Raw genomic sequence first — 57,061 nt, forward strand, 5'->3', positions numbered from 1 at the left:
TCGAAGTCGATGACCTGCTTCTCCTTGGGCATCGCTTTGACCTGGATGCCGCGCCACTCGCCGTCGACGCCCACGAGTGCCTCGGAGAAGCCGGCGTCCTCGTTGCCGGGGACAGCGTCCTGAACGAACCGCATTTGGGCGTAGTTCAATCCGAACTCCTCGGCCCATTCCTCGTCCATCCCGTCGAGGCGGTGGAACTGCTTGACCGCGCACTGGTCCAGAATCGCCTCGGATTCGGCGTGCTCGAAGAACTCGTCGACGGTCTGGGTGACCAGCCGAATCGAGAGGTCGTGGTGACGGTGGTGGCGGAACACCGTCTCGAGGAACGCCAGGCTCGCGGCGTCCTGCATGATGTACCGGGCCTCGTCGATGTAGAACACGACCTCCTTCTCCGAGACCTTCGCTCGCTCGTAGACCAGCGAGATGAGCAGCTGCATGGTCAGCGCCGTACTGCTGTCGACGCTGCCCTCCTGCTGGGCGAGGTCGAGGTAGATGACCTTCTCGTCCCGGATGTCGAAGTCGGATTCTTGGCCGAGATTCGCGTGGCGACCGTCGTCCTCGAAGGGGCGAAGCTGATCGAGCAACCACGTCGCGTCGTCCTTGATCTTCCCGGCCTCCTCGTCGGACCGCACGACGAACTCTTCGGGGTCGTCGATCATGTCCTCGAAGACGTCCATCATGTCGCGGATGGTCGGGCTCGGGTTGCTGTGCGTGGAGATGTCGTCCGTAATGTCCTGGCGCTTGTAGGCGCGCTTGAGCCCGAGTTCGAGCGTCGTCCGCCGGTCGCCCAGCGAGATACCGCGGAGGGCGAAGAAGTTCGTGAGGAAGCTCATCGCGTCGTCGAGCTTCTCGTTGAACGGGCTCGCGTCCTCACCCATCGTCCGCTGGACGTGTTCGGGGGTCTCGCGGATTTCCAAGGGGTTGAGGCCGAGCGTCCCGCCGACGGTAATCCGCTTGGCGTCGAGCGCCTCTGAGACGCCGGCCCAGTTGTTCAATGGTTCGAGGATGATTCCGATGCGGTCCTTGCTCTGCTCGATCGACCGGATGAAGTTCTGCTTCGAACTGAACGACTTCCCCGAGCCGGTATCGCCGACGGTGAACATCGCGTACCCGTTGTCTCGGGAGAAGGGATCGATGACGACCGGGCTCTGGTTGTCCTTGTGGATCCCGAACTCGACCCCGCCCTCCTCGAGAATCGTCGCGTTGTGCGGCGAGGAGAGTAACGCGCCGACGGCGCCGCCGAGCGCGATGGACTCGCGGCCGAACTCGTTGTCACCGATGGGTGCGGCGGACTGAAGGGCAAGGTCCTGCCGGCAGATCGCGGTCTTCGGCGTGAGGTTCGATGGATCATCGCGGAGCGCACTCTTGACCTCCTGGACGGCGTCCCGCAGTTCCTCTTTCTCGTCGGCCCGGACGGTGATGAACATCCCCTGGTCGAAGACGTTCGCGCCATTCTCGACGGCCTTGTACGTCGCTGCGGCCTCGTTGGCGCGCTCCTGGAGGTAGGCGCTACGGACGCTCTGTTCGATATCGGCGTCGACCTGCAGGTCGTCCGCGATGTCCTGCAGTTCGTTCCGGGCCCGCTCCTGGTTCTTCGGCGTGATGTGGGCCGTCAAATCGAACTGGACGTCCGTCATCTCGAAGAGGTCGCTCAGATAGCCATCGCTGGGATAATCGGCGTAGTCGGCGATGTACAGCGTCGTCGTCCACTGCTCGCCGACCCGTGCCGCGCGCGTTTCCCACTCGACAGCTCCGGGCGCGGTGACGGTCTTGTGCGACTCGGAGATGTCGTCGAGGAGCTTGCGTTCGGCCTCGCCTTCTTCGAGTGTCTCCTCGTCGAGGACATCGGTGAAGTCCACATCTGGTTGATCATCCGCAGTGAAGCGGTCCCAGAGGTACTTACTGCCGACGCCAAGGCCGAGACCCACCACAAGGGCAAGTACTGCACCCTCTGCTGGTGTCAGGTTCTGAAGCCACCCGATGACGGGGCCAAGCACGCCACCACCTGTCTGGAGGATCACGTTACGCATCGTGTGGGTCCTCCCGGCGCGAATGGCCGATGATCGATTGGTCGCGAACGACACGCTCCGCCTCGTCGTAGTCGTGTTCGCGGCCGTTCCAGAAGTCCATATTCAGGACGAACAGCTCGACCGTGCTGAGCCGGCGTGCGGACCAGCCAGACGCCTGCTGGATGAACTCGGATCGCACGTCGTTCACGCGACTGTCGAGCTTCTCGAACATCTGCGCACGACGTTCGACGTCGGTAAGGTCCTCGCGGCGGGTGACGAACGGGTTGAACAGGAAGCCGATGACGGGGAACTGGGTCAGCTTCTCTGCGGGGGTGCCCTCGTCGCGGAAGCGGTCGTAGACCTCTATCGGACTGACTTCAACGCCGATGTAGTACCGGACCTGCTGAATACCCCGGTCACGCATCTCCTTCGGCCGTGTCTCTCGGTACTCTTCGAGGAGTTCCCGGAAAATCGGGTTCTCCGTGACGTCTTCGTCCGTGAGTCGATCCTCGATGGTCTCGGTGATCTGCTCGACTGGGAAGGAACGGGTTGTGGCGTGGAGTTTGAGCTTCGAGTCCAGTTCTTTGTTGGCGAACTCTTCGCCAGCGTCCTGGAGTTGCGCCCAGTCGTCGGACATTGCGAAATCCATGTTCGCTGGATCGATCTCGATGAACGCCTCCATCGCGCCGTCTTCACGCTGGATGGCACCAGCGCCCGGCCATGCCCGCTTGATGTTCGTGAGGTCTTGCGTTCGCTCGTCCGGCTTGAACGGCGTGTAGTTCGCGAGTCCACCCTCGTTTCGCTCTGCCTCGTTAGTACTCGTGTCGGCGTCGGTGGGTGCACTGAACGTGACCTGGGGCCGTTTGAGGTACCGATAGACGTCTTTGGTCCATGTCCAGGCGTTCAGGTGGGTTGGTGAGACGTAGATGACGGCGACGCCAAAGCCAAGCCCGCCAGCGACGAAGGGGAGGGCGAGCGACTCGATGCCGGTGAGGCCCGCGATAAACAGCCCAATAATGGGGAAGGCGATGAGCATGCCGACGTCGCCTTCCTCGATATTGAGATACGGGATGCGACTCTCCTCACCGAACTGATCCATGATGCGCCGTGCGGCCGCGTCTTGATCTGCTGACATTGTTAGTGGATTCCTCGATCAAACTCCATCCCACGGTCGTCACTCTCCGATTCCGCTGTCGCTCCACCGGGGTCATTCTCGGTACGGCGGTACGACGGCGTGCCGCTACCGTCTTCTCCGTGTCCACCGCGGGCAGCTGCTTTTTGCGCGACGGCCTGGCCAGCGGCGGCTTTCGGCCCCCACCGAGCGGCGGTCGTCGCGACGCCGGCGCCACCGACGTAGGCCCCGGCGGCGACACCGCCGATGAGGGCTGCGCCTTTCGTCGCCCCGCCGACGACTTTGGCCGTCAACGGCGTCGCGTATTTGAACGTCTTCCACGTGATGTAGAGCGCAATGAGAGGCAGTGAAGCGGCAATCAAGTATTTCAGAAATGCACTATTTGGCGTGAGCGCTCCTTGCGAATAGAGCAGATCGTATCCTTTGAACACGACTGCTGCTGGGAGGGGTAGAACCGCCAAAGGAACAAACCGTTTAGAGAATCCCATCGCGATGTCCGAAAGGACTGGAACGTTACCATAGGCGAGAGCAAACGCTATCGGCATTCCGTAGACATACACGTACAGTAACACCTCTCGAATGTAGTAGAGGGCCTCAAGTGCCCACATCGAGAGGCCGCCAACGATTGCGAACATGAATGCAAGCCCTGGATTGGTCAGTGACTCTTTGAGGAAATTCAGCATCGCATCACCCAGGGTTTCCAGACTCGGCATCAACGCGATCGTGAACCCGTCGACGATGTAGAGACCAAGAACACTGACCCAGTACCAGCTGATGATGAGAAATGCGCCAACCCAAGCGGTCTTCTTTGTCCGTCTCGCTTCATATGCACTTCCGATATTGAAAATCCGGACTGTGTGCCGCCCTTGAATGCACATCACCAGAAGGAGCAGTGAGATAAGCATAATCTCACCTCCAACCAACGCATCGCGAATTGCTGGCCAGGGCCCGTTTGTTGGCGCACCAAAGACAAATGCACCTTCCGTCTCGGGCGTCGGAGTCCCGAACATCTCCTCAGTGAGGGTTTCATAACCGGTGTTCAACCCCTCCATGAAGAGAGAAATCACCCAATCGACGACGTCTTTGAATCCCTCTAGGACGATATCAATCAGGTCCACCATCGTTAGTCCTCACTAATTGTGATCTCACAATTATCGAACTCTTCTGATGCGGAGTAGTGGATACTGTAAGGATTGGAAATTCGGTTAGCCCCTACTCGTGTTTCTAGAATGACTTCGAAGCTTCCGGTTTGTTCTTCGCTCTCACACGAAGTCCCCTCACCTCGAACGAACGCAAACGGTGAACGGTAACTGTACAGTGTAAGCTGCTCTCCCGGTTTTATCACTACCTCGTCAACTTCTGTATCCTTTTCTGGGTTGTATATACCACTAACATCGTCGTTTTCATCATAGTTCGTCCCTTCCTCATCCGAGGGATATGGAACATCACCAACGAAGAGGAGCTGCGTGATCGCATCCGGGCCACTACCTTGGTTTTCGACAGATACGAAGGCCTCTTTTGAGATTTTATCACTCGAGCTATCCCACATCTTTTCAGGCTGATTCTTCCCGATCCCCATTTCCACGATGCTAAGATTCGGCTGAACGGATAGAGCGGACTCCTGCACAGTCTCTTCGCCCTCTAGCGCGAGAACACGATACTCACCTGGGGCGTAGGACGTTCCAATCTCGAATGAGACCTGCTGTGCTCCTGTAGCTACGTCACGTTGACCGAACAGTTCCCCATTCGGCTGGATGAGATTGACTTGGTTGACATCGGCTTCTTCGGAGAGTTCTACGACAAGCGTTGTTCCCTCGACAGCGACACGCGTGAGTGGGCCTTTGCTACCTGAGGGGGTAGTCCCATCACTAGATGTTCCAGACCCGCCATTGTCGTTCAGACAGCCAGCGACGCTCACGAGGGTAGCACCTGCGACTGTTCGGAGGGCGATTCGCCGACTGATGTGTGGGTGGTTTCTAGTCATAGATTCTTCGAAGCGGAAACCCACCCTTCAGGGGTGGGAGGAAGCCGACACGATTCTGACACTGTACACCATCGGTGGCTGGCTGATTCACCAGCCTCTTATTAATTCTTAAGTGCATAGCAGTTGTTATGATTGTGTGGAGGTCCGTCGCACGGTTCCCATCAAGCTCGAGGTGACCGACAGCGACGCGGACCTTCTTCACGAGACGATCCAGCAGTTTCTCGACGCAGCGAACTACGTCGTAGACGAAGCCTACGATGGTGAGTGGGCCGAGACACGGAAGACCGTCCTTCACGAGCAGACCTACGACGAGCTCCGTGATCGAACGGAGTTGCATAGCAACCACGTTCAGTCTGCTCGTGACCGCGCTGTCGACGCTCTCAAGAGTACCGTCGCGACGTGGTCGAAGGGTGAGTACGCATCCCTTCCGACGTTCACGACGCCGTTCTGTGAATACAATCAGCGCAACGCAACCTTCTTTGACGGCCATGCGACGCTCTCGACGGTCGATGGGCGCGTGACAGTCGAGTACGTACTCCCGGACGAAAGCCGTGAGACGCCCCACTCCAACTATCTTCTGAACGACGAGTTCGAGACGACCGGCGCGACACTCCACTACCGTAGTGGGTCGTTCTACCTCCACGTTCGAATAAAGGCGACCGTGGACGCTCCCGACCTGCCTGAGAACGGAACGGTTTTCGGGGTAGACCTCGGGATCGAGAACCTCGCCGTTACGTCGACGGGGTCGTTCTGGTCTGGTGACGAACTGAACCACTGGCGGACGGAGTACGTCAAGCGCCGTGAGTCGCTTCAGGAGTGCGGGACGCGATGGGCACACGAGAACATCCAGGCCGTCGGTCGGAAGGAAACTGGGCGTTTTGACCAGTACCTCCACCGTGTGGCCAGCGAACTCGTCGACGAGGCTGTCCACGCAGGATGTACGACCATCGCGTTCGAGGATCTGACAGACATCCGTGAGCGAATGCCCAACGCTCGCGAGTTCCACGAGTGGGCGTTCCATCGCCTGTACGACTACGTCGAGTACAAGGCAACTACTTGTGGCATCACGGTCGAACAGGTGAATCCGCAGTACACGAGCCAACGGTGCTCGACATGCGGATTCACCCACGAAGATAACCGACACGGGGAGTCGTTCTCCTGTCACTCGTGTGGGTACGAGAACCATGCGGACTACAACGCAGCCAAGAACATTGGGCTGACACTCCTTCGTAACCAGACTGGAGACGAGGGAGGCGCACCCGTAGGTGTGCGCTTGAACAGCGGGATGCTGACCACGAACGGGGTAGGTCCCGTACCGGATTCGGTTAGAGTGGGAATTCATGCTGAAAGCTCACCAGTTTAGCGGTGGGTTAACTTACGGACTATGGGTTCCGTTGGAAGATGTCTTCTGGACCGAGCATTCGGAGGAGCCGCTTGCCAGCGTAGAACATCACAAGAAACGGGATGAGCTGCCAGCCGACCTCGAACATGAACGCGAACCACCCGTCGATGGTGCCGAGCGGATGCCACCGAGCAGTTGCCGTCGCACTCACATACGCGGGTTCGTGCCCGAGCCACGAACCCGGATGGTACCGTGCCGTGTAGATACCCGGCTCCTCGATCGTCACAATCGCCACCCCGGAGGCGTTGGTCTCGACGCGTTGCTCCGCGATGGTGATGTAGCCGTTGCGAGTGTTCCCGCCGATTGGATATCGTCGGTCGGGATCGCTGAGCACGATTGGTGCGCCGGTCTCGTTATCCTGGAGTTCGATGCGGAGTGTGGCCTGACTTTCGTTCTGCTGGAGAACCTCAACAGTCAGATTACTGCGCCGGAGCTGCCGCTCTGAGCCAGCATCAGGTGCCACAATCGAGGCGTTCACACCCCGCACGATCCCCGCTATCTGGAGCGCGTCGCGGTCGACGGTCTCCGCGCGAACTGCGACGCCGTACGTCGTCGTGTACGACTGGTTGACGATGTCGATGTTGATGTTCTCACCGAGTGTGCCGACCGGAGACGGTCGGTCAGTGCCCCAGGTGTCGATAATCTCTGGACCATTGCGAACTGGTTCAGCACGCGGGCCGATTCGCGACGGGTACGCGTGAACATAGACTGGAATCGCGTCAGACTCGACGGTGGCGCTGTCAGTCCGGTTCGACCTGACGAGTGTATCCCAGTTGGTGTTCCGTGCGGTGTAGAACCGCCAGACGCCACGCACTCGTGCGCTTCCATTCTCCGTCAGCGTGTACCCCTGCCACGGTCTGGACTGGAAGATAGCCACACCGGCGTCACCATTGGGATACTCGGCGTAGTAGGGGTACGCCGAGAGGTCGTAGATCTCGACGGCGATCGAATCCGAGACGTTGAGCGATTCGGTTCGGTACGTGACCTCGACATCGGTCTCGTCGCCTCGGTCGATTCGCGTGGTCTTCTTCAACCGGACGCTGATCTCGGCTTCAAGCGTGAGGTTTGCACTCCAGTCATCCTCGATCTGGTAGTCGAGGGCCGGCGTGTGCGAACCGTCGCGCTCGACGATGGTTTCGCCGTCCTTCTGCAATCGAACCTCCTCGACCTCGTTGCTCGCGAGCGACCACTCGATCGTCGTGTTCCCCGAAGAGCTTCCGTTCGGGACGCGAACACGGTAGTCAACGAACCCCCGCATCGTGCCGTTCGGCGCGATATAGAGCGGCGTGTCACCCGACTCCAAGTGACCTCGCGTCGACGGCTGCACTGCGAACACCGTGGCGTGGGCGTCCTCGATAAACACGCCGTCTTCGAGACTCGCGTGGGGCGGATGTACGGACGTATCCGATCCACCGGCTTCGAGATCAGCGAAATCGTTCCGCGTCCATGTTGCAGCTGTCGCCGGCGGGCGCGTGAACGTGATGTCCGTCCCGTTCGCGAGTTGGTGCATCGCGGTCCGGCTCTCGCCGTATCGCTGCTGGTACTTCTCCTGGCTGATGTAGTTGTCCGCGTCGCGAGACCACAGCGTCGCCGATTCATTTTCAGTGAGGCCATTTCCCTCTGTTTCCGGCCGTGGCGGGCTGGCTGTGACGAGACCCGTGACTAGGCTCGTCACGAACAGGGCGGCCATGAGCACGGAGAGCTCTCGGTGTTTCATGAGGGCGTTCGACGGGGGTTGGGAATCGGTTACCAGGGGGCGAGGTCGACGCACTGCGCCAGCGGAAGCCCCATCATCGATCCGGCAACGGTGTAGAGTGGTCCAAGGGCGACGAGAACGACCGTAGACTTCATGGCCGAGCGCTTGTGCCGTTTGAGCCCCTTCTTCTGGTCGGGCGTGATTGTGAACATCTCGATAAGGGAGTCGGCCTGCCACACGACCGCGAGGCCGACAATGCCCAGTGCGGTAGTGAGCTGGAAGAAGCCCTCGATCATGCTGGGGAGGTTGTCCGCACTACAGACGGCGTTCGTCTGTGCAGCGGCGGGTTCCACAGCGAACAGGCTCAGGAGGACTACGATGAGCATGGCCTGTTTGGGAAGCCTGCTCGCCGCCGTGGACTGGCTGTCGGCGCGATTCGAAGCCGTCTCGGAGGGCGTATTGTCCTGTGACATAGCGGGTTACTCCTCTGCGTCGTCGACGAGTGCTTTCAGATCAGCGTAGCGGTTGGTCTCGTCGACGATCTCGTCTTTCGTGTAGCCCTGTTCGCGGGCCCGTTCGAAGAGGTCACGAAGCTCGTCCGGGTCGACGTCGCGGAGCTCCATCTCGTCTCGGAGGGCGCGGCGATAGAGGGCGGAACCGTTGATATGGCTGTTCCACGTCAGATACAGATCATCGATGTCTTCGATGGTGACTGCCCGTGTGATCATATGTGCGGGGTGGGTATGCACCGGTTGAGCCCCGGTCCATGGTGGTGCGATAGCTAGAAGATCGGTATATGCTTTCTGGCCATCAGTAATCGCAATAATGTGATTGAATTAACTGAATTCCTTAGTCTTCGTACAGAGTGGTGTTAACCAACACATCGGGATGAGATTGAGGTCTTGTTGGTTAATATATTTCCACAATACCTTCTCTGAGTTCCGTGGTGGTGTTTTCGTGATCGAGATTCTCAGTATCGAAGTATTGTTCTTAGAGATGGTCAAGATACCGTTCAACGTACGGATGAAGACCCTCGTACGGTGGACGGGGACATCAAGCATACTGTGTTGGTCGCCACCTGAGCAGTCAGAGTCGACGTGTTCGAATTGGCAGCGATACGTGGTCGCAACGTTGTGTTTCGGGTCCAAATCCTCGATCTCAGAGGTATCATAGAAACACTCATAGGTACTGATATAATCGTCAATGATAACGGATACTCCGAGTTCTTCCTCAGTGACGCAGTGGACAGCCTCTGTCCGAGCTTCGTTCTTCAGTACCGTTCCACCAGTCACAAACCATTCTCTTTCGACAGTAATCAGTACCACCAAACAAAAACCGAAACTGACGAACAGCGGTCGACAGCTACTCGCTGCCGAACATCTGGCGCGACATCAGAACTACGGGGTACCCATCGGGTAGTCCATTTTGTATTCGGGGTTTTCAATGATGCTTTGTTCAGTTTCATCGGTTTTCGCTCCAACAGAAGGTCAAGATACTCCAACAGCGCGGCGAGACGGACGACGCCGTGGTGATTGTTTCGATCTCCCAGTGCAAAATTATGATGGTGACGGTTGGTTAGTCCGAAGCTGGATGGACGTCGCCATTGTATCGAATTTATCAGAAAAACAAGTAATTTCCTGCAGGTACAGTCACGAAACGTGACGATTTGTATTCACACGACGGCGCCGGGTTGCTTATAAATGTTCCGGCGGTGGCCGATTAGATATCGTCACGCTGCGTTACAGCACTCGTCGCCGTCTGGTGGTTCGCTAGATATGTCTGTAGGGCGGCGGGGTGATAAATGTCGGGGGACGAACCGAATTTGGCCATAATTGAGGCTCTCGCTGGATGGTGTGCTACGGACTTCGAAAACCGATTGGGTCGGCAGTTACCAGGTCAGTCCTTCGTAGACGATACCGTCACGACGAGAGATTGCACGCTGGCCGTCGACGACGACAGGCGTGGCCATTGCATCGAACTCCTCGTCGAGTGCGGTGATCTCCTCCCAGTCGGTGACGATTATGGCAGCCGAGGCGCCGTCGAGTGCGGCCATGGGGCTTTCTGCGTACTGGATGTCGGGGAAGTGCTTGCGCATGTTCTCGGCAGCGATGGGGTCGTAGGCGATGACCTCAGCGCCACGCTGTTGGAGGCTCTCGATGACGGGGATAGCTCGGGAGTTCCGGACGTCGTCAGTGCCGGGTTTGAACGCGAGGCCGAGGACCGCGATGCGCTTTCCGCTGACGTCGACGTGGTTGTCCATGAAGGAGAGGAGGCGCTTGGGTTGCTGGTCGTTGATTTCGGTGGCGGCATCGAGCATCAGTGGTTCGTTAGTCCTTTGCGCGGGCGGCAGCACGGATTGCTGAGGTGTCCTTTTCGAAGCAGCTTCCGCCCCAGCCGAGGCCGCTTCGGAGGAACTGCTCGCCGATGCGGTCGTCGAGGCCGATCGCGTCGGCGACCTCGTAGGCGTCGACGCCGAGCTCCTTGCAGATGTTCCCGATGTCGTTGATGAGAGACTTTGGCCGCGAGGAAGGAGTTGTTCGCGTACTTGATCATCTTGGCTTCCTTCATACCCGTCCCGACAACCGGCAAGTCAGTCTACTTGATTAAGGAGTTGAGGTTGAACCGGGTTAGTCAGCTACTTAGCTTCTTTTTTAGAAGACTGAGATCTAACCCGGTTCGGTCTTCGATTCTTTCGATGAAGAGGAGGTCGGTTTCGTCTAAACTCCGAGTCGCGACTATCGAAATCAGGGTTATAATCCCGAACAGCGTTCCGAGAACAGCTAAGCCGATTATGCCGAACTTGATGTGCGTCGTGGTCTGATGTATCGCCAGCGCGATGATGGTCGTAACGATGAGTGGCTTGAAATTGTTCATCCCGAACGGATGAATTCCGATTCTACGATAGATTGCTACAACCTCTACAATATTGTAGATAATATATCCCGCCCCGGTCCCGATTGCTGCACCGACAATCCCGATTCTCGGGATTAAGTAAATATTCAATATGATGTTCGCTATCACACCAACCATGGCTGACCAGAACTCGATTTTTGTGTAGTCAATCGCCTTGACGATCTCGCTATCTAGCCCAACAATTGCTCTGAAATAGAATCCGGACACCAGTACCGCGAGTGCTGGAGCAGCAGGCGAGTACGCAGCCCCGAATAACGTCCGAACCACGTCGTCGGCGAATAGAACGAAGACGAGAACCATTGGTAGGGTGCCCGCTGCAAGCCATTTCGTTGAGACCGTATAGAAACGCTCTAATCCTGAAATATTGTCGTTTTCGTAGAATTGGGTGGCAACTGGCAGGAACAGAAATGTGAACGACGTCATCAACAATGTTGACGCTCTTCGAAGGGGCTGAATCGCCCGATAGTACCCAACTTGATTGGACTCTAGAAAATATCCAATCATTAGGATATCTAAGTGAGAGAGGAGTATGAGAATATAGGCACTCATCGCAAGCGGCAGCGAAAAGCGAGTTAATCTGAAAACGGTGTCCCGACTCACATCCACATCTAGTAACTTAACCAGCGGGTAGCGGCTATGGAGAACTACAAAGCTCACACCAAGTACAATAATTGAAACGCTCAACCAATACCCGATAGCACCCATAGCCGGCACTCCGAGAAGAATACCTAAACCTAGAACACTAAGTGGGAGAATTCGACCCAAGAAATCTCGGGCAATCGCAGCTGCTAATGATCGTCCTTCGGCCCGCAACATCCCGAACGCGACTGCACGGAGAGCTAGCAACATGACCAATGGAACAAAGAAAATGAGGTACGAGCTCACCTTCGGATCATCAACTAAACCGCCGATTAAACCGCGCGCGGAGGTGAGGAAAATTCCGATTATGAGTGCGGTAGAGAAGACAATCATCAAGCCATGCTGAAAGATATGGGTCCGTTCGCCGAGATCATTTGCAGTTGAGACCATTCGAACCACCCCATCCTTGATGCCGAAGTCGGCGATACGACTACTCAACAACGCAATCGTATATGCAAGTGCTAGGGATCCATAGATAGACGGTTGAAGTGACCTCGCGATGAGGGTTTCAGCGAACAGCGCCAGACCGTTCCCGACAATTAGACCTATAAATATGATTGTAGAGCTTTCAAACAGATCTCCGACCTTCTCATCTAGATTACCCATTTATGAATGACAAAACGAATAGACTATATGCTTCTTCTCTATACCATTTTGGCAACTCACCTCTTATAAGTTAAGCGTTGGAATGTTGTCCTACCCTAGTTTCATTAGTCGATTTATCTCAATGTATCAATGCCCATTCCTTGGCTGTGCTCATTCATCATGCCCATCAGTAGCCTTTTCCTACTGTAATTCGTCTAATTAGATAATGTCATCTTTGGATTATGTGGTTAGAACACTACCCCTACGATCAATGCCATCATTTATAATTCAATACATCTATTCTCGGTTTTTGCGCGATTACCTTCCATCTTCCACTATCTCGTTCAACGGGGTGCAGGCGGAAGGCTGTATCTTTGACCCATATATTCCAGGAAAGTCACCAGCTAACTACGAGCACGGTCTTGTCGCAGAATTGCAGTCCCTGGTCAAGTCGGGCGACAAGGTAATTATTGTCGGAGGCGGGATCGGCGTGTCGACAGTTGTCGCTGCCAGACAGGTAGGGCAGGATGGATCTGTTCACGTCTTTGAAGGGAACCGGGAACAACTCAATACTTGCCAGAGAACTGTTGCTCTAAATAATGTCGCCGGGCAAGTGACTTTCAACCACGCAGTAGTCGGAGAAGACGTTAACGTCTATAGTGGTCATGGAGACGCCGAAACGATACCCGCAACCGATCTACCTAATGCCGACGTTTTGGTCCTTGATTGCGAAGGAGCAGAACAAAAAATCCTTGACCAACTCCGCAACGGACCCCTCCCCTCACGCCTCATCGTTGAGTCACATGGTCGATATGGCTCACCCGCCGATAGTGTCGAACAAAAGTTGAAATCCCTTGAATACAGAGTCGGGGAAAAGCGATTGGCGGAAGTTACGTTTCCGGAATTGGCTGCAGCAAATGACCTATTTATCCTCACTGGAGTCCGCTAAAATCGCCCGGGAGAGTTACCAAACCGGACTACTTACACGGTGTGTACACGTTTGTCTGTCCCGCTGCGAACACCTTATTCCGGCCTTCGGTTGGAACCGCGTTGAGCGGTATGGACTGATTGCCGTAGTAAACGAAATTGGGGTGATGTGTGATCACAACTTCGCCGATCTGGTAGTCGCCGGGTGTGAGTCTAATAAATCCGTCACACATCGTTGCGTTTGGTTCCATGAGGGGCGATGGGCGCTCCAAGGGTGACCGGCCCGTTAGCTCCGAAGTCCGCATTGGAGGCTGAACACCAGACCCATAGAGTTGCTCACCGCGCGCGTAATTGTAGAGCCAATCTGATGAGGACCACCCACGGTCGCTTCGGTAGACACGATACAACTCGTAAATCGTGTTCTCCGAGCCGTGTTCGAGCCGGTAGGGCTTGTCAAGATACGGTTGTGGTGAATTGTCGTGTGTGACGGCCGCAGCGATCCCACCGGAGTTGATGAGCAACAGCACTGCCAACACTGCGGCTATCGTCGCCATTGGCGGGGCGCGAACCCGCCGCAGTCCCGCTACGGCAGTGAGAATGGCGAACGGTGCCAAAAAAAGCATTGAGAATACGAAGATGCGGGGAATTCCAAGTCCGACCTTTGGTAGGAACGCAAGCGGGACGAGACACGCAGCACCCGCACCGATCGCGTAGTAGCCGAACTCTGCGGGCAGAATATCGCTAGCGACGTGTTCACCCATTCTCTCACCAGAAAATCGTTCGGGCCAGACTAAGCCTGTGAACCCAATGACCAGACCTATTGCTGCGAACCCGAGCACCACGATGTACTCAATCTTGATTATCTGATAGGTGAGCGAAGGCATCGCCAGCGATGCTCCCGTTCCCGCCTGTGAGGTGGCGGTCGTAGAGCCGAGGAGAGAAGCGACCATCTTCGCGACGGCGAGAACCATGAACTCAAAGCCGCTTCCCTGTGCTGCGTAGAGAAACCACCCCCCGAGGACGAGGCCCATCGAGAGCAAGTGACGCACTTGGAGAATGTGCTCGGAGCCATTGAAGAAGGTATTCCATAACCATTGAGAGACGAGCGCCACCGTGAGTAGAACTAGGAACATCGGTGCTGCACCGTAGTGCGTCGCCGGGATCGAACATAGCGAGAGTATGAGAACGACGCTTGCACCTACACCGTTATCACTTGCGTCAAACAGCGCGCAGACAGCGACGACAGCAAAGAGCAGTGCCGTCGCAGTCCGTGTATTCCGCGACATCGTGTTCAACCATGGTACTGAAAACGCTACCACTATGACGCTCAGGTAGGCGACCCGTGTCGAATATTGGCGCTCAACAAGAATGAACACGCCGATGGCAATTACCGACAGCGTCAGTGGGTGGAACACCGTTGCGGCGATCGACAGATCAGTCTCCGTAGCAAGCGAAAACGCCGGATTCAGGACCGTCAAACGCAGCGAGGTCGCCCGGACAGAGAGCATCATCGGATCGTAGTAGCCCCGGATAAGCGATACCATCCCGAGTGAGTGCTCGAACCGGCCGTCTCCTGCTTGGAGGTTGATGTCGATGAGCGTGTTTTGAAGCAGCAGTGCGAGCGAGAGGAGCCACGCCGAGACAATTTGACTGGGTCTGTCAGGGTTATCGAGGACTACAAACAGGGGTGTCAGCGAGATGAGGACCAGGGTGGCGATCAGCGCGGAATTCGTGTTATAGTCATTCAGGAGCCACGCTCCGAGGACGACGTTGAGCAGGAGAAACACTGCAAGGGCAGTGTGCCGGGACTTGAGTGTGCGAATATCTGCCGAGCCAGGGAGTGCTGGCGAAAATCCACGGAGCCGGAACAGCACCAACAGAATTGCGAATCCGCCACCGTACCAAAGATAGAAACCGAGCGGCCTGAACGGCGAAGGGATTGAGGCACCGTGAGTAGTAACGCTGGCGAGCGCCCCAACTGCCATTGTGTAGGCCAAGCTGATAACGACAACATACGGGATCACCAGCCAGTCGTCCAGATCCCGTCCAAGCGCCCCTAAGATTAAGACTCCCGGCATGACCGCCACTAATAGAAATCCAAGGCCAGATTGGAGAGGAGAGGCGCCGATTGTGACCGAGAGTGTATACAATACAGCGCCGAAACTGGCGAAAGTGACGATAGCTGCATTGTTATCGTGCACACACGACCGAAGTGATGATTTCGCCCACGCCCCCCCCTTGTGTTGCAAACTCATCAGATGGGGTCGCTACATTGTCCACGTATATACCTGTTTGTCAACAACATTTGATGCCGTCTTCAAGCGTTTGCCGCGATTTATTTCGATGTATTCTATTATGGCCTTAATTTCTCACCCAAGAGAATTTCATCACCCCTCAATTTCCCATAAACTGCAATTCTGAAATTCAAAGACATCAATGCAAAAAATATACCTCGCCATCCGTCAAGAATTGCGCCCTCTATAAATAGGTAGTAAACACATTCGCCAAGTCCATAAATGAAATAGTAGAGAAATGGTCGCTCATTCCCTTGGTTGCGAATTTGCTTTGCTTCAAGAGTTGAGTAACGATCCCAAGTTTCGAGATACTCACCAATTGACTCATATGCATGGTGTGTTATTTCAGAGCCTAGCTTTTTTACTCTGTTTCGATATTCAGCCTTAACTTGTAGAGTTTCATTTATTATCTCATTTTTGAACTCAAGTACTTCCTTTTTCGCAAGGTACGGACGCTTTGGATGGCTGATATTCGTTTCTTCACCGAACATTAAGTTCCGCTTTCGCATTTTGAATGCTACTGTATCATCTGCTTTCGAAAGAGCTGACAACGCCTCATGCCGTAGATCAGGTGATACCTCTTCGTCAGCGTCTAATATCCAAACCCAATCGTTAGTCGCTTGCTGTATGGCGTATCGTTTGATACCCGCAAAGCCCGTGAAGTCACGTTGATATACTTCTGCGCCATGGTTCTCCGCTACCGAAATTGTTCCATCCGTACTGTCTGAGTCAACTACTACAATCTCATCTGCAAAATCGATGACAGAGTCAAGAAGACGGTCAAGATCATCTGCACAGTTTTTCGTCGTTGTGCAGATTGTAATCGGTGGGCGGTCCATCGCCATAGTCTACGGGTCTGTTGGTTAGTAACTTACGATACATGAGTGTTCACACAGCAATTTTAGAATCATCAGCATAGAGTGATATCTCATCTACTTCGCAAAATCTCTTTACTCGGCATAACCGAGGTCTTCCAGTCGCTGGCGGGCCTCTGCCGACACATCTGAATCCTCCCCGACATGTTTGCTATCGGGGAGGTAGTCCAAGAGATCGTCCGTTCTACCTGTCCGATTCTGCTCCTTGAACGTGTCGTAATCCAAATGTATTACACCACCATTCTCAGGAACAGTAATTATGTGCTCTCCCTTGTGAGTGACACTTAATTGATTATTCCCGTAGGCGATTTCCTGTGAGAGTACGGGACGATCAAAATTCTCAGTCAGTGAGATGCCATCAGTGTCCGGAACAGGCGAAACACTCAGCTCTGAATACACGGTCGGAACAATATCTACCAACGAGGCGAACCCATCCGTTTTTGTGATATTCTGGTTCGTGAATATTGGGACCTCAATCACGGGAGGTACGAGTGCGTGTCCGTGATCAGTTCCGTAGTACCCACGAGGGTCGTCAAAGTGTTCCTTTTCGAATTCGTAGTATTCCCAAAACTCTTCTCCGTGATCACCAGTCACAAATATTAACGTATCGTCATCTACCGCCTCCATAATTGAGGAGAGGCAGTCGTCAACGTAGCGGATTGCGGAGTCGTACAGGAGCTCGCGTCCTTCCCGGTAACCTTCAAACTCGTCTGTCGGCCTAATCGTGTCCCTGAACCGCCATCGGGATAGACCGTCAATGTCGGGAATAGGGCCAAACTGGTCTGCCTCCGCTTTCTTTATCGTTTCTTGGTGAAGAGGTTCGTGGGGATCCCCAAGATGAACGTACCCGAATTTAGGCCCCTGGGTCTGATTCCACCACTCCTGCACTTCGGAAATGAGTGCCTCGGCATCTGCATCATGGCGCCTGTTAATTGACGGAATCCGCCCTCTGAGCGGAATCGCAGCCATCTCGATAGCAGTCCCGAACCAGATATTGTAGCCCAGACTATCAAGGACCTCGGCAATGGTGAGACACTCGTCTCGAACGCCGTATGGTGGGTCAGACGTTGACAAGTCCCTCATGCTGTCGGTGTCGTACCGTGCACCGTGGTTGTGGGGGTATCGTCCAGTCAGAAGCGAGGGGACTGCACTATAAGTCCAAGACGCAGGGGAGATCGCTTCTGTATGGGTGAAATTCTCAGATAAGTAGGGGGTGGTATCACGCTTGTGACCGCCGCTTGTAGTGTGGTCGTTTCTCAGACAGTCAACCGTTATGATAATCACGTCTTTCGGGTTCTCTACATTGAAGTTGCCAACGTCTTGGTCTTGGAGATTGTAGACGAGCGAATCACGATAGTCCCGCACTCTATTAAGTACATAGCTTGCACTTCCTGGATCAATTCCCCGTATTCGAGATTGAATTCGCTCAGCTAGATTACCAATCATAGATTTTACTGACCAGTGAATTTACAAAAGCCTATTGTAAAACCTCGGTAGTGTTCAGATAAGCCGGTTCCATGCGAAGGCGAACGCTTGAACCCAATTTTCGACGGTATCTGCTTCGGCGTTGCTGAAATAGTTTAAGAACTGGTTAGTTCGTCGTTTTAGTTCTCTGAATACACGTTCGACGCTGTTCCGATTACCGTGTTTTTCGTGTCGGTAATCGAGACCGTGTCGGTGGAGTGCTGCTTGCAGCCATGGTGCAGAATCGACGAGAAAGATCGCGTCACCGACGAGATGTTTCTCGCGGTTCGGAGAAGACCATCTCGGTAATCGCTTGATTTCTCTTCGGAGAGAACTTGACGTACAGCAAGCGGTTCGTTGCGGAATCGACAGCAGCGTACAGCCAGAAGCGTCGTCCGTTCAGCTGGATCATGGTATCGCCACCGCAACGTGATTCGGATTCGCACAATCAAGCGGCTGTACATTGGCTTTCTGAACCCAGTTATGAACGGTCGCTCGACAGCGTTCGACACCCAACCTATTGAGAATTAAAACGGTATCTGAAAGTGATAATCCAGCCAGATGGGGTCTGATACCGATCTTCATCGCGGACTCGGATGTCGCCTCTCTCCACAAATCCTAACTCGAAGCCGTCGCTACCACCGGTGAGGCGGGCGATTTCGAGCATGAATCACCTAAAGATTGTCCCGCCTCATTCTTCATCCTTATATGAACACCGCCATACAGACTGAGGCCAAACTGTTAGAAGTGCTTTAGTCAATATACTCCCGCAAAGCACACTCAAATGCAGTATAATCCCCTTGTTCTACCATGATTTTGTCATTGACTTCTTTCGCTGCTGGATGGGTATTGAATGCGACAGCAGGTGTATCAAAGTGCTGGGCTTCGGTAATTGGCAGCCCCCAACCTTCTTCCAGAGAACAGGTAGCAAAGACATCGGATATCGAATAGAGTCCAGCGAGATCTTCGTCAGATACGTATCCGGTGAAGATCACGTTAGGCCCAGATAGGTCTTTTACCCGCTCAGCATAGTCTGGTTGAGACGCGGAACCCGCAATTACTAACTTGATGTTGTCGATGTCTTCAGAAACACTGTCAACGACCTCGATTAGTGAGTGTATGTTCTTCCGCTCGGTTATACGGCCTACAAATAGAACAATGTAATCGTCGTCGTCAATCGAATACTTCTCTCGCAGGTCGTCTGGCTCAGCCACTTGCGTGAATCTTCGTTCATTGATCTTGTTCGGAACTACAGTGACTGACCGGTCAATATGTGACTCTAGGTATTTTTTTGAATCCTCACTCACCGCACAGATATAATCTGCATTAGATATCGCCCATCCGCCTGTTTCGAACCGATGGATGAACCGTGACCAAACTCCAGCTAATCCGGAAAAGCCTTCTGCTGTATTCGCAGACGGGTGTGACCAATATACGTAGGACGCGTCGGTGATGGTGCTCGTAACGGAACTTGCAATCGTGAATGGATAGCGGTGGGCGATGATGGTGTCGAACTTCCGGAGATTCCAGACCGTATAAACCATCCAGGGTAACAGCGGGAACAGTATCCAGTAGACTTTGCTTAGTAATGGATGGCCATGAACGGGGTTTACGACCTTGAGGTCTACCCCCTCTGGTGATTCCATATCCGCTTCGAGTGCAAAAATAGTCACATTATATCCTGCTTCCGTCAGGTCAATCGCTTGTTGTTCGACGACGCGGGCATCCCCTCCCCTCCCTCGAAACTGGCCGCAGATAGACACCGAATCGGTCGCGGGTTGTTCCTGCCTTACAAACTCGACTACTGACTCGTACTCTTTCTCTAGTACCATTGTTCCTTATTTGTCGCCTGTCGACTTCGCGTACTCCTCGCACTTTCTTGAACCCTGAATCTCACCAGGAAGACAATAAGTCTAATAGTGCTCATTTCGGAGTTGACTTACTTAATCTCGTTTAGCACGGAGTGGCTCCCTTGTAAAATCGTGTATCCCTGTTCGGGAGTGACTGGTGGCGACGCTGAGGATTCTATCGAATTCAGGTACTGATCGAGCACCGTCTCAAAGCCGAAGAAGAGATCGCCCTGGAGGGTGTGGATTCCGGACTTCACCATTCCGTACCCGAACTGACCCAGCCCGGAGATAGACGTTTGGAGAACCTCCAGTGGGGAATGCTCCTCTTCTTGACCGACGTGGACGATGATGTCTCGGAAGATGTCCACTACGGCGAGGCGTTTCGTTCCGCAGATTACGAAGAACCACTCGGAGAGGGGCGCATCAAATATCATGGAAAGCTGCCCCTGCCTGTCTTCTGTCCCCTCGAACGTAGCGGTCACTGAGTTCAGGGGTTGTCCATCGCCGGGGTTCTTCTGTGACGTGGCGTTTACGACGTCGAGGCCGCCGATGAACTCCTCGATGAGGTAGAGAAGGTGTGGCGATTCGTCAAAGAACAGGCCGCCAGGTAAGTCGGTGTACCACGAGGGGAGATCGCGTCGTGGGCTGCTGAATTGAATCCCTTTGACGTACCGGATTTCGCCGAACGATCCATCCCGAACGAGCTGTCGCGCTTTCCGAACGGAACGGGAATACAGAAAATTGTGGACGATTCCGAGCTCCGCATTTGATTCCTCCGCAGCCGTGACCATGTCCTCCGCATCTTCCAGTTCGACCGCCATCGGTTTCTCGCAGAGAACGTTCGTGTCGGTTTCGAGGGCTCGGATAGAGTACTTTGCGTGAGTGAACGGTGGTGTACTGATTGTTACTAGGTCTAGATCGGATGCCAGAAATGCCTCGTAGTCGTCGTACACGTTCAAGATGTCGTGATCTTCAGCGGCTTTCTCTGCGTTGGGCCAGTTGTGATCGTACACAGTCGATAGCGACACGCGCGGATTCGCCTGTAACGCTAGGATGTGGCGCTCCCTCGCGATCGACCCACAGCCGACGACGCCAACTTCATATTTCCTAGTCATTACCACCTACCTTACCATAGACCGCCATCACTCTTTCCGTTCGCTGTTCCCACGTGAGGTTGTTGACGACGTAGTCTCGGGCGTTTTCGGCGAGCTCTACTCGAAACGCGTCGTCATCGAACAGCTCAATGATCGCCGCCTCAATGTCGTCGGGGTGCCCCGGTTCGAGCAGCAGCCCCGTCTCGCGGTCCGTGACGACTTCGGGCACGCCCGCGATTGCCGTCACGACGGGTGGTACCCCGGACGCCATCGCTTCGAGCATCGTGAGCGGGAGGCCTTCCGAGTACGATGGCCGGCAGAACACGCTCGCGCGGTCGTACATCGCCGATATGTCCGGGACGTAGTCGTGGACGGTGACCGCGTCCGAGAGCCCATCTCGTTGAATCGATTCCTGCACCTCCGCTTCGAGGGGGCCGCTGCCGACGATGTCAACTGTCGCGTCCGGATGCGCTTCCAGCACACCTGGCAAAGCGCTGAGTAGATCCTGGATGCCGTTGTTGCGGACGAGGCGACCGATGTACAGCAGCCTCTTCCCCTCGACGGGAGCCGGGGAGAATTCATCGACGTCGACGGCGTTCCGGATCACCGTGGTCCGGGTCGCGCCCAGCGACCGCGCAATCGACTCGGCGGCCGCGCTCACGCAGATTACCTGGTCGCTGCGCGAGATGACGAATCGACTCACCGTCTGCTCGAAGGTTCGCGCGGCAACACCACCAATCCCTGAGATCATCCCGATGTCGCCAAGATGTAGCGTCGTCACTAGCTTGTAGTCTGCACGGAGCGAGCAGAGGGCTGCCAGAGCCGAGGTGTAGAAGAAACGGTTGTGCGCATGCACGATATCCGGCTGAAACGCCTGCAGCACGTTGCCGAATTCACGGAGTGCTGACAGCGAGAACATGCTCTGCAGTCCAATCGTGTCGGTGAGGTCGATCGCCGAAGCCGTGTAGAACGAGATATCGGGATTATCCTGCAGTTCGAATTCCCGGCTACCGTCGTCCAGCGTGAAAACCCCCACCTCGTACCCTTCCTTGACGAGATGCAGGGCGAGCTTCTGCACTACTTGCTCGACGCCGCCGTCGCTCGGGGGAAGATAATCCGAACAGAGGAGAATACGCATTCCCGGCTGCTGAGCCATGCAACAAGATAGTCTTTGCAATTCAAAAGGTTATCCTCTCGTGACATAGCCCAAGATCTCAGCCACCACTTTCCGTATCAAGTCCGTTATTTATCACCGCTATCTGAGGGCGATTCACTAGAGTACTGCGAGTATGCAACTACTCCGAGGAAGAAAGTCGAATCATAGGTGACCGACCATCTTCGGACCCCGTCGAACGTGCGCAGCGATATGACTGGGACGCAGTCGCGGACCAGGCTGAAACTGCGTATCAAAGTGCCATAGACGGATCCTGGTGAAAATCAGCCCTTCACAACATCCAACGTTTACGTTACTCCCCAGATTCAGCCCCCTTCCCGACAAACACACCGGGAAACCCTCTGGACGACTCGGCCAATTCCTCGAGATCATCCCCACCAATTCTCCCGGCCCGAACCAGCGCCCCGATCTCGGCGTCGGTTAACTCCCCATCGTCCTCAAAACGCTGATACAGCGCCTCGATATTGGGGTCGTACTCGACCGAGATAGACACGTCCGCATCGGTCGCCCGACCCACTGACTCGGAAAATTGGCCGATGTTCGCCCCCTGCAGAACCCCGTACTCGAGACACGTCTCGAACCGATGCTGATCACCCTCTACCCCGAGATACGCAAACGCGACCATCGACGCAAGGGCCTCGTCGGTTTCCTCCTGCCCGAGCTCCGCGAAGACCTTCTCCCGCTCTCCGGGTTCGAGGAGAACGCTCAGTAACGCGAAGTCCTTGAGCCCGTTCACGACCCGTTCGCGGATGGCCTGTCGCCTATTCGCATCCGTCTGGGGTTGGGCGTACTCCTTGTGCCCGCAGAGATACTCCCGGTCGGTCGGAGAAAGGATCCCGCGTGGTCGGTCTTGCGGCGTGAGAATCGGCCCTAACTCCCGGTCATCGTCGACGTCCTCGACGCCGGTGAACAGTTGGCCGCCAGGGATGTCCCGGTCATCAGTCATAGTTAGTCAATTACTGCCTAAATCTATATTCTTTTTCATCCATTACTACTTTGCCATACCGGGACGATCTATTACCTGGACAGAGAACATGGCGACAATAACATCCGCGACCGGCCATCAAGGTGCTCGCACGCCACGTCGATCCCCGGTGACCGATACTGGCCGAGGAGAGACAGAGAACGACCAGATAACTGGCCGTCGGAATAATTGGCCAGGCACGGGCTACAAGGTGCTATTCCGAGGAATTCGACTCAGCCACGGCTCTGAGAAGACCTCGTTCACCGACCATCGACGACCGGGTGTCCTTCACCAACCCCCGGCCAATACACCGACCAATTACGCGGGGTACCCCGGGCAATCTCTCGTCGAAACCGGTGACCCGACTATTCGGGGAAATTCGACTACGAGAACACAGAGAGTACATCGAACCCGGCACCTGACGTCCCGGCCAATTCCGGTCACTAATGGTCGGTACTACCGACCCATCACGACATTCCACCCCGGCCACCGGCCCATTGAACCCGGTAACCGAGTCCCCCAACGAACGGAGTTGGTCGGCGAATGACCGAGTCGAACGACGCTTCCGACGAATCCGACCGGCCCATAGACACCCGGGAGAACCCCGACCACCCACCGACTAATCCCGACCAACACCAGGACGACGCAGAGAACCCGACTCAGGAGGTCCGGACTGATGGCGGGGAAGTAGTCACGGACCCGGGCCAGCATGCCCACCAAACGCCAAAGCCCCACGGCCCCGAGACGCCAGCTCCAGGGATGATTGGGCGGTCCCAAGATACCCACACCAACCCTGCCCGACCAACAGAGAGTACCAACAGCCAGACCGACAGTTCACCGACCAATTTCGCCGAGCCGTACACTGATGCGGAAACGACCAATCCTCCGAATGACGACCAACTGTTCTCCGGGGCTGTGGCGGTCGACGACGTCGTCGAGTTCTACCTCAACACCAACCCCTGGGACGTCCAACCGAACACCGTCACAGCCTACCGAGGCCGACTCAGGCACTTCCAGGCGTTCTGCACAGCGCACGATATCGAGGACCTCGGAAACCTCCGCCCGAACACACTCGACGAGTTCCAGAACTACCTCCGCGAAGCGTCCCCACTTGAGGCAACGTCGTCGATTAAGGGCTGTCTGGCTGCCCTCCGGAAGTTCCTCAAGTACTGTGAGCACCGGGGCGTGTTCGACCACGGGTTCCACAAGCTCGTCATCCTCCCGACGGTCTCCAAACACGAGGGCCAGGACGAGCGCTGGCTGGCCCGAGAGAGCGCCGAGGAAATCGTCGAGCACCTGGCGACGTACCGGCCCTTCACCAAGGCACACGTCGTCTGGGCCATCCTCGCGGAGACCGGGATCCGACAGTCCACGCTCTATGCGTTGGACCTCGACGACTACGACGCCGAGGAGCGCTACCTCACGGTCGTCAACCGAGAGGAGACCGGGACGAGATTGAAGAACGGCTACGATGCCGAGCGTGAACTCAGCATTTCCGAGGATGCTGCATTGGCCATCGACGGCTACATCCAGGAGAACCGGAACGCCGTCATCGACGACCACGGACGAGAGCCACTCGTGACCACGCGGAACGGCCGGCTCCAGAAGAGCACGATTCGCCAGTACGTCTACGCCTGGACTCGGCCGTGTGCCACCGGCCAGGACTGCCCCGTTGGCGAGGATCCAGACACGTGTGACGCCGCTCAGACGAACAATGCCGCCTACGACTGCCCGGAATCCCTCTCGCCGCACCCCGTCCGCCGCGGATACATCACCCATCTCCGGGCGAACGGCGTCCCCACCGAGGACGTGATTTCGGAGCGGTGTGATGCCAATCCCGACACGATTGAACGGTGGTACGACATGAGTACCGAGTCTGACCGACGCGAAGCCCGGCGGGAGTACGTCGAGGACCTCTAAACGTTATCGAGATACTCCCGTCGCTGTTCCATCTTCTCCTGGTCAGTGCGCTCGTCGTAGTGCTTGTCGATAACGCCTTCAGAGACGTCTGCACGGTCCGAGACAATCTGGGTTGGAACGTCGGATCGGAGCCAGTGCGTGATCGATCCGCGCCGGAACGGGTGGGGTGAGACAGACTCCGGGCAGCTACTGACCTTTGCGTGCTCGGTCGACTCACACGTCTCGGGGTTCCGACCAAGCGGGCATCGCCGGTTATACCGGCATGGTTGGGTGTACTTGTACGCATATCCCGCTATTGTGCCCTTTGCGATGCGCCCGTTCGTGGTGGTGATGAGTGGATCTCGACCGTACTCGTCGGTGACATCTGGGCGCTTGAGCTCGATCCAATCGTCGAGTAGGTCAGCGAGCGACTCCGGGATGGCGACGTAGCGCTCAGACGTGTGTTTGTTCTTGAGCGGCGTCCCTGTCTCGGGCCGATGCGTGAACCGGAGAGACTGTTTATCCGCATCGTAGTCGGCGAGGTCGAGCGACCGAACGGCGCCACAGCGGGCCATGGTGTACCACATCACCGCCAGCGTCACGTGGGCCCGACTACAGTAGTGGAACCGGTCGAGATTTTTCAGTACTTCTTGGGCCGTCTCAGCGTCGAGTTGCTGGTCTCGAACGCCCTCGTCCCCAGTGAGGGTCGGGGACTGAACGCGTTCGGAAAGGCCGCTGTCGACAGCCTCGATGCTCTCACACCAGCGGACAAACACGCGAGTCGTGTCCAGCATTGATTTCTCTGTCGAGGGTGCCCAGTCGCTCGCCTTGCGACCGTCGAGTTGGTACTCCTTGATGAGCCGTCCGGTGAGGTCGTTAAGGTTGGTAATCCCCCGATCATCGAGCCAGTCAACGAACGTGGAGATGCGATATCGATGGGACTTGATAGAGCTTCGCGAGAGGGTTCCTTTCTTATCTTCGAGGTACAATTCTAAGGCGGTTCTCGGATCGATTGGATCGAGGTCGGACATACTAGTTCACGCTCACGTTGGTTGCGCAAACCACCAGACAGCGGCGAGATCTGAATCGCGTTCAGCACGACCGTACCCTGCAGATTCTGAAAGGGTACCTGAGACAGAGAATATAACAAATGGGAAAAACGAGGCTCTGTTGAAACCCTCTTGCCGTCGTGCGGTTTCATATAGAGGTTAGTTTCTGCTGCTTTGGTCGTGAGTGGCTAGGAGAGCACCTCTACCGAATGTCAGCGACGAAGGGTTTCAACAAGGCCAAAAACGAGTATGTTGGCGTTGGTAAGGATGGTGTCGTCGCCTTCGTCGCAATATGACTTTTGAAGGACCGACCGACTTCATTTACCCAGAATCGCATAATTGAGAGTACTCGGGACTAGTCGTAACGCTCCAAGGTAACTTGCGATGGAGGATCCTCAGTGGTTTTTGTTGGCCATTCAATGATAATGTCCGTTTCAGACGTGATTTTAGAGTCAATCCACTGTAAGAGGCGATAGCCGTCAGCGCTCACTAAGGCCGCTTTGCAGTCTGTACAAATAGTCCATGGTTCTGATCCATCAACCCGAATCTGGACGTACCCACGTTCATCACAGAGATCACATCCCGGCGCGGATTCACCAAGACGGCTGACTAGGAACTTTCCTGTGTCGGCTCCGCGAAGAACCGAACACAGTCGGTCGTGTTCATCGACGGCAAGTCTGAGTGTCGATGAAGACTCTACGACCGTCTCTCGTAGCTCAGTCAATAGCGTTAACCATCTCTCTCCGAATGACTCGGAAGCTCTGATCTGTTCAATCTCGTCGTCGAGCGTATCCAAGATTAGCTGTCTTTCCTGGTCTGTCGTATGGAGGACCGAGTACGGATTGATGTCCTCAATGACAACTCTAATTGGCGCGTTAGGTTGCATCGTAATCACCGGAATGCAGGTGGCCAGAATCCAGTTGAAATCAAGGGCAATCCCTTGAAACCGTAATACTGCTGGCCTGTTTGGCCCGGAACCAATTTTTAAGTTCCCACCGACAGGCGATGGAAGACAAACAATCGGTTCGTTCTGTCCGTGTATCTGTTGCAATCACGTTGGTTGGCTCCGACCAACTCTCCGAGCTCCGGACCGAGCTGTACACCGATGAATGACGATATTCAAGAACGATTGGGGAAGCCTAGCGGACCTTCGAGGGCAGTCCCGGAACGATCGAGGAGGGATTGGATGTCGACGTCGCAGAGTTGGTCCAACTTCGCCGTGCGTGCCGGCTATTGGAGGTCGGATCGAACCTCCTCGACCAAGGGTACTACACGGTCGTGATCGAGTCGGCGTTCGTCGCCATCGAGCGCACGATTCAGTTCCAGTTAATCCACGATGGGGCAATGTCCGCCGCGGAGGTCATCAGCAGCCACCGACGGCTCTACCAACGTGGTGCCGAGATTGGCCTCTACGATAATGCGTTGGGGGATGATCTCGCCGATCTGTGGAATCGGAACCGAACGAAGACCTATTACAGGCTTGGTATTGCGACGAAGGAACAGGCCGAGTCGATGTACCGAGTCGCCGACGACATCCACCGAGACCTCGTCGATATGACTGGGGTGTCACACGAGTGCCACTGTCGAGGATGACCGATAGAGACTCCGCAACTGATCACCTTCCAAGCCGAATTAGTCCTCGACGACGGGACGGAGTCCGTCCAGGATGACGCCCGCTTCGAGTGGTGAGATCTCTTGTTCGCGAGCCATAATCTGATGCGTAACAGATCCGTCAACGTATTCCCAAGCGTATTCGAGCGCGACGGCGAGCCCGTCGAGTCCGTGGCGGTTGATGTACGTGTCAATATCGTCATCCCGAATCCGGCGGGCAATCGCCTCAACTAACTCCGGTGTGATTCGTCGTTCGGCGTCGCCTTCGACCAGTTTGAGGTCGATTTCCCGAGCCGTATACTCAGCCGGCCGCCCATCGTTCGACTGTTCGATAAAGCCCGGGGCTTCAAGGTCTTCAACGTATTCGTAGACCGTTCGCTGTGGGAGATCCAGCGTCTCGACGATGCTCTGGATCGTTGTCGACGGGTGATGGTAAATATAGGTGTAGATCCACGCTTTGCGAGAGTTCTCGAGGAGCTCAAACGCCTCACCGCCGGTATCGAGTGGGGTATCCCCGTTCGCTTCTCTCGTTGCCATCCTTAGTAGCGAATTGCACGCGAATTGCAATACGCATTACTGGAAGGTTGCTGTCGCAGTACAACAGCTGCTTCAGCCCAACGCTTAATCGAACCCAATGCGTCATATTACACATGGGCACAGGGGGGGGGAAATCCGCCTCATTGAAGAGGACGACGGTGGCTGGTCAGCCATCGACGACGAAATTGGCGTCGCGAGCCAGGGCGAGACGCGTCGGAAAGCCCTCGACCACCTCGATCAAGCGGTCGAACTGAGCAAGGAAGCGCGAGAAGCGGATACCGACGCACCCGAACCGGATGCGCCGTGGTTTGAGGCGTGACGGACGCACCGCGAGACTTCTCCGGTCGAGATATCGTGAAGGCACTCACCAGCCTCAACTAGCGGAAAGACCGTCAGCGCGGCAGCCACGTCATCCTGAAGTACACAAACCCCGATACTGGAGAGGTTCGAACGGTAACGGTCCCGATGCACGACCGCATCAAAATCGGGACGCTCCAAAGCATCGCAGAACAGTGCGGTGCAGACGACTTGCATAAGTGGTGCCCCTGGCTCGACGACCTTCGGTAGAGCCAAAAAATCGCATCCCAACGTTGCCTAGACGTCTTCTAGATACCTCCGTCGCTGTTTCATCTTCTCCTGATCGGTGCGCACGTCGTAGACACCTATGTGGATTTTATACATATAGCGTTATGCGATTTACTAGTTGTGTGTAGGACCTTATTTAGAGTATAGAAGCCCTATACCACCCAATATCGTGAGTTTAGCATTCTCGAAGACTCTACTTGTGCTTAATCGAATAAGCGACAGTAGAATTATGGAGGTCGCCGCCGTCGGGTCAGTCAACGGAATGGACGACACTCAGGACGGCGTTACCCCCAGGGAAGACGCCGACAGAACCACCTTCGAGGCGGCAATACAGCAGTTCGTCCAGTCGAAGGGGAAGGTCGGCGACTCTGGACGGTACGCCACCGACTCGAAACGCCTGCTGGAGCGCTTCGAAGAATTCGCCGCCGACCGTGGCGTCGAGGACGTCGAGTCGATTTCGACGCGACTCCTCGAAGGCTACGCCCAGCACCTCGACCGCCGCGTCCAGACGCGCGAGCAACAGGGAAAACCCCACGGCATCAGCGGAGCCACCGCCCACCAGTACTTCGCTCGGGTGCGTGCGTGGCTGGAGTACCTCGTCAAACGCGACCTCCTCTCGGAAAACCCTGCAAAGAGCCATCACGTCGAAGACGAACTCCCTGATGAGTCACTCGGCACGACCGACGACGGCCAGCAGTTCTGGAGTCCGGCGACGCGCAAGCAGATCGTCCGCTGGACGGACTGGTACTTCGACGCCGCCCTCGACGACAAGCAGGGATGGGTCACGCCGGCGGATGCTGCCCGCGAGCGGGCCCTCATCGCCACGGTCGCTTACTCTGGGGCCCGCGGCGCCGAACTCTTCCGTGACCTGGACAACGACCGACGCAACGGTCTTCGGTGGCGCGATGTCGACCTCGACGCGGGGACGCTGTCTGTCCTCGGGAAGTCCCAAGACATCGAGGAAGCCCCGCTCCTTGACGCCGGAAGGACGCGGCTGGCGGACCACTATCGGCGCCAGAACCCCAGGGATGAGGACTGGCCTGTCTGGGTGACGCGACACCCTCCGTCACTCTACGCCGGCGCTCGCATACTCGACGGCGTCGACGAAGACGACGACCGCCTCGCCCCTGACACGGTGTTGGATGTCTACCGCGAGCACGGCGGTACGCCGCCGGCGCTCTCCATCGGCGGGGCACGGCGCATCCTCCGCGAACACTCCGACGCGTCAGGGCTGGTCGGCTCCGATGGCGAGCATCTGAAACTACACGGCGCCCGACGTGGCCTCGGGGACGAACTCTATACCCACGACGCAGAGGCCGCTCAGGAGGCGCTCCGTCATCAGAGCATCGAGACAACACACAAGTCCTACCGTGACCGCGACGGTGAGCGCGTTCGCGAGCGCGCCCAAGAAATCCTAAATGGTGAGTGACGAGTACGTCTCCTCAGAAACACGTCCCACAGAGACCGGTATGGCTAGATACACCACCGCTGAAGCTGACTAATTTCATAGCTAATTCGGCAGCTACTCCCCGATACAGGAAGTTGAGAAGACTTCGATAACTCCGTGTATCGTTGTCACCGAGGGTTGTTGCTTTGAACCATTAGAACATTCATGAACAGCGAGACGGTTCGGTATAACATCCGGGAGGTCGCCGTGGTCGATACCTCGGACAATCTCCTGAGCGCGGTTATGATAGTCGTCGCGGGCGCTTACACTGGCGAAGAGGACGTTGGTGTCTAGGAGGGCAACCGGCATCACTCCGCCCCGAACTCGCTCTCGACTTCGACTGCATTCGTCTCGCCAACATCCACCGGCTCGAAGTCGTCGAAGACCCCCTCACGCTGATGGACGATTTCGACGGAGAGATTCCCTTCTCCGTCGGTGGTCCACCGAAGCTTGTCCCCCGGTTCGATGTCGAGACGCCGACGGAGGTCGGCAGGGATTGTCACCATTCCCCGGTCGCTCACCTTCGTTTCCTCAGGGCCTTCTTCAGCATAATTCAAGGTGGAGCCTCCGACCTCAAGGAGCGAGTGTAGCGAGCGAGTAGGTTGGAGAGGAAACCGACTGAGGACGACGCAACCGCACGACAGTAGCCACCCGACTCCCGAGAGTATAAGTACCGTCAGGTGGTAATCTGAAATATGGAGGTGCGTCGAACCGCGCCGGTCAAACTCATCGTTCCCGATAAGCGACGCGACGACCTCCACCAGTCAGCCCGCCAGTTCCTTTACTGTGCGAACCGCGCCGCCGACTTCTGTTGGGACGGTCGCTCCTACACAAACTGCGTTACGGCGAACTCAACTGCGCGTGACGCGCTATACGCGGAGCTGCGGGAGGAAACTGATCTCACTGCCAACCTCGTTCAAGAGGCCATCCGACGCGCCGTCCAAGCGACGAAAGGGTGCATTGAACGGTGGAAACAAGGGAAGCGTGTGAGCCAACCAGAGTTCACGTCGTGGAGCATGGTCTACGACAAGCGGAGTGCGACGTTCTACCGGAACAAAGTTTCACTCTCAACCGTCAACGGGCGCGTCGAGTGTGAGTTTGAACTCCCGGCGGACAGCCCGACGCCCTACGAACAGTACGTTCTTTCGGACGAGTATGAGTTCCGGGCGAGTACACTCCAATACGACAAGGCGACCGACGAGTTCTACTTCCACATTACGACCCGGAAGTACGATGACGACGAGTCCGAGGGTTCGGCAGATACCGGGCACCAAACAGTCCTCGGTATCGACCTCGGCGTCAACAGCCTCGCAGTAGCTTCGACCGGCACGTTCTGGCAAGGTGACGATTACGACCATTGGTGCCGCGAGTTCGAGAAGCGGCGTGGTGAGATACAACAGTGTGGCACGCAGGCCGCACACAATGCCCTGCTTCGCCTCGGAAAGCGCGAAGAGGCATGGAGAAAACAGTACATCCACACCGTCGCCAACGAAATCGTCGAGGAAGCCGTCGAACACGACTGCGACGTGATCGTGTTCGAGGAGTTAACGGACATCCGTGAGCGACTTCCATACGCGAAGTGGCACCACGTCTGGGCGTTCCGACGCCTCGCCGAGTACGTCGAGTACAAAGCGCCAGAACAAGGCGTCTCCGTGGAGCAAGTTGAGCCGAACCGCACGTCCCAGCGCTGTTCTCGGACGGATTGTGGGTTCACGCACGAAGCGAACCGCCACGGCGAACAGTTCGAGTGCCAGAAATGCGGGTACGAGGTGAACGCGGATTACAACGCCGCAAAGAATATTGGCGTGCGGTACGCCCGGAAGCGACAACACAAACTCCGTTCCTCGCCCAAGTCGGGGAGCGGAGACGCACCAGTAGACGTGCGTGTGAATGGTGGGACGGTGAACGGCGAGAGTTACCAGCCTATTGCTGGCGACTGATTGCCAGGAGTCCACATCAAAGCCCCACCCTCAACGAGCGAACCGCGTATGCGGTGAGCGAAGTAGGGTGGGGTAGTTTACTTGCCATACCTACGCGTACTGGCTCTCGCATCATACATGTTTCTCTACATGTGAAAAAGGAATGTGACCACGACCTCGACATCCATCGCTCGAGATAGTCCAAATCAGTGAGTCAATGAATCTGTGAATCATTGAAGTGCGCTCCGCCACGAAGACCCATTAAGACCGGGAGCAGTACCGGATGTAGGCGATCGAGCCACGGACAATATTAATCACCCAGACGGTCCCCCGGATGACCACAACACAGTTATCGGACGAACCCGGAGCAGATACTATAGCTCCGGCCGGGAACATCCCGACGCGACTCGCGCGGCTCAAGCCGCGACTCGAACGGGAGTATCCGATCAGCGAGCTGGGGATCTTCGGCTCGTACGCGCGGGGCGAACAGCGCTCCGACAGCGATCTCGACGTCCTCGTCGCGTTCGAGGAGTCGGTGACATTGTTCGATCTCGTTCGGCTGGAGAACGAATTGACCGACGAACTCGGCGTCGAGGTCGACCTCGTGACGAAGGACTCGCTGAAACCGCGGATCGAATCCCGCGTCACCGAGGACCTCGTTTATGTATGACCGAGGTCCTCGACTATCTCGACGACATTCTCGAAGCCGTCGAGAAGATCGAGCGCTTCACGGAGGGAATGGACTACGCGGAGTTCGTCGAGGACTCGAAGACTGTCGACTCCCTCCTTCGGAACTTCGAGGTGATCGATGAGGCAGCGAAGAACGTTCCGGAGTCCGACCTCGGCGTGATCGTCGAGCAAGCCGTGACCACGTACCAGCGCGCCGTCGACGGCGGGTGGTGAGTTGTCGTTCGGGGGTCACCACTCACGTGTGTACGAAAACGAAATGGTCATATCTGAGTTCTCGTGCTACGCACTCGCGGAGGCGCTATCGGCGTCGTCGCGATCGATAAGCGGGTAGTCGATGTGAACCTCGATCCGATCGAACGGGACAACGGGCTGGATCGCGCCGCTGGGCCCGCCCGCTTCGAGGGTGAGGATACCCAGCACTTCGAGCTGCTTCAGATCCGAGTGGACATCAGACACATCGCGATCGACGAGACGGGCCGCCTCGCGCATACTCTCAGGAGTCTCCTCCGCGATCGCCCGGATGAGCTCGAGGCGGAGTGGGGTAAGACTGTCAACGAAGTCGTCGTAGGTGCCGAATTGGAGCGTCGCTTTTCCATCCTGGCTGTCGAGGTCGTCAGCGTCGCTGTCCTGGACGAACTGGAGCGTGTCTTGGCGAAGCTGTTCTCGGTCGCCGACGGTGATGTGGAGCGTGGTCATAGTCAGGATGTCGGTTGGTCGGGGGGTGTTCGATCAGTGTGGTCGGGGCGGGTTGCCGCCGACGGCCTCCCAGTACTCGTCCGCGCTCGCCCAGAACTCGACGAGCCGGTCTTCCATCCCGGGAAATTCGACGTCGTCTCTGTCACTGGCCGCGGTGTGGTGCTCGTGGCCCTTCGTGTCCTCGTGCGAGTTGTCATACCGGACGAGCGTGAGGTCATCTAGTGTGCCCAAGTGGAGCGTGTACTTCCAGCCTGAGGGGTATGTCTCAGTGTCATCAGTCGGCCGAAGCACGACGTTCTCGACCAGGCCGGCCTCAACGTGCGTGTACTGGAAGAGCGGCTCCTGCGGCATTCCCTACGTGTTGGGATAGCGGCCAACACTATAAGTGTTTGGCGAAGCTCCAACAAAACCTCGAAAAACACCCGATAGCGTGACTATTGTTGAGTCAATTGGGGGTCTCGTTGACCGTGATTGATGCTGGAATGATTGAGGAATCAGCCGCAGACGAGCGACTGTCGGCGGGGATCGATGATACCGACGAAATTGCGGCCGAACAAGGAAGCGCGAGTGCCGACGTCGTCCTGCAGAATTATCTCTCAGATTCCCGGGCCCGCACGCTCTGCCGGAAGTATATGCGCGATCAGCTGGCTGCTGCATTCGAACCAAGCGAAATGTGATACTTGGACGCCTCCGACTTCGGTTGCAACCTAATCGTTATTATACAGTATACGAATTATGTATTGTACGTCGAAAGCGACGGGGGACCTCGAATGCGCCGTTAATGGCCTTATCTCAGTGGCACAGCTACTCGAAGAGCCACGGCTCGCTCGCCTCTACACGTATATTCTCCGTCAACCACCTCGGGGTCAAGCCCCGAGGCTTGTCAGTGGACTCCCGTTCTAACCGAGTAGTTCGGTAGGCGTGTAGTCGCCGTTCACGCTCAACGTCCCTGACTTGAGGGCCAGTTGACTGGTGGCCCATCCACCGCGAGACTTCTGCCCGCGATGGATATACCCGCAGTACCGATTTGCGATGTTCTTCGCGGCATTGTAATCCGCGTTCACTTCGTACCCACATGATTGGCACTCAAACGCCTTGTCGTCACGATTGTCCTCGTGGGTAAACCCACAGTGCGAGCAACGCTGACTCGTGTACGCCGGATTCACGGTATCCACGAACAACTCCGTAGACTCGACCTTGTACTCGACGAGTTCCACGAACTTCGCGTAGGCCCACTGCTGGAACTTCGACCCGTTCGCAATGTTCTCGCGGATGTGGTCAAGGGTCTCGAAAATGATGCCGTCCACGTCCGCGTCTTGGGCTTCCGTGATGAGGTCGTTGGCGCGGTTGTGGAGCCAGTCCAATGACCAATCCGAGAGCCGACTGCCGATGGACTGCATCGTGAGGTGAGCCGACCGTGTACCCGTCTGTTGCAGTTTGGCGCGGCGTTGTTCGTACTGGTTGCGCTTGTGGGTGAGGGAGTCCGCACTGCCGATGAACTCGCCTGTGGAGGTGACAGCGAACGCGCCAGTCACGTTCAGGTCAACACCGAGAACCACTCCGTTCTCGGCACCCTCACTACGTGACTCGCTTTCTTGGCGTTCCGTTCCGTCACCCTCGTAGTTCGGGTTCTTCAGCGTGACATGCAGGTAGAACGCATCCTCCTGTTCGTCGTACTGAAGCGTGGCGATCGACGCATCCCACGCCTCACTCTCGTAGTACCTGCCGAACGGCGTGTCTTCGCGTTCGTCCTCGGGTGGGAGGACGTATTCAGCAGTGACTCTGCCGTCGGGGGTAGAGAGCGTGGCGTAGTCGTCGTTGAATGACGCAGAGCGTTTGTCGTAGACGACGCTCCACGAGTCGAACTCGGGTTGACTCGTTTGTTCGCCTTGCTTCAGTTTCTCGACGCCGCTTTGGACGGCTTCGATGGCGCGTCGAATGCCTTTCTGGACGAGGTTGGCGGTGAGGTCGGTTTCCTCGCGCAACTCGTCGTACAGGGCGTTTTCGGCTTTGCTCTTGTTGGTGACACAGTAGTCGTCGTAGCGCCACGCCCACTCGCTCGTGCGGTTGGCGCAGTGCAAGAACTGAGCTTTGGTTTGATGGAGGTCGCCACGACGCTCTTCTGGTACGTCGAGTTTGACCGGCACGGTGCGTCGTAGCGCATCGTCCATCTGTGGCTCACATTTACCTCTGTTGCATAATAAAAGTTTATTAGTAGAGTGGGGGGAGCTGGCCTATCTATAGAACGTAGTTAGTTTCATCGAGTGTCGGCTTCCTCCCCGACCTCAAGGGTCGGGACATCCGCCTCGTACCGCCTGTGAAATACGACACTCGGACGATGACACTATTTGACGACGGAACAGTCTCACTTTCCACGGTCGACGACCGTATTCGGTGCGATCTCACGTTGCCGGACGACGAAGGTGGCTACCAACACCAGTACCTCAACAACGAGGACTGGGAACTCACCGAATCCACGCTCTCTCGGCGTGATGGCGACTACTACCTACATCTCGGCTTTCGCAAACCGAAGCCCGAGAAACAGGTCGAAAAACAGGGCGACGACGAGGACAAGACAGTTCACAGCGTCGACCTCGGCATCGTCAATATCGCCACGACCTCGACGGCCTATTTCGCGTCCGGCAGAGAACTTGGACATCGACACCGGGAGTTCGAGCGGATTCGCGGCAACCTCCAACAGACCGGCACGCAGTCCGCACACCGTACCATCCAGCAGATGAGCGGCAGGGAGTCCCGCTACGTTCGGGATGTGCTGCACCGCGTGGCCAACGACATCATCGAAGAAGCGTTGGAACACAGCTGCGCGTACATCGCGTTCGAGAACCTGCGGCATATTCGGGAACGTGCGCCCCCGGTGAAGGGGTTCCACCAGTGGGCGCACCGACAACTCGTTGACCTCGTGGAGTACAAGGCCGATGCAGAAGGCATCTGTGTGGAGTACGTTGATCCGGAGAACACGAGTCGGCGGTGTCCCGAGTGTGGACACACGAGCGAAGGGAACCGTGCCAGGCAAGCGGAATTCGAATGCGAGAAATGTGGTGCGACAGCGAATGCGGACTATGTTGGAGCGAAGAATGTTAGGTGGCGGTATATCCGTCGGAGCCTACAGTCGTCGCGGCGGACGGGCGACGGTCAACTCGCCCTGAAGTCAGGAACCGTGACGCCGAACCGGGGATTCGTCCCGTCCGACTAACTGTCGGCAGAGGCCGAGTTCACTGACAAGCCCCGCGCCACCGTGCGTGGAGCAGTTGACTGAAGCCATAAATCAAGGAGTTAAGGAGTACTTGATTCTTGGAATCCAATAGGATGTGGCGAGTCATGAAGTCAGTGAATCAATGAATCAGTGAATCCAAGAAATAGGGATTCAATGAATACCCCACTCCGAGAAGCGCAGAGTCACTCATTCAGCAACTGCAGTAGCAACCTCCATTCCACGAGGACCCAGCAAAGCGGGGATTCCAGGATGTATTGAGTCAATGAATCAGTGATTCTTTGATTTCGACCAAATACAACACCAAAAGCGCCCGTTAGCAGTGAATACCACGGAATACGGCACTTTAGAATTTCTAGAGCGGGATTCGATGTCTGGCGTAGATTTATGAATCAGTGAATCAATGATCGAACTATGACCGAGTCACCTCGTGGCTGGGGCGTCACACCATCGACCGGTATTCCCACGATCGCCTTCGGCAATCAGAAAGGCGGGACTGGGAAAACAACGGCGACGATAAACAGCGCCGCAGCACTGGCCTCTCGAGACCACGATGTCCTCGCGATCGATATGGATCCACAGGCCGATATGACGAAGGGGCTGGGATTGGGGCCAGGCGATGATAACGATCCGTCAAGCCCGAAGAACGACCTTCCAAATACGCTCGCGACCGATGACGCAAATCTCCTCGACGTCCTCGTTGACAATCCGCGCACGGACAACACAACGCTTTCAGAAATTGTGATCCGCAGCGGCGACTACGAACACCTGAATTTCGATCTCGTGCCGAGCCACAAGGACATGGGGCTTGCCCGAGATTGGATGGACGATGCAGGTGCTCGTCTCTCGTTAAAAGTTGCTCTGGAAGATCTGATTGACGACGGATACGACTACGATTATATCTTGATCGACTGCCCACCAGATCTCTCGGTGCTGACGGATGCAGCCTTTATCGCGGCGCAGAACGTGTTCCTGGCCGCACAAACCCAAGCCACATCACGAGATGCCCTAGACGATCTCTGGGACCAGCTGGAATCCATCGAGGACAATCAACAGATCGAGATTGCAATCGTTGGACTGTTGGCAAATATGTATAGAGATGATGGTCAGTCACAGAAGTTTCTGGAGGCATTTGACGAGTCATATGCGTCACTAGCGCCGATCTTCAAGCTTCCAATGCGGGTAGCGATACAGCGCGCGTGGGACAACGGCTGCGATATTTTCGAATGGGAGGACGCGAACGACCAGCAAGTCGAGCGCGACCTCTTCCTGGAGGTTGCTGAGACAATGGAACGTGCGTTCGACAAGACGCAGGTGGAGGTGTAAGGATGCCCCGAGGAATGGACGAGCGATTTGAGGATCCGTCAGAGGAAGCAGATGACGAGGAAGCCACGGCCGACGACAAGCCGACGGAGGACACACCGGACGGAGAAAGCCGAGACGGTGATTCGACAACAGCAACCGAAGACCAATCACGTCAGCAGAGAGAGACCCCTACAGCGGAGACTGAATCGTCGATTGAGGAATTAGACGGCGAACCGCTGAATATCCGTGAGGACTGGGATTCCGCCACTATATACGTTGAACCGGAGCAAAGTGAGAACATTGAGGTGACATTCACTCGGCTAAAAAAGCAATTGAAGCGTGAAGACATCACTCTCGAGAAGAACAAACATTTCTATAGAGGGATTTTCGATGTGGCATTCGGTGAACATCAGGAAGAGACGAAAGAGAGAATTCGTGAATTGGCAAAGCAAGACCAGGACTAGTACTGGGAGACGATTGCCTCGAGGATATCCGTCGCCTCAGGAACTTTATCAAGTGGGGTCCCGGCGACATGTCGCCATGTCCCACCAGTGAATCGCGCGTGATCGTAGATTTCCAAGGCGCCGCGCTGGGAAAGGGCCGTCGCAAAGGCCCCGACCCCCTCCGGAAGACGACCGCGCACATACACGTGGAGCCCTGTCCCGCTCTGACTTACCTCTGTGTATCCATCAAGCGCATCAACGAGAGTTGCTACCTCGTCTGATACCTCACCCGTCTCTGGATCCCGAACATCATCGAAATCCACGAACGAGAGCGGAGGATCTGGTGGATCATGTGGGAGGAGAACCGCTGGATGCACAGCCTCGGGAAGATCCTCACCATCGGGGAACGGCCACGCACGATGTATCTCTCGAAGCGGAAGCTCCGCTACCATCTTCGCTTTTTGGAAGCCCCGGCGTGGATTCACGTCCTTTGAAGCGGCCCATTCACACGGATACATTGTGTCCGCCTGCCAGGGCGCGAGAGCGACTTTCGACCGACCATCCCAGACAACCCAGATATCCAAATCACGCAATGCCACCGGGATATGATAACGATCCACGTCCAAAATACGTGTATCGTTCGAATCAGGCACATCAAGCAGATCCCTGGTTTCCGCTTCGGTAGAAGAGGTCCGGTCAGTCGAATCAGTGACGCCGGTCTCGACAGTCTCCTCTGCCATGCAACCCCTGTTTTCAGACGTATCGAGAGCTGGCTCACCAGACCCGTCCGACATTGGACGCACTGCATCCGGGAAAGCCAACGATTCCTCTTGGCAAAAGTAGCAGCCGCATTTCTCAAGTGGAATTTCGGCCTCACTTGTCGCAATGCCGTGCGTCCAGATCTGGTTGCGTATCCGCTTTGCCTTCGTGACTAACTGCTCATATCGTGATTCGTCGAACTGGACGGCAGACGAGTCAGCGTCTGGACACGGCCATTCCCGAATATCGCTGAGGTCGTTTTTTGAAACGTACACGAGTTTTCCTTGCTCAACTCCTAATCCCTGCATATAGATGTGAAGCTGGTCGAGATGGCGGTCGATCGGTGGTGAGAATTTGTACCAGCCGTTCCGTACCTTCAGCACGTACGCAATTTCGTCGGCGGGATCATACAGGGTACACCGACCGAGAAATCGGACAGGACCCTCGTCAATATTCAAGCTTACTTCGGTCTCCAGTGTCGGATTGCGATCGCTGAGCTGCTGCTCGAAGTAGTCCTGGATCAGACGCGACGCACGATACTTGCCCCAGTACGTTTTGGATTTCGAGAGCCCGAGCTTGTTGACGTATAGCTGGCGCGGACAGAAGCCAATATGGGCTGCAAAAAACGTCTCAGGATCACGCTCATAGAGGTCGTCAGAATCGGCTGCGAGTATCGACGAGATCTGCTCCTCGAAATCGATCATGGTAGGAAGGACAACACTTGGGATATCACGGCGCCAGTACCCCCACTATGTGTGCCGCCCTGAAGTGTGAATCCGGGTCGCTTCCGAGTTTCAACAATATAGGTGGCAAGGGCATCCCGTGGCTGGATCTACCACCCAGATACAGAATTTCCGAGGACGTTTCCAGAAACTCGAACGGTCAAATACGAAATAAGTCCCGAGGTACTCACTCACAGATTCAGGAAATCTCGAATTTTCAGAGAATTTCCGGAAGCATCTCTCCATAATTGGGGAAAAGAGGCAGACACAACGCGAGGAATCTAATTACAGAATCGGGAAGATGCAGTTTCCGGAAACGACCCGGTCAGGCTTTTGTAACCTGACCCGAAATCAGTCTGTCAGAGACAGATGATTCGCGATGCTCGCGTCCTCCGGGCCGGATTCGTCCCTCGGGAAGTCGAGCATCGCGACGCCGAGGTCAATCACCTCTCCAGCGTTCTTGAGCCCATCACGAACGGAGAGCCCGTCGATACCGCTATTGTCACCGGACCCAGCGGCGCCGGCAAGACGTGCATCTCGAAGTTCGTCACGGAACGACTTCGAGAAGAAGTCCTCGACGTCGAGGCCATCTACGTCAACTGCTGGCGCAACTACACCCGGTTCCGCACGCTCTACCAGATCCTCGACGACCTCGGCGCGACCATCGACATCCACCGACAGTCGACGCCCCACGACGAACTCGTCGACCGCCTCCAGCAACACGACGGCCCGCGAACCGTCGTCATCCTGGACGAAGTCGACCAACTCGAGGACCCCAGCGTCATCTACGACCTCCACAGCCTCCCGCAGTTCGCGATCATCTGCATCGCGAACAAGGAAGAAGAGCTGTTCAGCCGCGTCGACGACCGGCTCGTGAGTCGGCTACGCTCCAGCGAACATGTCCGGATGGACAACTACCACGACGAGCAGCTGTACGACATCCTGAGCGCTCGCGCGAAATGGGGGCTCGACGAGAACGTCACCACCGACGACCAGCTCTACCGCATCGCCGATGCAGCCGCCGGCGACGCCCGCCTCGCTATCGGCATCCTTCGAACAGCGGCTAGCAAGGCCGACCGCGAGAGCCACGAGCGCATCACCAACGACATCCTCCTGGACGCCGCCGAGGATGCCCGGGCCCAGATTAAGCAGAAGAGCATCGATTCACTCACGCCACACCAGCGCGTCGTTTACAACATTGTTCGCGATCACGAGCCACTCGGGCCGAGCGAGATTCACGACCGCTATACCGAGAAGGTCGACGATCCTCGGACGAAACGGACAGTGCGGACGTATCTCTCCAAGATGGTCCAGTACAACCTCGTCGATGCGGAAGGCACGAGCCGGGACCGGGAGTACTCACTCGTCGGTTCGGAAGCTGCGTCGCCGATGCAGTAATATCCTGTCTCCGATTGGGTGAGATCGAGCGGCAACCAAGCGAACCCTTGTGGAATCGCGAAACCCCGAAATCACGGGATACTAGTACTGAGTGCCGACCGCGAATCGAGCATAGACCATGAACAGTTAACCAACAGACGGTCAATACATACGATTTGTTGGTTAATCGAAAGAGGTCCACGGTCATCGATCGACTGGTGTCGGGAAGGGTAGATTTCGACTGGAATATCGGGCAGGCAACGATGGTAGCAGGGAGAAGGCGACCAGAGTTGCCAGTATTGCCAATAATACCGTCGTTTAAGTACCTCTCTCACTCCACCATTGCCAATAACGAGGGGAGAATGGACGGGAGGGCAGAAACTGTCACGTCTCTAGTCTAGTTACTGTTATCTAAACCTACTACAGCTAGTGGAGTTTTCGCTAGTGCGGCTTTGGTTTCACGTGCAATGTATTAAAAGTATCGCTAATTAGAGAGGGGGTCGTTGACCCCCTCCAGTTGTTGCAAAGGTTTACTGGCAATAGTGGAGTGTGTGTGTTTTATAAGCGGAGGCGATACTGGCATAATTGGTTCGAGTGGTGGGTTAGTGGTGATACTGGAACCCATGGTTTTATGATGGTTCTTCGTCTTGAGTCCGCCTATGGGCCGATTCAATCGAGAATCGTTCATCATCCAAGACAAAGACGTCCTCCGGGATGATTACCAGCCAGAGACACTCGAGGAGCGGGACGAAGAACTCGACGAATATGCGGCCGCTCTCCGTCCCGTCATTCAGGGCTGGCAACCAAACAACGTCTTTCTCTATGGCGTTACCGGCGTCGGGAAGACAGCTGCTACGCACGATCTTCTTGAGGAGCTGCAAGAATCCGCCGGAGAGTACGACGACGTCGATCTCAACGTTATTGAGCTCAACTGTACTGGCTGCACCACATCCTATCAGGTAGCGGTCAATCTCGTGAACGAGATTCGCTCTCCTTCTCACCCTCTCACCACAGTCTCGTCTTCGCGCGAACCGATGAGCGAAACCGGGTATCAACAAAAACGCATCTTCAACGAACTCTACAACGACCTTGAGTCGATCGGTGGGACTATTCTCGTGGTTCTGGACGAGATCGATAACATCGGCTCGGATGACGATATTCTGTACGAGCTTCCACGAGCACGCTCGCAATTGGATCTCGATGTGAAAATCGGTGTGGTCGGCATCTCGAACGACTTCAAGTTCCGAGAAAACCTCTCTCCGAAAGTCAAGGACACTCTTTGCGAAGAGGAAATCTTGTTCCCTCCGTACGACGCGACTGAACTGCAGAATATTCTCAAGCACCGAGCCGATATCGCACTCTACGACGATGTCCTCGAGTCAGATGTAATCCCGTTGTGCGCAGCATTCTCTGCACAGGACTCGGGATCTGCTCGGCAGGCGTTACGGTTACTCCGGAAAGCAGCTGATATCGCCGAGAACGACGCGATGGCGGGTGGAGAGGCGAAAATCACCGAAGACCACGTTCGGGAGGCCGAGCATCAGATCCAGCGACAACAGGTGGTCGAAGGGATGCATTCGTTGACCCGGCAGGGGCAATATGTATTGCTGACTGTCTGTCAGCTAGCGGCAGAGGGAGAAACACCCGAGCGGACGAAACTGATCTATGAGCGCTATCGAGAGGTTCTTCGTAATCACGGCAGTGAACCACTGAAACGCAGGCGAGTACACGACCACCTGTCGGATTTGAGCCTCCACGGGATCTTACGGTTGGTCGACTCGTCGAGTGGACGCGGGAACTACAACGAATACGAGCTTGATGTCTCTCTGTCGTCGGCCCTCGACGCACTCGAGAGCGAACTAGGTGAGCTCAACGACATTCGTGAAACTGCCAAGCGGCATCGGGTTCTGGAGTGACTTCTCAACCGTCAACACCAGTACTGCCAATACCCTCTCCACTTTTGCCAGTAACCGCGCAACCGTCAGTGCCAGTTTCTCCAGTACCCTCTCCGGTGTTGCCAGTAACTTCCTTGTTCCTATCAATCCGACTAATTACTATCGGGACCACCGTTGCCAATTTCATCAAATAGCGTCTTGTCCTCCGATTTTACTGGCAATAGTGGAGTGTCTGACAGCATCTAAACGAAATTTCATTTACGAACATTTGCAATCGCTCTCCAGTGGACTACTTATCCCGTGAGGGTTCGTGGTTCGAAGACCCAATCTTGCACGGATTCACCCCGCACTTACTACTCGAAAACAGGGGATGTCTTCCTGTTCGAGTTCATTCGTTGTCTGGGCCATCGGTGAACAGGATTTCGTGGAGAAACGACAGAAACGTCGGGCATGGGAGTAACCGATTCGTCTCTGTCTACGGGTATTCCTGATCACTCACGAGAGCCTCGGTACACTCGACGAGGCCGTCTTCAGTCGTCCACCGGCAGAGACACCTAGCATCGTTGAGCATCTCGAAGATCGCGGTCTGCATTCCACTATAGGGACTCTCGACGGCTACGTTCGTGTCGATCGCGTCCACATCTATCGTATTGTACGTCGCGTTTGAACATGTGCGTCTTCGCGAAGTACTCCTCGAGGGCTGTGAAGTAGCCCTGCTCAACGAGGAAGCAGCCCTGGGCGTGTTCGGTGACGCCCACGATGACGTCTGTGTGATCGGCGAACAGCCGGAACTTGAAACTCAACGGAACACGTATAGTCGGTATCATGGACTGGATCTGACGACCCCCCTCCCCCCTTTTTCGAGTTGTAAACTCGTGACGGCGGGGAGGGGTGAACAGCAAGAGGGACTTCAAAATAGCTGATTGTGGCTGATATACACGATAGAGAAGGTGAGCTCCTCATCTTCTATCTTGTAACTAGAAATGGGAAAGTTTATGTTGGCCCTTGCCTTACTATAACCGTACTAGAGATAAAGAAAACAAATCGTCTAGCCGGAGCTAGATGATTGAGATCTCTGGAGTAGATGACTTCTTCATCTCGTCCTTGGTTCTGCTCCCGTGTACTAGCACGTTTTATCGCCTCTACGCCAACTTCTGTTAACTCAACGCTAGTTACATAGCGTTTGGTGTGGCCTGTTCCCATCGACTTACAACTCGAAAAAGGGGGGAGAGGGTACAACATTCGAGATCACCAAATCAGCTTCACCAGCTACCATGTCTGAAACCCGGTATTACTCTCATTCGTGATCGGGTCCTACGAGCGTCGGTCTCTTGCGACTATTCTGGCGCTTACTACTCGAAAACGGGGAGTGTGAGTAAGACCGTATCACCTAGAGCATCATTCACAAAATCCAGATTATGTGGACTTTGCTCCGAGACTCACTTCGATTCCCTTCTCCTTACAACACGCTAATAGGGTGGGTGGGAGCACGAACCAGGTGTGTTACCTCCTCACAACGTCTTACAACTCGAAAACGGGGAGTCTAGGTCATCGAGGAAGTTCGACGAAGCTCGCTATTGTCGAACCGTTACAAATCGATAACGGAGGGTGATAGATTCCGAAGACGGTATCTGACTCATTCAGAGAATACGGGTCTATAGTCGTTAGATAGCCTGTTTTCGCCCGGTTACAACTCCACAAGGGTCCATATTTTTATACCCAGAGTTCGAGGGGCTTCATAATGGGACGAGAGGGACGTAGAGCAGGATCGAATCACGCGGAAGATGAGGGGGATCGTGAATCTTCTTCTGCTGATCCTGAAAGCCCTGAGTCGACGGGCGAGGATATAGATTCGCTCGATACATCACAAGCGACGTTCGAGAACGACTCGGATCCAACCGATTCGTCTCAAGAAGCAACCAACGGCGACGGTGGCGGCATCTCAATCCGGGATCGACTCCAAACCGAGTCGTCCGGCGGGGTCTTCGCGAACAAAGACCTCGTTCGGTCAGATACCATCATCGACGAGGATCGTATCGTCGGTCGTGATGACCAGCTGGGCCGTGTCGTCGACAACCTGAAACCGGTACTCCAGAACGAAGGCATCCCGGATATGCTTCTGAGTGGTCCCTCTGGAACTGGGAAGTCGCTCATCATTCATGCAGTCTGCAAACAGATCGTTGAACTGTGTGAATCTCAAGACAAGACCTTCGGGGTCATTTCAATCAACTGCGAGGGGCCGAAGACTGCAGATCGGGCTGTCTATCGGTTAGTTAAAGCTGCTGCCAACGACCTCGGCGTTGATCCTGGTGTTCCCCAAACTGGCGTTTCAACGGATCAGAAGCTCGAGCGACTGTACGAACTCATGCGAGAGTATTATGACGGTGTCATCTTCATCCTCGATGAGATCGATATGCTCGAGGGACCGTATCAGGAAGCAGAGTACAATTCTCTCATCTACCAGCTTTCACGGGCTCGCAAACTCGCCGACTTTGATGGTCCCATCTCACTTACGACGATAACGAACTATGCCGACTTCATGAAGGATCTCAACAGCCGCGCACAGAGTTCCTACAATCCCGACGACATCTTCTTCGACGATTACGATGCGACGCAACTCCGTAGTATTCTCCACAACCGGGGGGACGCCTTCAAGCCAGAATCACTTGCAGATGATGTCATTCCGCTTGTTGCCGCGTTTGGATCCCAAACGCACGGGGATGCGCGAAAGGCGATTGATCTCCTCAGATGGGCTGGCGAATTAGCTGAGCGGCGTGGAGCTGACACGGTTACCGAGACTGATGTCCGTGAAGCCCAGGAGAAATACACCGAAAACCGCAAACTCCGCCATATCAGCGGAATATCGACTCAAAAGAAACTCTCGATTTACGCTGTGGCGGCGACGGCACACTACGCAAGAGAACATCCTGAGTGGATCCCTGCTGGACCTGCGTTCAAGACGTACCAATTTATTGCTGATACGATGGACGCGGACCAGTACAGTCGCGAGACCTTCGTAAATCACGTCACTGAGCAGAGTACGTACGGTGTGTTGGACTTTGAGCGTCGAGGTAAGGGGCGAGGCAAAGGAGTGCATATGTATTTCTCCCTCTCTGAAGATCCGGAAACGATCATGGAGACGATCCGTGAGGATTCCCGGTTCGAAGATCTAGCTCACGAAGAGGCGACAATCAGTGCGGTTGTCCGCGAACGGCTGAAGCAGTTCCAGAGTAAGAACTAATCTCCTCCGGATTCTCCCAGCACTTACTACTCGAAAACGGGGGGTGTTCGTATCCAGCGTGCTGCGTTACAACTCGAAAATGGGGGGTGTCGGTCGTCGGGATGTCTCGTTACTACTCGAAAACGGGGGGTGGGTGAGCCAAGAGATTTGACGTGCCGGTCGATGTACTGTGCTATCCCCTTTCCATCTCCCATTTACAACTCGAAAACGGGGGGTGTGTCCTACGATTTTCTTGTCGTCTATACCATCGTGATGCGGAGTTCGTGGGGAAACGACGGCAACGTGGGATGGGGGCCCCAGGTTGCGTTCACTTGTCCGGATTGACCGGCCCTTTGTACTTTGACGTCACTGTGTCACCTTCTCTCCACTGCCAGTAGTAGTAGCGGTTATCGTTGATCTCCTTGATTGTGATCGTGGCTTTCGCTGGGACATCGTCCGGGAGGTCGTTGGGCCGCTCTTCGATTTCGTCTTCATCTGACTCTTCGTCGAGACGAGCCTCACGTTCCTTGTGTTCGGCTACTGCCTCGGCGTAGCGGGCAACGTGCTGGAGCTGGTCTGGGGAGCATCCATTAAGCGTATCGACGATGTCTGATGGGAGTTCCGCTGGCGGCGTCGGTGGTTCGTAGGACATGGGTCGATCTGTGTTAACCAACACTGGGGGCAGAATCAATAGTTTTGTTGGTTAAAACTATCCAGATTCGATTTCCCACCGCTCACCGTATTCAGCATCTATCTACACCAGACGACCGAGCTAACCCGGGTGGATGTCTTTGTGACCGCCGGCTTGGAGTGGAGTCTCCCGTTCGTAATCGGTGTGGGTGTCACGTTCGCCCTCAAGATTGGCGTCAGTTCGACGTTTGATCTGGCACTGGCCGAATCACAACGACTCGAGGTGGTCTGGATCCCATGCTCGTCGGTGGGGCTGTCATCGTGATCGGCTCGGTTCTCCTCGGCAAGTCTCTCAGTCAGTCGTTTCCTTCGTCTCACCCCGTGTGACTCCTGCATAGTGAGACTACATGAGGACCAGTGACGCTACGAGTTTGAGGGGAGGCGCCCATCAGGTCGTGGGACCCGCCCCTGCTTGATCTCGTGATCGACTCGCCGGAGGTGTTTACAGCCGCCCTCGGGCGTACGCTTCCGCCAGTCTGGACACGTACACGACTCGCTGATCACGTCGACTTCATACCAGTTTCCGGACGCCGATCGGACCTCATAGCGGCCACCCTTTTCGAGCAGCGAGACGGCCATCGATTCGTCGACGGCACGGCTGGTTCGCGGCTCGAGGTCGTCGTGCTGGGGCGAGTGCTCCGTGACGACCATCCGATCGCGTACGTCGCCGGTGCGGCCGCCGTCTGGGGCAACCGCAGCTTCGGGATCCTGGAGCCGATTCGCAAGCAGGCCCTCGACCGGATGTCCCTCCGGCCACAGATAGTGGACTTCCTGACGCTCGCGATGGTCGTAGGAGCCACAGGCGGCAGCGCTCCCAGTCCAGACACGCCACGCCCCGAGTGCTGCCATCACGTCGACGATGACTCGCGGAACTGCCTTGTGCTCGTCGGGGTAGAACACCCGGAAACGGGTACACGCCTCCTGCGGCGAAACCGTCTCCCACCATTCGACGTCGTCATCCCAGCTCTCGTACATCGCCTTGTCCTCCCCGTATCCGACAGTCACGCCGTCAATCTGCGGTATCTCCACCGATGTTTCGTCAGCCTCGTCTTCGAGCAGCCGAAGGACGGCGTACCGAAGATACTCGTGTTCCGGATGGCCCGAAGATTGGGCGACCTGCTCGTGGTGCTCTGCGACTCGCTCTGCCTCGTCGAGAACAGTCGTTAGATATCGGTCGGTCATAGTTCGTGGAGACGGGAGTGCGCCTCCGCCCCTCGGCGGGCGCTGATAGACTTAACCAACGAATAGCGATCAGTCGTATCCTCAGTTGGTTAATTCATCTCTGCTCAAATGCTGAGCCGGATCGGACTACCGGAGCCAAGAATAGTATATCTGTATAGAGATAACTCTATAGGAGATACGGGGGACAAGACTAATACCGTTAGATGCGATACCGATAACTAACGATGATGGAGTACGTCGACGAGACCGCGGCGAAGATCATGGTCGCGGCCCGGCCGGGTGACTCGATCCGGCGAATCGCCCAGAAGATCGACGGCTCCTACTCGTGGGTCTACGACTGGATCGAGCGGTTGGAGGACGCAGGCTTCATCCGGCGTGAGGACGGCGTCTACATCGAGAAGTACGCTGTCAGGGATCGCTACTACGATCTCGTCGCGGCCATCTCTCGCGCTGTTCCCCCTTCGATCGACGACGGCTACGTCATTCCACACTTCGCCGGGATGCCCTTTGCGTACACGAAAATCGACGGCGTCTACGTCTGGACCCACGGCGGCTATCAGATCGCCCGCGGCCACGACGACTATCCGATCTTCATCCAGGTCGCCGACCAGGACGTCGAACGGTGGACGGCGTTCTTCGATGAGTTCGGGATTCCGAGCCGGATCGAAGAGCGGCCGGATGCAACCGACTACGATGCGACTGTCTCGTACGTGTTGTTCCCGAGGAGTGGGGACATCACTCGCGAGTGGGTTGACGGCAATCCGGTCATTCCGTTGGACGAGGTAATCGAGCACATGTTGGAGTACCGGGTGAACTACGAGCCGGCGTTGGAGATGATCGCCGATGAGTACGACCGCGATATCGACGCGTCCCACGAGGATCCGTGTCTCAATGCATGAGCCTCGGTGAACGCGAAGACGAATTGCTGGACACTCTGGAGGCCGTCATTTCCTGTGGGTCACGAGCGGCTTACTGGGCCGTGAGGCGTTCGTAGAATGCTCTGGGCTCGACAATATCGATCCCCTGGAACGAATCGAGATCGAGCAGGTGGCGGTCGCCGGAGACGATGTAGTCGACATTCCCGGCTACGGCAGCTTCGAGAAACTTGTCGTCATCGGGATCGTCGTCGACCGCCGTGATCTCTTCGTCCGGGTCGACGAACTCCGCGAAGTAGCGGATCGTTTCGACCTCCTCCTGGACGTCTTCCTCGTCCATCTGGAACTTCTCTGGGTATTTGAGCAGGGTGTCTCGAAATTCTGTGAGTGTCGCGACGGAGACGACGATCTGATACTCGCTGCTAAACCCCTTGACGACGATTTCGTGGGGGACACCCGTAGAGATGACACTCGAAATGAAGACATTCGTGTCGAGAACGGCTCTCATTCATCGGCGCCCCGCGCTTCGTGGACCAGCTCGTTGACCTCGTCTATCGACAGATCGACCGTTTCAGCACGCTCCTCGACACGCTGCTGGAACTCCTTGACGGAGGGGAGCTCAAGTTTCTTCAGCACGAGGCCGTAGTCCGTTGGAACGACCATCAGTTTCGTCCCCTGTTCGAGGCCGAACTGTTTGCGTAGCCGACTTGGGATGGTGATCTGCCCCTTTGATGTCACCGTCGCGACTTCCGGGTCGTCAGTACTCATGAGTGACTCTACGTAAGAATTCCTTACCCATCGTCTTGAACCCACCGGTCAGGTCGAGTCCACTGCGTCTTCCGCTTGTCGTCTGCTTCCTTGTTAAGAATCAGCGCTCGGGACCGTAGACAAGTGCTGAGCGGCTTTCGTAGCCCCACTCCCGGTACTCGAACCACCGTTGGACCTTCGCACTGTCGGCACTCTTCTGGCCGACGACGACCTCGTCGTTCGGGCACTCTGGACAGCGGAGCTCCGACTGGGGGCGCTTTTCGAGTTCGTCCCGAAGCGCCGTGGCGTCCTTCGTCGCGAAGCCGCGCGACCACACGGGTAGCTCTCGACGAGAATCCCGGCCCGCCACGTGTGGATGTGCGAATCTGGTGCTCGGTGCAGGACTGCTTGAGCGTCGATCTCTGTATGTCGGTACGCCAGGGTCGGTGTACGGCTCTCTCGCGTCCAATTTGTGAGTCGTGTCATAGTTACTCCTCGAAGAGACAGCGAGCGGCCGCATCGTCGCCGGCGAGTATCTGTTGGTCCTCGGCCGTATCAGCGAAGAGCGTGGGCTGATCGCCTTCTTCTGAGTGCTCGACTTCGGGCCGATCGTCGACGCCGAACTCGCTCGCCTCGGGTCGGCCAAGTCGTGAATCGCGGTCGCGGTGATCCACGTCAGCGCCGAAGTCCTCGAGTGATGTCTCGATGCTCGTTTCGGTCACTTCGAGCTGGCCATCATCACCGAACGCGGTCTGTCGTTGAATCTCGATTTTAGGTCGGTCATCTCATTCGAGTCTCCACCCACCGAGGCCCTGACAAACTGCCCCTAGCTGTCGCGTCAGCCGTCCTGTGAGCGGATTTCACTGGCCTGATCTTCGAGCCGGCGGAGGACCTGGACGCGCTGCTGATTCGCGTTCTCGTAGGCGACGCACGCTCGCAGCGTCTCCATGTCGTGAATCGTCACAATGCCGGCGTTGATGAGTCGGGTATTCGGGGATTCGAGCCGTTGTTCTGGTGAAAGCTTGCTTGTGTTAGACGATTGACTGTCAGGATTGCCCACTGATGATCGCCTCCGCTCCTGTTGAGGCGCGGATAAACAGCGTCGGTTCGCTCTGGCCGCTTTATTTCTTAGCGGCAGCCACGCACAGAAAGCGGATGCGGGGTCGTCGTGGCTACAGTAGAGCCACAGTACACGAGCCAGCAATGCTCGAAGTGTGGCTGTATCTTGGAGGAAAACCGGGATGGTCAACACTTCGAGTGCTTGGACTGTTCCTATCAGGCAAATGCAGACTACAACGCGGCGAAGAACGTGGCGCGAAAACTCGCGCGAAAACTCTAGCGAGGGCAGAAGTCCCCCGCTGGAGGGGCGTTCTGTCAGTACGCCCTGAAGTCGGGGATGATGACCGTGAACGCGACTGACGTGGCGTCCGACACCCCAGTGTCGGCAGAACGGGAGTCCACCGAAAAGCCCACGACTTCAGTCGTGAGTCACTGACTGCGGTCTTCTTGGCTCATTCAGGTTGGCTCCCGGCGATAATTCACATCGGTGTCGACCTGGTCGTACATCCGGTCGAGCATGTCGAGTGCGGACTCGAAGGTTGCGTAGTATTCGTTTGCGAACGCAACAGCGTCCTGAAGCGGAATGACGGGTCGTCCGTCGACCATCTCAGCCTCGATCTCTGCCCGTGGCTCGAGGACAACCTGAATAGCGCCGTCGAGACCGTCGGCAGGTTGGCGGTCCTCCGCAGTGGGGATCCCAAATCGGTCGAAGAACGCTGTCCAGGCGTCAAAATCTGACTCGTGGACGGCGATGAACAGCGGATAATCATCCGGCTCGCGAGCGACTTGATAGCCACCGCGAGTCCAGACGTAGACTGCATCGATAGCGGTGAATGCGTAGTCCATGCCAGCGAACTGCGGAAGGACGTACGCCTCCGGGATTGACGGCGGCGAGGTAGCCGCTGCTGCGGCCAGGAACTCGAGCCCGACATCCCGAATCGTCTGATCAAGGAACTGGAGACCATCATCATACACGACGTAGCCGGCCTCCTCGAGACGGTTCACGACGCGCCGAATCGTCTCCCGGTTCTCGTCGATCTTCCGCGCGACGCCGGAGATGGAATCGCCTGGATCGAGCGCGAGGAGGACCTTGAATTCCTTCTCACCGCACACCTCATACATTCTATAGCTACACAAATTTGTGTAACAGACAAAAGTATTATTCTTTGTGTGGGTCTGCTGGCTGGATCTGGCGAGCGTCCTCAGTAACCCCCGACTGCCGAGATCATCGCCCGGCTCACTCCTCACCTCGATCTTCTGAGTATAGATTGGGGTCGACAGCGTCTGAAACCTCTGTTTGGAACTTGGTGAACTTATGGGTAAGAAACAGGACGTTAGTCGTGGGAGAAGTCACGGGATACGGACGATCTCTCGGAGGTCGAACAGGTTGAGGTCGTCGCGCTCGGCGACTGCTTCGCGGACGGCTTGGGTCGCACCACTCCGCGTGAACAACGCGTATTCGATGTCGACGTCTCCACCGTCTCGTGGCGTCCATCGAACCGCTTCGGCGTGTTCTTCCAGCGATGCGAGCGCGCTGTAGTCCATAGGCGCGTTCGTGAATTTGCACTCCCCAACGACCATCGTTGCCTCGTCAGCGAATCCGACGACGTCGATCTCGTGGTCCTTGTACCACCAGCGCCCGATATCGAGGAAGAGCTTGTCCGGGTAGAGATCCGGGAGAGCGTCCTGGCAGAGCGTCTCGAATGCCGTACTGACGAAGTCTGCGAGTTCTGGTTCGATGAGTGCTTCGTAGGCGTCTTCGCCGAGTCGCTCGTAGCGGTCTTCGTTCCCGTAGACGAACCGGAACCAGAACCGGAACAACGGGTCGAGGAGTCGATACCGACCGCGGCGAGATTTCGCCTTCTGCTCCGTGAGCGGAACCTCCCGCTCGATGAGCCGTAATCGCTCGAGTTTCTGCGTGTACGTAGAAATCTGCTTCCCGTCGATCCCGATCGCTTGCGCAATCTCGTTCGATGTCGTCTTCCCCGCAGCGATCGCGGTGAGGATCGCGAAATACCGATTGGGGTCAGTCAACTCGGTACGGAGAACGTACTCGGGTTCGTTGTGGAGATACCCTCGCTGTGAGAGCACTTCCTCAGTGAGCACTGTTCCGAGATCCCGACTCAGGTCCACTCCGTCGAGGTAGTACGGGACACCGCCGACGATCCCCCACGCGAACACGCGTTCTTCGGGCGTGTAAGTGTCTGGGAGGAACTCTTGGGCGGCGGCAAAGTCTAGAGGCCGGAGGTCCAGCTTCACGGTGGCGCGGCCGTAGAGCGGACTATTCCCGAGGAGAGCAGCCTCCTCCATCATACTGATCGATGAGCCGACGAGCACGAGCGTTCCGGACGTCTGCTGGAAGTGCTGATCCCAGAGACGCTGGATGACGGAAGGAAGACTCCCGTCGGCGTCGATGAGGTAGGGGAATTCGTCTAAGACGACGACCGCGTTCTGGTCACCGAGATATGTGAGGAGTGCCTCCCAGTTCTGCTTGATATTCGTGATGCCAGGGAACGTCTCGGCGGCGACGTCGACGAACTCGTCGAGCTGGAACTGTGTCGTCGTCTCGGTCGCCTGGTAGACGACAGCGTCGTCCCGATCCCGAAGTGAGTGTTGCACGAGTTGGGTCTTGCCGAGACGGCGCCGGCCATAGATAACCGCCAGTTCCCCCCGATCGGAGTCGTAGCACTCTCGCAGTCGCGAGAGTTCCTCGTCCCGGTCCACGAAACGCTCCATAGGCACCCGTCGTCCTCCACCAGTAAAACACTCTCGAATAGACTAATTTTGAATTGGCTATTTCAAAATTGGCTAAGATCAGATAGGTGATGGACTGTCTCAGCCCTCGTTTCGTTTGCTCGGATAGTGGACGATTTTGCGCAACGAGAGAAAATCGCGATATGTCGGATCCTGTGGGTACAAGCCTTCGCTGCTTGGTTAAAATCGATTAACGAAACACGAGGCTGGCGGGCGCAGAAAACTTAACCAACAGGGCGGAAGAAATTCATTACCACGTTGGTTAAATGGGTGAGGACGGGGATTCGTCCTCCAGAACGTCGATGAGTTCCTCTGCCGTTCGACTAATCCGGCCGAGGCGCTCGCGAAAGACCTCGGGGCCGTCCGACTCCCACGCAGCGAGGTAGAACGCTGACCCGCTCGTGTCGAGCCCGCAGTAGCGCCCGACGACGTAGGCGACGGCTTCGGCCTCGACTTCGCGTTTCGCCCGCTCGGTGTCGTCGTCGACGTCGAAGTGGAGCAAGGCGTGCGCGTACTCGTGGATCAGCGTCCGCGCAAGGTCGGCCTCGTTTGCCCGATCACGCACCTCGACACGCGGTTGCATATCGACGAGACTCAGCTGCTCGCAGATGCCTTTCGCCTCGCCGTGGGTCCACTCCGCTTCCGGAACGATTCGTACCGTCACATCGAGGTCGTCGGCAGCGGCAGTCAACTGTTCGACGAGGTCGCCGGCGTCCCCGGTCGCTTCCGTGTCCAGGTCGGGAAGTGATTCCCCCTCGGTCTGGGAGACATCGAACACCGGCGCAGGCTTGAATCCCACGAGGCCCTCGGACCACTCCTCGGGCGGCGTCTCGTCGTAGTCACAGTCACTGTCCTCGTGGTAGCTCGGCGAGTTCTCGCACTCCGGGCAGCGTTTCGTGATGATCGGCGCCCAGATCCAGATGGCCGACTCGCCTTCCGCGACGTGGCGGTTGAACTCCTCCTGCCACGTCCGGTAGCCCGCCACGCGGGTTGCCTCGGGACACTGCCGCTTGATGAGGAGCGCGTTCCGATACGAGTAGTCGTGGAAGCGACTCTGAACGTCAAGCCACTCCTGGAATTCCGCGCTGGCCTGTGCGTCGTCGACGCCGGCGACGAGGTCGTCGATCCACTGTTCGATCGTGCTGTGCATCTCGTCGGATCGCGTGTCGGTCTGGTCGAAGGAGACCGACGAATCACTGGTCGTAGCCATTGTGTTCACCGAATCAATGTCACGGCGACTGCGTCTGTTCAGACCGCGCCGCACCCCTCAGGGGCGTCCAAAAAACCGAGTCTGTCGGTTAGCGGAGTTCGTGGCGTTCGTCAGCGAAGCCGACCGTAACGAGGTAGTCGCAAAACTCGTCGAATTGCTCGACGTCGCTCGGCGTGTCGATCGCAAGGTGACGCGTCCATTCGATGGCCCACTGGAAGGCGGGATCTGAACCCCCCTTCCCGTGTAGATACCACCAGCGAGCCGCTTTGAGAACCACTATGGGATTTGTCGGCGGATGGTCGCCGGCAAGTCCCCGGGTGATCGATTCGATTTCATCGGGGACCTCAGTGGGATCGACCTCACCTGATTGTGTGTTGGCGATATCGACTGGGATGTCGTCGATCGAGACGTTGTCAACGCTCTGTTGTTGACTCATAATAAATCACCTCTGAGAGCTTTCGAAGGAGCCCTCGCCCTCTCTGGGGGCACGAAAAACAGGTCGCGAAGTCACGCCGGCGGGAGGTAGACGCTCTGCTCGCCGGCGATCTCCTCCAGGTTGTTCCGGTGACGGTGGCTGAAGTAGCACCCGTAGCTACAGTATCCACAGATTGCGCCGATATCGTATTCGGCGACGTACGGGCCGCGGCGAGTTCGCCAGACGTTCGTCCCGCACTCGGTACAGGCAGCGTCCTCGAGATCGGCAGGACTCGGACCCTCGTACTCGACGTTGAGCCCCTCGTTTTGCGGTGTCGTTTCGGGCCAGATTCCGTGGGCCCTCCAAAACTCACGGACGCGAGCGAGGCTGTGGCGCACCGTCTTTCGCACGGTGACGTGGTCGGCGTCGCGACCGCTGTCGTCCCAGCCGTCGGCCGTCCAGAACTCACCGAACTGCGCGCCGCGATGCAGCCCGTTCCAGTCGACGCCGACGATGTCGGCTGGTGGCTCGTCCGTGAGTGTCGGTCTGGTCAGCTGTCGAATGGCGTTGAGCTGCTTGGGCGGACTCCCGCCGAGGATGTGGACGCGCCGCCCTCTCCAATCGGCTGGGTCGGAGAACTCGTGGGCCAGGCGGTCGGCGTATCCTCGTGAATACCCGAGGACGAGGGTCTCGGGAATCGCGTCGATCACCGCCCTGACTTCGGAACGACGATGAGATCGGCCTCGGGGTAGCTCGCTTGGATCTCGCGAGCGGCAACGACGTGGGCGTCGGCGTCAGCTGGTTCGTAGATGTCACCGATGTCACCGACCTGTGGCTCGTGCTCGAAGAACCGATCGACGAATCGTTCCAGGTCGGGATTGCGGAAGTCGTTATCGAGCATCCCCACAGGAATCTCGAGGTTCAGGTACTGGTCTGCCTGAAGACTATGCTGCTGGCTCTTCACGGGTCACTCTGGAGGACGGGATTCATCGCTGCGTCCACTGCGAAACGAGCGGCGTTGACGAGACGTACACCTACTGTCCGAACTGCGGGGCGATCGCCTGCGGCAGCCACAGCAAGACCGAACGGCTCGAAGGGGATCCGGTCTGTACAGGTTGTGCGGTGACCGAACGGTTCGCGCTGAAGATGAAGTACTTCTACGACGAGGAGAACCTCGAGGCGTTCCGAGAGGAGTACGCCGAGATGTCACTCCACGAGAAGGCAATGGAGAACAAGCAGCTGGCTGGCGGGAGCGTGGTTGCGACGCTGCTGCTTGTCGTCGGACTACTCGTGATCGGCGGTATCATCTAACCCGTCGCAATTTTCCGCTGGGCTTCTGGGTTGGTGTTACGCGACTCCGTACTGCTCTTTGAGTGCCATATATTCGTCCTTCTTTGGGAGGATGACGGGCAGATCATCTGGCCTGTCGAAGTCACCTTGAAGTGGCCGATACAACGCTTTCACAGTAGGTTCTAGGTCGTACCACTGTGCGGTCTCGACGAGTGTCTCCTGATCGATATCCTCCGCCTCGATCAGCAGCATCGAATAACTGACGCGCCGGGATCCGCTATCGAGAAGGAGCGTATGGCACACGACTTCAGCAGGCGGTAGCTCCTCGTCTGGAGCATACCAGAACGGAGGCTCGCCGGCGAGGAAAAACTGTAGACCATACACTGCGAACCGGCCCAGTCCGGTCATCTTCCAGTCCGGAGCTGCTTGGAGTGCGTCTGTATCCTCACCG

At 56.4% G+C, this 57,061-nt stretch carries 49 protein-coding genes and 12 pseudogenes (1 of these 61 cut by a window edge); 22 read left to right on the plus strand and 39 right to left on the minus strand.

All coding sequences use genetic code 11. The features are described 5' to 3' along the window. The 4 genes from BLU74_RS16280 to BLU74_RS16295 all read right to left on the minus strand — a co-directional run. Positions 1-2,030: VirB4 family type IV secretion system protein (locus BLU74_RS16280; protein ID WP_089769355.1), on the minus strand; the 2,030-nt coding region annotated here is incomplete at its 3' end. Next, entirely contained in the window at positions 2,023-3,144 is a 1,122-nt protein-coding gene (locus tag BLU74_RS16285) for a TraC-like domain-containing protein (RefSeq protein WP_089769283.1), read from the minus strand. The genes BLU74_RS16280 and BLU74_RS16285, both read right to left, overlap by 8 nt. A gap of 2 nt (positions 3,145-3,146) precedes the next feature. Further along, the gene (locus BLU74_RS16290; protein WP_089769285.1) at positions 3,147-4,262 is read right to left on the minus strand and encodes a TrbL/VirB6 family protein; all 1,116 of its coding nucleotides are present in this window, start codon (positions 4,260-4,262) and stop codon (positions 3,147-3,149) included. 2 nt (positions 4,263-4,264) lie between these two features. Further along, positions 4,265-5,125, minus strand: coding sequence for a hypothetical protein (locus tag BLU74_RS16295; protein WP_089769287.1), 861 nt, complete (start codon positions 5,123-5,125; stop codon positions 4,265-4,267). 136 nt (positions 5,126-5,261) lie between these two features. On the opposite strand from BLU74_RS16295, the gene BLU74_RS16300 reads away from it, so the two are divergent. After that, positions 5,262-6,488: an RNA-guided endonuclease InsQ/TnpB family protein gene (locus tag BLU74_RS16300; protein ID WP_089769289.1), complete on the plus strand. Its 1,227-nt coding sequence runs from the start codon at positions 5,262-5,264 to the stop codon at positions 6,486-6,488. Between the two features lie 19 nt (positions 6,489-6,507). On the opposite strand, the gene BLU74_RS16305 is transcribed toward BLU74_RS16300, so the two are convergent. The 5 genes and pseudogenes from BLU74_RS16305 to BLU74_RS16330 form a co-directional block, all read right to left on the minus strand. Further along, on the minus strand, positions 6,508-8,244 hold the full coding sequence (locus BLU74_RS16305) for a DUF8186 domain-containing protein (protein ID WP_089769291.1): 1,737 nt from the start codon (positions 8,242-8,244) through the stop codon (positions 6,508-6,510). Positions 8,245-8,273: 29 nt separating this feature from the next. Further along, positions 8,274-8,696 carry a DUF7985 family protein gene (locus tag BLU74_RS16310; RefSeq protein WP_089769293.1) on the minus strand — a complete coding sequence of 141 codons (423 nt, stop codon included), beginning with the start codon at positions 8,694-8,696 and terminating at the stop codon, positions 8,274-8,276. Positions 8,697-8,702: 6 nt separating this feature from the next. Continuing rightward, positions 8,703-8,951 carry a hypothetical protein gene (locus BLU74_RS16315; RefSeq protein WP_049987855.1) on the minus strand — a complete coding sequence of 83 codons (249 nt, stop codon included), beginning with the start codon at positions 8,949-8,951 and terminating at the stop codon, positions 8,703-8,705. 1,160 nt (positions 8,952-10,111) lie between these two features. Next, positions 10,112-10,815, minus strand: a pseudogene (locus BLU74_RS16325) (nucleotide sugar dehydrogenase); the annotation flags it as partial. 39 nt (positions 10,816-10,854) lie between these two features. Beyond that, the gene (locus BLU74_RS16330; protein ID WP_089769296.1) at positions 10,855-12,381 is read right to left on the minus strand and encodes a flippase; all 1,527 of its coding nucleotides are present in this window, start codon (positions 12,379-12,381) and stop codon (positions 10,855-10,857) included. A gap of 205 nt (positions 12,382-12,586) precedes the next feature. Between BLU74_RS16330 and BLU74_RS18650 the strand changes: the two genes are divergently transcribed. Continuing rightward, positions 12,587-13,309, plus strand: coding sequence for a class I SAM-dependent methyltransferase (locus BLU74_RS18650; protein WP_139175879.1), 723 nt, complete (start codon positions 12,587-12,589; stop codon positions 13,307-13,309). 28 nt (positions 13,310-13,337) lie between these two features. On the opposite strand, the gene BLU74_RS16335 is transcribed toward BLU74_RS18650, so the two are convergent. The 7 genes and pseudogenes from BLU74_RS16335 to BLU74_RS16365 form a co-directional block, all read right to left on the minus strand. Beyond that, positions 13,338-15,542, minus strand: coding sequence for a DUF2206 domain-containing protein (locus BLU74_RS16335; protein WP_089769298.1), 2,205 nt, complete (start codon positions 15,540-15,542; stop codon positions 13,338-13,340). Positions 15,543-15,640: 98 nt separating this feature from the next. Further along, complete coding sequence (locus BLU74_RS16340) at positions 15,641-16,426, minus strand: glycosyltransferase family 2 protein (protein WP_089769299.1); 786 nt, start codon at positions 16,424-16,426, stop codon at positions 15,641-15,643. Between the two features lie 105 nt (positions 16,427-16,531). Then, entirely contained in the window at positions 16,532-17,902 is a 1,371-nt protein-coding gene (locus BLU74_RS16345; protein ID WP_089769301.1) for a sulfatase-like hydrolase/transferase, read from the minus strand. A 54-nt stretch (positions 17,903-17,956) separates the two neighbouring features. After that, positions 17,957-18,587: pseudogene (locus BLU74_RS16350) on the minus strand (IS6 family transposase). A gap of 85 nt (positions 18,588-18,672) precedes the next feature. Beyond that, positions 18,673-19,752, minus strand: coding sequence for a glycosyltransferase family 4 protein (locus BLU74_RS16355; protein WP_089769303.1), 1,080 nt, complete (start codon positions 19,750-19,752; stop codon positions 18,673-18,675). A 107-nt stretch (positions 19,753-19,859) separates the two neighbouring features. Further along, complete coding sequence (locus BLU74_RS16360) at positions 19,860-20,885, minus strand: Gfo/Idh/MocA family protein (protein ID WP_139175880.1); 1,026 nt, start codon at positions 20,883-20,885, stop codon at positions 19,860-19,862. Then, entirely contained in the window at positions 20,878-22,020 is a 1,143-nt protein-coding gene (locus BLU74_RS16365) for a glycosyltransferase family 4 protein (RefSeq protein WP_089769308.1), read from the minus strand. Before BLU74_RS16365 ends, BLU74_RS16360 begins: the two co-directional genes overlap by 8 nt. Positions 22,021-22,187: 167 nt before the next feature. Between BLU74_RS16365 and BLU74_RS19625 the strand changes: the two are divergent. Continuing rightward, positions 22,188-22,298: pseudogene (locus BLU74_RS19625) on the plus strand (glycosyltransferase); the annotation flags it as partial. Positions 22,299-22,330: 32 nt separating this feature from the next. Here the strand turns inward: BLU74_RS19625 and BLU74_RS16370 are convergent. After that, the gene (locus BLU74_RS16370; RefSeq protein WP_089769310.1) at positions 22,331-22,984 is read right to left on the minus strand and encodes a DUF8102 family protein; all 654 of its coding nucleotides are present in this window, start codon (positions 22,982-22,984) and stop codon (positions 22,331-22,333) included. 561 nt (positions 22,985-23,545) lie between these two features. Between BLU74_RS16370 and BLU74_RS16375 the strand changes: the two genes are divergently transcribed. Then, a complete protein-coding gene (locus BLU74_RS16375; protein WP_089769312.1) occupies positions 23,546-24,922 on the plus strand; it encodes a tyrosine-type recombinase/integrase in 1,377 nt (458 codons plus the stop codon). On the opposite strand, the gene BLU74_RS16380 is transcribed toward BLU74_RS16375, so the two are convergent. Continuing rightward, a complete protein-coding gene (locus tag BLU74_RS16380; RefSeq protein ID WP_089769314.1) occupies positions 24,919-25,932 on the minus strand; it encodes a tyrosine-type recombinase/integrase in 1,014 nt (337 codons plus the stop codon). The two genes, BLU74_RS16375 and BLU74_RS16380, sit on opposite strands and share 4 nt — an antisense overlap. A 1,251-nt stretch (positions 25,933-27,183) precedes the next feature. Here BLU74_RS16380 and BLU74_RS16385 point away from each other — a divergent pair. Then, positions 27,184-27,543 carry a DUF8154 family protein gene (locus tag BLU74_RS16385; RefSeq protein WP_245705823.1) on the plus strand — a complete coding sequence of 120 codons (360 nt, stop codon included), beginning with the start codon at positions 27,184-27,186 and terminating at the stop codon, positions 27,541-27,543. Between the two features lie 39 nt (positions 27,544-27,582). Here BLU74_RS16385 and BLU74_RS16390 read toward each other — a convergent pair whose 3' ends face one another. After that, positions 27,583-28,098 (minus strand): DUF7437 domain-containing protein, encoded by a 516-nt coding sequence (locus tag BLU74_RS16390; protein ID WP_089769316.1) that lies wholly within the window; start codon positions 28,096-28,098, stop codon positions 27,583-27,585. Between the two features lie 97 nt (positions 28,099-28,195). Here BLU74_RS16390 and BLU74_RS16395 point away from each other — a divergent pair, with 97 nt between their 5' ends. The 3 genes and pseudogenes from BLU74_RS16395 (at position 28,196) to BLU74_RS16405 (ending at position 30,112) form a co-directional block, all read left to right on the plus strand. After that, positions 28,196-28,417, plus strand: coding sequence for a type II toxin-antitoxin system HicB family antitoxin (locus tag BLU74_RS16395; protein WP_089769318.1), 222 nt, complete (start codon positions 28,196-28,198; stop codon positions 28,415-28,417). A 77-nt stretch (positions 28,418-28,494) separates the two neighbouring features. After that, positions 28,495-28,665, plus strand: a pseudogene (locus BLU74_RS19095) (type II toxin-antitoxin system HicA family toxin); the annotation flags it as partial. Between the two features lie 247 nt (positions 28,666-28,912). Further along, positions 28,913-30,112 (plus strand): tyrosine-type recombinase/integrase, encoded by a 1,200-nt coding sequence (locus tag BLU74_RS16405; protein WP_089769322.1) that lies wholly within the window; start codon positions 28,913-28,915, stop codon positions 30,110-30,112. Positions 30,113-30,318: 206 nt separating this feature from the next. Here BLU74_RS16405 and BLU74_RS19630 read toward each other — a convergent pair. Both BLU74_RS19630 and BLU74_RS16415 read right to left on the minus strand, forming a co-directional pair. Continuing rightward, positions 30,319-30,439, minus strand: a pseudogene (locus BLU74_RS19630) (VapC toxin family PIN domain ribonuclease); the annotation flags it as partial. Continuing rightward, positions 30,439-30,687 (minus strand): AbrB/MazE/SpoVT family DNA-binding domain-containing protein, encoded by a 249-nt coding sequence (locus BLU74_RS16415; protein ID WP_089769324.1) that lies wholly within the window; start codon positions 30,685-30,687, stop codon positions 30,439-30,441. The gene BLU74_RS16415 and the pseudogene BLU74_RS19630, both read right to left, overlap by 1 nt. A gap of 138 nt (positions 30,688-30,825) precedes the next feature. Between BLU74_RS16415 and BLU74_RS16420 the strand changes: the two genes are divergently transcribed. The 3 genes from BLU74_RS16420 (at position 30,826) to BLU74_RS16430 (ending at position 32,952) form a co-directional block, all read left to right on the plus strand. Then, positions 30,826-32,070: an RNA-guided endonuclease InsQ/TnpB family protein gene (locus tag BLU74_RS16420; RefSeq protein ID WP_089769325.1), complete on the plus strand. Its 1,245-nt coding sequence runs from the start codon at positions 30,826-30,828 to the stop codon at positions 32,068-32,070. A gap of 313 nt (positions 32,071-32,383) precedes the next feature. Next, positions 32,384-32,719: a nucleotidyltransferase family protein gene (locus BLU74_RS16425; protein ID WP_089769327.1), complete on the plus strand. Its 336-nt coding sequence runs from the start codon at positions 32,384-32,386 to the stop codon at positions 32,717-32,719. Beyond that, positions 32,716-32,952 (plus strand): HepT-like ribonuclease domain-containing protein, encoded by a 237-nt coding sequence (locus tag BLU74_RS16430; RefSeq protein ID WP_089769329.1) that lies wholly within the window; start codon positions 32,716-32,718, stop codon positions 32,950-32,952. Before BLU74_RS16425 ends, BLU74_RS16430 begins: the two co-directional genes overlap by 4 nt. Before the next feature lie 66 nt (positions 32,953-33,018). Here the strand turns inward: BLU74_RS16430 and BLU74_RS16435 are convergent, their stop codons facing one another. Together BLU74_RS16435 and BLU74_RS16440 are read right to left on the minus strand one after the other, a co-directional pair. Then, a complete protein-coding gene (locus BLU74_RS16435) occupies positions 33,019-33,435 on the minus strand; it encodes an HVO_A0114 family putative DNA-binding protein (RefSeq protein WP_089769330.1) in 417 nt (138 codons plus the stop codon). A 33-nt stretch (positions 33,436-33,468) separates the two neighbouring features. Then, on the minus strand, positions 33,469-33,786 hold the full coding sequence (locus BLU74_RS16440) for a toxin-antitoxin system TumE family protein (RefSeq protein WP_089769332.1): 318 nt from the start codon (positions 33,784-33,786) through the stop codon (positions 33,469-33,471). 182 nt (positions 33,787-33,968) lie between these two features. On the opposite strand from BLU74_RS16440, the pseudogene BLU74_RS16445 reads away from it, so the two are divergent. Together BLU74_RS16445 and BLU74_RS19635 are read left to right on the plus strand one after the other, a co-directional pair. Further along, a pseudogene (locus tag BLU74_RS16445) lies at positions 33,969-34,112 on the plus strand (tyrosine-type recombinase/integrase); the annotation flags it as partial. A gap of 58 nt (positions 34,113-34,170) precedes the next feature. Next, a pseudogene (locus tag BLU74_RS19635) lies at positions 34,171-34,290 on the plus strand (DUF7437 domain-containing protein); the annotation flags it as partial. A gap of 44 nt (positions 34,291-34,334) precedes the next feature. Here BLU74_RS19635 and BLU74_RS16455 read toward each other — a convergent pair. After that, entirely contained in the window at positions 34,335-35,606 is a 1,272-nt protein-coding gene (locus BLU74_RS16455; protein WP_006180995.1) for an RNA-guided endonuclease InsQ/TnpB family protein, read from the minus strand. 146 nt (positions 35,607-35,752) lie between these two features. On the opposite strand from BLU74_RS16455, the pseudogene BLU74_RS16460 reads away from it, so the two are divergent. The 3 genes and pseudogenes from BLU74_RS16460 to BLU74_RS16470 all read left to right on the plus strand — a co-directional run. Further along, positions 35,753-36,649, plus strand: a pseudogene (locus tag BLU74_RS16460) (RNA-guided endonuclease InsQ/TnpB family protein); the annotation flags it as partial. A gap of 432 nt (positions 36,650-37,081) precedes the next feature. Further along, positions 37,082-37,993 (plus strand): ParA family protein, encoded by a 912-nt coding sequence (locus BLU74_RS16465; protein WP_089769335.1) that lies wholly within the window; start codon positions 37,082-37,084, stop codon positions 37,991-37,993. Between the two features lie 14 nt (positions 37,994-38,007). Next, a complete protein-coding gene (locus BLU74_RS16470) occupies positions 38,008-38,436 on the plus strand; it encodes a DUF8160 family protein (RefSeq protein WP_175454689.1) in 429 nt (142 codons plus the stop codon). Here the strand turns inward: BLU74_RS16470 and BLU74_RS16475 are convergent. After that, positions 38,433-39,878 carry a hypothetical protein gene (locus tag BLU74_RS16475; RefSeq protein ID WP_089769339.1) on the minus strand — a complete coding sequence of 482 codons (1,446 nt, stop codon included), beginning with the start codon at positions 39,876-39,878 and terminating at the stop codon, positions 38,433-38,435. The two genes, BLU74_RS16470 and BLU74_RS16475, sit on opposite strands and share 4 nt — an antisense overlap. A gap of 387 nt (positions 39,879-40,265) precedes the next feature. On the opposite strand from BLU74_RS16475, the gene BLU74_RS16480 reads away from it, so the two are divergent. Then, positions 40,266-41,294 carry a Cdc6/Cdc18 family protein gene (locus BLU74_RS16480; protein ID WP_089769341.1) on the plus strand — a complete coding sequence of 343 codons (1,029 nt, stop codon included), beginning with the start codon at positions 40,266-40,268 and terminating at the stop codon, positions 41,292-41,294. 638 nt (positions 41,295-41,932) lie between these two features. Continuing rightward, positions 41,933-43,189, plus strand: coding sequence for an orc1/cdc6 family replication initiation protein (locus BLU74_RS16485; protein WP_004594472.1), 1,257 nt, complete (start codon positions 41,933-41,935; stop codon positions 43,187-43,189). A 575-nt stretch (positions 43,190-43,764) separates the two neighbouring features. Here BLU74_RS16485 and BLU74_RS19205 read toward each other — a convergent pair. Next, complete coding sequence (locus BLU74_RS19205) at positions 43,765-43,971, minus strand: hypothetical protein (protein ID WP_217635396.1); 207 nt, start codon at positions 43,969-43,971, stop codon at positions 43,765-43,767. A 938-nt stretch (positions 43,972-44,909) separates the two neighbouring features. Here BLU74_RS19205 and BLU74_RS16495 point away from each other — a divergent pair. Beyond that, positions 44,910-46,409: a Cdc6/Cdc18 family protein gene (locus BLU74_RS16495; protein WP_217635397.1), complete on the plus strand. Its 1,500-nt coding sequence runs from the start codon at positions 44,910-44,912 to the stop codon at positions 46,407-46,409. Between the two features lie 307 nt (positions 46,410-46,716). Here the strand turns inward: BLU74_RS16495 and BLU74_RS16500 are convergent, their stop codons facing one another. After that, complete coding sequence (locus tag BLU74_RS16500; protein ID WP_089769343.1) at positions 46,717-47,040, minus strand: DUF6788 family protein; 324 nt, start codon at positions 47,038-47,040, stop codon at positions 46,717-46,719. 401 nt (positions 47,041-47,441) lie between these two features. Continuing rightward, positions 47,442-48,260, minus strand: coding sequence for a hypothetical protein (locus BLU74_RS16505; protein WP_089769345.1), 819 nt, complete (start codon positions 48,258-48,260; stop codon positions 47,442-47,444). Positions 48,261-48,487: 227 nt separating this feature from the next. Between BLU74_RS16505 and BLU74_RS16510 the strand changes: the two genes are divergently transcribed. Beyond that, entirely contained in the window at positions 48,488-49,159 is a 672-nt protein-coding gene (locus tag BLU74_RS16510) for a helix-turn-helix domain-containing protein (RefSeq protein ID WP_089769347.1), read from the plus strand. A gap of 70 nt (positions 49,160-49,229) precedes the next feature. On the opposite strand, the gene BLU74_RS16515 is transcribed toward BLU74_RS16510, so the two are convergent. The 5 genes and pseudogenes from BLU74_RS16515 to BLU74_RS16535 all read right to left on the minus strand — a co-directional run bounded on the left by BLU74_RS16515 (position 49,230) and on the right by BLU74_RS16535 (position 50,942). Beyond that, a complete protein-coding gene (locus tag BLU74_RS16515) occupies positions 49,230-49,643 on the minus strand; it encodes a putative toxin-antitoxin system toxin component, PIN family (protein ID WP_006181006.1) in 414 nt (137 codons plus the stop codon). Beyond that, the gene (locus tag BLU74_RS16520) at positions 49,640-49,903 is read right to left on the minus strand and encodes an AbrB/MazE/SpoVT family DNA-binding domain-containing protein (RefSeq protein WP_006181008.1); all 264 of its coding nucleotides are present in this window, start codon (positions 49,901-49,903) and stop codon (positions 49,640-49,642) included. Before BLU74_RS16520 ends, BLU74_RS16515 begins: the two co-directional genes overlap by 4 nt. Positions 49,904-50,003: 100 nt before the next feature. Beyond that, a pseudogene (locus BLU74_RS16525) lies at positions 50,004-50,368 on the minus strand (DUF7568 family protein). Between the two features lie 2 nt (positions 50,369-50,370). Next, complete coding sequence (locus tag BLU74_RS16530; protein ID WP_049804884.1) at positions 50,371-50,652, minus strand: hypothetical protein; 282 nt, start codon at positions 50,650-50,652, stop codon at positions 50,371-50,373. Positions 50,653-50,720: 68 nt separating this feature from the next. Then, the gene (locus BLU74_RS16535; RefSeq protein ID WP_089769349.1) at positions 50,721-50,942 is read right to left on the minus strand and encodes a DUF8129 domain-containing protein; all 222 of its coding nucleotides are present in this window, start codon (positions 50,940-50,942) and stop codon (positions 50,721-50,723) included. Positions 50,943-51,041: 99 nt separating this feature from the next. On the opposite strand from BLU74_RS16535, the pseudogene BLU74_RS19640 reads away from it, so the two are divergent. Beyond that, positions 51,042-51,377 (plus strand): annotated as a pseudogene (locus tag BLU74_RS19640) (zinc ribbon domain-containing protein); the annotation flags it as partial. Between the two features lie 20 nt (positions 51,378-51,397). Here BLU74_RS19640 and BLU74_RS16545 read toward each other — a convergent pair. From BLU74_RS16545 to BLU74_RS16565, 5 genes and pseudogenes are all read right to left on the minus strand, one after another. Then, positions 51,398-52,063, minus strand: coding sequence for a helix-turn-helix domain-containing protein (locus BLU74_RS16545; protein WP_006181012.1), 666 nt, complete (start codon positions 52,061-52,063; stop codon positions 51,398-51,400). 228 nt (positions 52,064-52,291) lie between these two features. Continuing rightward, a complete protein-coding gene (locus BLU74_RS16550) occupies positions 52,292-53,677 on the minus strand; it encodes an ATP-binding protein (protein ID WP_006181013.1) in 1,386 nt (461 codons plus the stop codon). Positions 53,678-53,957: 280 nt separating this feature from the next. Then, positions 53,958-54,905, minus strand: coding sequence for an ArdC-like ssDNA-binding domain-containing protein (locus tag BLU74_RS16555; RefSeq protein WP_006181014.1), 948 nt, complete (start codon positions 54,903-54,905; stop codon positions 53,958-53,960). Positions 54,906-54,993: 88 nt separating this feature from the next. Next, positions 54,994-55,341 carry a DUF8013 domain-containing protein gene (locus BLU74_RS16560; protein WP_006181015.1) on the minus strand — a complete coding sequence of 116 codons (348 nt, stop codon included), beginning with the start codon at positions 55,339-55,341 and terminating at the stop codon, positions 54,994-54,996. Positions 55,342-55,412: 71 nt separating this feature from the next. Next, a pseudogene (locus BLU74_RS16565) lies at positions 55,413-56,260 on the minus strand (DUF6610 family protein); the annotation flags it as partial. Between BLU74_RS16565 and BLU74_RS16570 the strand changes: the two are divergent. After that, positions 56,260-56,631: pseudogene (locus BLU74_RS16570) on the plus strand (restriction endonuclease); the annotation flags it as partial. The pseudogenes BLU74_RS16565 and BLU74_RS16570 overlap by 1 nt on opposite strands. Before the next feature lie 36 nt (positions 56,632-56,667). Here the strand turns inward: BLU74_RS16570 and BLU74_RS16575 are convergent. Next, positions 56,668-57,061: the 3' portion of a MarR family transcriptional regulator gene (locus tag BLU74_RS16575; protein ID WP_015310258.1), read on the minus strand. It continues 557 nt past the right edge of the window; 394 of the gene's 951 nt are visible here — the last part of the coding sequence; its start codon lies beyond the right edge, outside the window; it ends in the stop codon at positions 56,668-56,670.

It is taken from the genome of Halobellus clavatus, from assembly GCF_900107195.1.
Classification (GTDB): domain Archaea; phylum Halobacteriota; class Halobacteria; order Halobacteriales; family Haloferacaceae; genus Haloquadratum; species Haloquadratum clavatum.

Coding starts and splice junctions, on each gene's coding strand:
- BLU74_RS16285 (WP_089769283.1), bottom strand. CDS start 3,144: ATGTCAGCAGATCAAGACGCGGCCGCACGGCGCATCATGGATCAGTTC.
- BLU74_RS16290 (WP_089769285.1), bottom strand. CDS start 4,262: ATGGTGGACCTGATTGATATCGTCCTAGAGGGATTCAAAGACGTCGTC.
- BLU74_RS16295 (WP_089769287.1), bottom strand. CDS start 5,125: ATGACTAGAAACCACCCACACATCAGTCGGCGAATCGCCCTCCGAACA.
- BLU74_RS16305 (WP_089769291.1), bottom strand. CDS start 8,244: ATGAAACACCGAGAGCTCTCCGTGCTCATGGCCGCCCTGTTCGTGACG.
- BLU74_RS16310 (WP_089769293.1), bottom strand. CDS start 8,696: ATGTCACAGGACAATACGCCCTCCGAGACGGCTTCGAATCGCGCCGAC.
- BLU74_RS16315 (WP_049987855.1), bottom strand. CDS start 8,951: ATGATCACACGGGCAGTCACCATCGAAGACATCGATGATCTGTATCTG.
- BLU74_RS16330 (WP_089769296.1), bottom strand. CDS start 12,381: ATGGGTAATCTAGATGAGAAGGTCGGAGATCTGTTTGAAAGCTCTACA.
- BLU74_RS18650 (WP_139175879.1), top strand. CDS start 12,587: ATGTCATCTTTGGATTATGTGGTTAGAACACTACCCCTACGATCAATG.
- BLU74_RS16335 (WP_089769298.1), bottom strand. CDS start 15,542: ATGAGTTTGCAACACAAGGGGGGGGCGTGGGCGAAATCATCACTTCGG.
- BLU74_RS16340 (WP_089769299.1), bottom strand. CDS start 16,426: ATGGCGATGGACCGCCCACCGATTACAATCTGCACAACGACGAAAAAC.
- BLU74_RS16345 (WP_089769301.1), bottom strand. CDS start 17,902: ATGATTGGTAATCTAGCTGAGCGAATTCAATCTCGAATACGGGGAATT.
- BLU74_RS16355 (WP_089769303.1), bottom strand. CDS start 19,752: ATGGTACTAGAGAAAGAGTACGAGTCAGTAGTCGAGTTTGTAAGGCAG.
- BLU74_RS16360 (WP_139175880.1), bottom strand. CDS start 20,885: ATGACTAGGAAATATGAAGTTGGCGTCGTCGGCTGTGGGTCGATCGCG.
- BLU74_RS16365 (WP_089769308.1), bottom strand. CDS start 22,020: ATGGCTCAGCAGCCGGGAATGCGTATTCTCCTCTGTTCGGATTATCTT.
- BLU74_RS16370 (WP_089769310.1), bottom strand. CDS start 22,984: ATGACTGATGACCGGGACATCCCTGGCGGCCAACTGTTCACCGGCGTC.
- BLU74_RS16375 (WP_089769312.1), top strand. CDS start 23,546: ATGACCGAGTCGAACGACGCTTCCGACGAATCCGACCGGCCCATAGAC.
- BLU74_RS16380 (WP_089769314.1), bottom strand. CDS start 25,932: ATGTCCGACCTCGATCCAATCGATCCGAGAACCGCCTTAGAATTGTAC.
- BLU74_RS16390 (WP_089769316.1), bottom strand. CDS start 28,098: ATGGCAACGAGAGAAGCGAACGGGGATACCCCACTCGATACCGGCGGT.
- BLU74_RS16395 (WP_089769318.1), top strand. CDS start 28,196: ATGCGTCATATTACACATGGGCACAGGGGGGGGGAAATCCGCCTCATT.
- BLU74_RS16405 (WP_089769322.1), top strand. CDS start 28,913: ATGGAGGTCGCCGCCGTCGGGTCAGTCAACGGAATGGACGACACTCAG.
- BLU74_RS16420 (WP_089769325.1), top strand. CDS start 30,826: ATGGAGGTGCGTCGAACCGCGCCGGTCAAACTCATCGTTCCCGATAAG.
- BLU74_RS16425 (WP_089769327.1), top strand. CDS start 32,384: ATGACCACAACACAGTTATCGGACGAACCCGGAGCAGATACTATAGCT.
- BLU74_RS16430 (WP_089769329.1), top strand. CDS start 32,716: ATGACCGAGGTCCTCGACTATCTCGACGACATTCTCGAAGCCGTCGAG.
- BLU74_RS16435 (WP_089769330.1), bottom strand. CDS start 33,435: ATGACCACGCTCCACATCACCGTCGGCGACCGAGAACAGCTTCGCCAA.
- BLU74_RS16440 (WP_089769332.1), bottom strand. CDS start 33,786: ATGCCGCAGGAGCCGCTCTTCCAGTACACGCACGTTGAGGCCGGCCTG.
- BLU74_RS16455 (WP_006180995.1), bottom strand. CDS start 35,606: ATGGACGATGCGCTACGACGCACCGTGCCGGTCAAACTCGACGTACCA.
- BLU74_RS16465 (WP_089769335.1), top strand. CDS start 37,082: ATGACCGAGTCACCTCGTGGCTGGGGCGTCACACCATCGACCGGTATT.
- BLU74_RS16470 (WP_175454689.1), top strand. CDS start 38,008: ATGGACGAGCGATTTGAGGATCCGTCAGAGGAAGCAGATGACGAGGAA.
- BLU74_RS16475 (WP_089769339.1), bottom strand. CDS start 39,878: ATGATCGATTTCGAGGAGCAGATCTCGTCGATACTCGCAGCCGATTCT.
- BLU74_RS16480 (WP_089769341.1), top strand. CDS start 40,266: ATGATTCGCGATGCTCGCGTCCTCCGGGCCGGATTCGTCCCTCGGGAA.
- BLU74_RS16485 (WP_004594472.1), top strand. CDS start 41,933: ATGGGCCGATTCAATCGAGAATCGTTCATCATCCAAGACAAAGACGTC.
- BLU74_RS16495 (WP_217635397.1), top strand. CDS start 44,910: ATGGGACGAGAGGGACGTAGAGCAGGATCGAATCACGCGGAAGATGAG.
- BLU74_RS16500 (WP_089769343.1), bottom strand. CDS start 47,040: ATGTCCTACGAACCACCGACGCCGCCAGCGGAACTCCCATCAGACATC.
- BLU74_RS16505 (WP_089769345.1), bottom strand. CDS start 48,260: ATGACCGACCGATATCTAACGACTGTTCTCGACGAGGCAGAGCGAGTC.
- BLU74_RS16510 (WP_089769347.1), top strand. CDS start 48,488: ATGGAGTACGTCGACGAGACCGCGGCGAAGATCATGGTCGCGGCCCGG.
- BLU74_RS16515 (WP_006181006.1), bottom strand. CDS start 49,643: ATGAGAGCCGTTCTCGACACGAATGTCTTCATTTCGAGTGTCATCTCT.
- BLU74_RS16520 (WP_006181008.1), bottom strand. CDS start 49,903: ATGAGTACTGACGACCCGGAAGTCGCGACGGTGACATCAAAGGGGCAG.
- BLU74_RS16545 (WP_006181012.1), bottom strand. CDS start 52,063: ATGTATGAGGTGTGCGGTGAGAAGGAATTCAAGGTCCTCCTCGCGCTC.
- BLU74_RS16550 (WP_006181013.1), bottom strand. CDS start 53,677: ATGGAGCGTTTCGTGGACCGGGACGAGGAACTCTCGCGACTGCGAGAG.
- BLU74_RS16555 (WP_006181014.1), bottom strand. CDS start 54,905: ATGGCTACGACCAGTGATTCGTCGGTCTCCTTCGACCAGACCGACACG.
- BLU74_RS16560 (WP_006181015.1), bottom strand. CDS start 55,341: ATGAGTCAACAACAGAGCGTTGACAACGTCTCGATCGACGACATCCCA.